Annotated in this window: 53 protein-coding genes (1 of these 53 only partly in view); 50 read left to right on the top strand and 3 right to left on the bottom strand. The window is 59.7% G+C overall.

What is annotated here, in order from left to right; translation table 11 throughout:
* The 6 genes from VNV36_RS15800 to ispD form a co-directional block, all read left to right on the top strand.
* On the top strand, nt 1-181 hold a 181-nt coding region (locus VNV36_RS15800; RefSeq protein WP_325718569.1), incomplete at its 5' end, for a hypothetical protein.
* Between the two features lie 85 nt (nt 182-266).
* Nucleotides 267-1,898 (top strand): CTP synthase, encoded by a 1,632-nt coding sequence (gene pyrG, locus VNV36_RS15795; RefSeq protein ID WP_325718568.1) that lies wholly within the window; start codon nt 267-269, stop codon nt 1,896-1,898.
* Between the two features lie 4 nt (nt 1,899-1,902).
* Nucleotides 1,903-2,748: a 3-deoxy-8-phosphooctulonate synthase gene (gene kdsA / locus VNV36_RS15790; RefSeq protein ID WP_325718567.1), complete on the top strand. Its 846-nt coding sequence runs from the start codon at nt 1,903-1,905 to the stop codon at nt 2,746-2,748.
* A 155-nt stretch (nt 2,749-2,903) separates the two neighbouring features.
* Nucleotides 2,904-4,193, top strand: a complete 1,290-nt coding sequence (eno, locus tag VNV36_RS15785) for a phosphopyruvate hydratase (protein ID WP_325718566.1) — start codon at nt 2,904-2,906, stop codon at nt 4,191-4,193.
* A 169-nt stretch (nt 4,194-4,362) separates the two neighbouring features.
* Nucleotides 4,363-4,641, top strand: coding sequence for a cell division protein FtsB (gene ftsB, locus VNV36_RS15780; RefSeq protein ID WP_007964293.1), 279 nt, complete (start codon nt 4,363-4,365; stop codon nt 4,639-4,641).
* A complete protein-coding gene (gene ispD, locus VNV36_RS15775; RefSeq protein WP_325718565.1) occupies nt 4,638-5,345 on the top strand; it encodes a 2-C-methyl-D-erythritol 4-phosphate cytidylyltransferase in 708 nt (235 codons plus the stop codon). Before ftsB ends, ispD begins: the two co-directional genes overlap by 4 nt.
* 87 nt (nt 5,346-5,432) lie before the next feature.
* Here the strand turns inward: ispD and VNV36_RS15770 are convergent, their stop codons facing one another.
* Nucleotides 5,433-6,329 carry a LysR family transcriptional regulator gene (locus tag VNV36_RS15770; protein WP_325718564.1) on the bottom strand — a complete coding sequence of 299 codons (897 nt, stop codon included), beginning with the start codon at nt 6,327-6,329 and terminating at the stop codon, nt 5,433-5,435.
* A 116-nt stretch (nt 6,330-6,445) separates the two neighbouring features.
* On the opposite strand from VNV36_RS15770, the gene VNV36_RS15765 reads away from it, so the two are divergent.
* The 8 genes from VNV36_RS15765 to rpoS all read left to right on the top strand — a co-directional run bounded on the left by VNV36_RS15765 (nt 6,446) and on the right by rpoS (nt 13,674).
* Entirely contained in the window at nt 6,446-7,558 is a 1,113-nt protein-coding gene (locus tag VNV36_RS15765; protein WP_325718563.1) for an S-(hydroxymethyl)glutathione dehydrogenase/class III alcohol dehydrogenase, read from the top strand.
* 89 nt (nt 7,559-7,647) lie between these two features.
* Nucleotides 7,648-8,493, top strand: coding sequence for an S-formylglutathione hydrolase (gene fghA, locus VNV36_RS15760; RefSeq protein ID WP_414705522.1), 846 nt, complete (start codon nt 7,648-7,650; stop codon nt 8,491-8,493).
* A 43-nt stretch (nt 8,494-8,536) separates the two neighbouring features.
* Nucleotides 8,537-9,010 (top strand): 2-C-methyl-D-erythritol 2,4-cyclodiphosphate synthase, encoded by a 474-nt coding sequence (gene ispF, locus VNV36_RS15755; RefSeq protein WP_076566141.1) that lies wholly within the window; start codon nt 8,537-8,539, stop codon nt 9,008-9,010.
* Nucleotides 9,007-10,065, top strand: coding sequence for a tRNA pseudouridine(13) synthase TruD (gene truD, locus VNV36_RS15750; protein ID WP_325718562.1), 1,059 nt, complete (start codon nt 9,007-9,009; stop codon nt 10,063-10,065). The genes ispF and truD overlap by 4 nt, the downstream gene beginning before the upstream one ends.
* Nucleotides 10,053-10,802, top strand: coding sequence for a 5'/3'-nucleotidase SurE (gene surE / locus VNV36_RS15745; RefSeq protein ID WP_325718561.1), 750 nt, complete (start codon nt 10,053-10,055; stop codon nt 10,800-10,802). Before truD ends, surE begins: the two co-directional genes overlap by 13 nt.
* 38 nt (nt 10,803-10,840) lie before the next feature.
* The gene (locus tag VNV36_RS15740) at nt 10,841-11,476 is read left to right on the top strand and encodes a protein-L-isoaspartate(D-aspartate) O-methyltransferase (protein WP_325718572.1); all 636 of its coding nucleotides are present in this window, start codon (nt 10,841-10,843) and stop codon (nt 11,474-11,476) included.
* A gap of 211 nt (nt 11,477-11,687) precedes the next feature.
* A complete protein-coding gene (locus VNV36_RS15735) occupies nt 11,688-12,557 on the top strand; it encodes a peptidoglycan DD-metalloendopeptidase family protein (protein WP_325718560.1) in 870 nt (289 codons plus the stop codon).
* Nucleotides 12,558-12,663: 106 nt separating this feature from the next.
* Complete coding sequence (gene rpoS / locus VNV36_RS15730) at nt 12,664-13,674, top strand: RNA polymerase sigma factor RpoS (RefSeq protein ID WP_325718559.1); 1,011 nt, start codon at nt 12,664-12,666, stop codon at nt 13,672-13,674.
* Nucleotides 13,675-14,192: 518 nt separating this feature from the next.
* Here the strand turns inward: rpoS and fdxA are convergent.
* On the bottom strand, nt 14,193-14,516 hold the full coding sequence (fdxA, locus tag VNV36_RS15725) for a ferredoxin FdxA (protein ID WP_325718558.1): 324 nt from the start codon (nt 14,514-14,516) through the stop codon (nt 14,193-14,195).
* Nucleotides 14,517-14,679: 163 nt separating this feature from the next.
* Complete coding sequence (gene mutS, locus VNV36_RS15720) at nt 14,680-17,262, bottom strand: DNA mismatch repair protein MutS (protein ID WP_325718557.1); 2,583 nt, start codon at nt 17,260-17,262, stop codon at nt 14,680-14,682.
* Nucleotides 17,263-17,473: 211 nt separating this feature from the next.
* Here mutS and VNV36_RS15715 point away from each other — a divergent pair, with 211 nt between their 5' ends.
* From VNV36_RS15715 to VNV36_RS15540, 36 genes are all read left to right on the top strand, one after another.
* The gene (locus tag VNV36_RS15715; RefSeq protein WP_325718571.1) at nt 17,474-18,208 is read left to right on the top strand and encodes a LexA family transcriptional regulator; all 735 of its coding nucleotides are present in this window, start codon (nt 17,474-17,476) and stop codon (nt 18,206-18,208) included.
* Nucleotides 18,209-18,734: 526 nt separating this feature from the next.
* The gene (locus tag VNV36_RS15710; protein ID WP_056783240.1) at nt 18,735-19,073 is read left to right on the top strand and encodes a phage holin family protein; all 339 of its coding nucleotides are present in this window, start codon (nt 18,735-18,737) and stop codon (nt 19,071-19,073) included.
* 71 nt (nt 19,074-19,144) lie between these two features.
* Entirely contained in the window at nt 19,145-19,666 is a 522-nt protein-coding gene (locus tag VNV36_RS15705) for a hypothetical protein (protein ID WP_325718556.1), read from the top strand.
* 3 nt (nt 19,667-19,669) lie between these two features.
* Nucleotides 19,670-20,278, top strand: a complete 609-nt coding sequence (locus VNV36_RS15700; protein ID WP_325718555.1) for a phage baseplate assembly protein V — start codon at nt 19,670-19,672, stop codon at nt 20,276-20,278.
* 14 nt (nt 20,279-20,292) lie between these two features.
* Nucleotides 20,293-20,625 carry a phage baseplate protein gene (locus VNV36_RS15695; protein ID WP_325718554.1) on the top strand — a complete coding sequence of 111 codons (333 nt, stop codon included), beginning with the start codon at nt 20,293-20,295 and terminating at the stop codon, nt 20,623-20,625.
* Nucleotides 20,622-21,617, top strand: a complete 996-nt coding sequence (locus VNV36_RS15690; protein ID WP_325718553.1) for a baseplate J/gp47 family protein — start codon at nt 20,622-20,624, stop codon at nt 21,615-21,617. The genes VNV36_RS15695 and VNV36_RS15690 overlap by 4 nt, the downstream gene beginning before the upstream one ends.
* The gene (locus tag VNV36_RS15685; RefSeq protein ID WP_325718552.1) at nt 21,614-22,249 is read left to right on the top strand and encodes a phage tail protein I; all 636 of its coding nucleotides are present in this window, start codon (nt 21,614-21,616) and stop codon (nt 22,247-22,249) included. Before VNV36_RS15690 ends, VNV36_RS15685 begins: the two co-directional genes overlap by 4 nt.
* The gene (locus VNV36_RS15680) at nt 22,250-24,997 is read left to right on the top strand and encodes a phage tail-collar fiber domain-containing protein (RefSeq protein WP_325718551.1); all 2,748 of its coding nucleotides are present in this window, start codon (nt 22,250-22,252) and stop codon (nt 24,995-24,997) included.
* Between the two features lie 10 nt (nt 24,998-25,007).
* Entirely contained in the window at nt 25,008-25,199 is a 192-nt protein-coding gene (locus tag VNV36_RS15675) for a hypothetical protein (RefSeq protein WP_325718550.1), read from the top strand.
* Nucleotides 25,200-25,316: 117 nt separating this feature from the next.
* Nucleotides 25,317-25,502, top strand: coding sequence for a hypothetical protein (locus VNV36_RS15670; RefSeq protein ID WP_039762525.1), 186 nt, complete (start codon nt 25,317-25,319; stop codon nt 25,500-25,502).
* 2 nt (nt 25,503-25,504) lie between these two features.
* Complete coding sequence (locus VNV36_RS15665) at nt 25,505-26,671, top strand: phage tail sheath protein (protein WP_325718549.1); 1,167 nt, start codon at nt 25,505-25,507, stop codon at nt 26,669-26,671.
* On the top strand, nt 26,671-27,177 hold the full coding sequence (locus tag VNV36_RS15660; RefSeq protein WP_039762530.1) for a phage major tail tube protein: 507 nt from the start codon (nt 26,671-26,673) through the stop codon (nt 27,175-27,177). Before VNV36_RS15665 ends, VNV36_RS15660 begins: the two co-directional genes overlap by 1 nt.
* Nucleotides 27,178-27,329: 152 nt before the next feature.
* Nucleotides 27,330-27,911, top strand: coding sequence for a phage tail assembly protein (locus VNV36_RS15655; RefSeq protein ID WP_325718548.1), 582 nt, complete (start codon nt 27,330-27,332; stop codon nt 27,909-27,911).
* Between the two features lie 129 nt (nt 27,912-28,040).
* Entirely contained in the window at nt 28,041-30,242 is a 2,202-nt protein-coding gene (locus VNV36_RS15650) for a phage tail tape measure protein (protein ID WP_325718547.1), read from the top strand.
* Nucleotides 30,239-30,622, top strand: a complete 384-nt coding sequence (locus VNV36_RS15645) for a phage tail protein (protein WP_325718546.1) — start codon at nt 30,239-30,241, stop codon at nt 30,620-30,622. The genes VNV36_RS15650 and VNV36_RS15645 overlap by 4 nt, the downstream gene beginning before the upstream one ends.
* Entirely contained in the window at nt 30,615-30,827 is a 213-nt protein-coding gene (locus VNV36_RS15640) for a tail protein X (protein ID WP_325718545.1), read from the top strand. Before VNV36_RS15645 ends, VNV36_RS15640 begins: the two co-directional genes overlap by 8 nt.
* An 8-nt stretch (nt 30,828-30,835) precedes the next feature.
* On the top strand, nt 30,836-31,864 hold the full coding sequence (locus tag VNV36_RS15635; protein WP_325718544.1) for a phage late control D family tail protein: 1,029 nt from the start codon (nt 30,836-30,838) through the stop codon (nt 31,862-31,864).
* Nucleotides 31,865-32,012: 148 nt separating this feature from the next.
* Complete coding sequence (locus tag VNV36_RS15630; RefSeq protein ID WP_325718543.1) at nt 32,013-32,597, top strand: phage tail terminator protein; 585 nt, start codon at nt 32,013-32,015, stop codon at nt 32,595-32,597.
* A complete protein-coding gene (locus tag VNV36_RS15625; protein WP_325718542.1) occupies nt 32,594-32,776 on the top strand; it encodes a DUF2635 domain-containing protein in 183 nt (60 codons plus the stop codon). The genes VNV36_RS15630 and VNV36_RS15625 overlap by 4 nt, the downstream gene beginning before the upstream one ends.
* Nucleotides 32,776-34,272, top strand: coding sequence for a phage tail sheath subtilisin-like domain-containing protein (locus tag VNV36_RS15620; RefSeq protein ID WP_325718541.1), 1,497 nt, complete (start codon nt 32,776-32,778; stop codon nt 34,270-34,272). Before VNV36_RS15625 ends, VNV36_RS15620 begins: the two co-directional genes overlap by 1 nt.
* A gap of 67 nt (nt 34,273-34,339) precedes the next feature.
* The gene (locus tag VNV36_RS15615; RefSeq protein WP_007908779.1) at nt 34,340-34,687 is read left to right on the top strand and encodes a phage tail tube protein; all 348 of its coding nucleotides are present in this window, start codon (nt 34,340-34,342) and stop codon (nt 34,685-34,687) included.
* On the top strand, nt 34,684-34,980 hold the full coding sequence (locus VNV36_RS15610) for a phage tail assembly protein (protein WP_003222226.1): 297 nt from the start codon (nt 34,684-34,686) through the stop codon (nt 34,978-34,980). Before VNV36_RS15615 ends, VNV36_RS15610 begins: the two co-directional genes overlap by 4 nt.
* Before the next feature lie 130 nt (nt 34,981-35,110).
* A complete protein-coding gene (locus tag VNV36_RS15605; protein WP_325718540.1) occupies nt 35,111-36,673 on the top strand; it encodes a phage tail tape measure protein in 1,563 nt (520 codons plus the stop codon).
* Nucleotides 36,660-37,895: a DNA circularization protein gene (locus tag VNV36_RS15600; protein WP_325718539.1), complete on the top strand. Its 1,236-nt coding sequence runs from the start codon at nt 36,660-36,662 to the stop codon at nt 37,893-37,895. Before VNV36_RS15605 ends, VNV36_RS15600 begins: the two co-directional genes overlap by 14 nt.
* Before the next feature lie 4 nt (nt 37,896-37,899).
* A complete protein-coding gene (locus VNV36_RS15595; RefSeq protein WP_325718538.1) occupies nt 37,900-38,946 on the top strand; it encodes a phage baseplate assembly protein in 1,047 nt (348 codons plus the stop codon).
* 85 nt (nt 38,947-39,031) lie between these two features.
* A complete protein-coding gene (locus VNV36_RS15590) occupies nt 39,032-39,541 on the top strand; it encodes a phage baseplate assembly protein V (protein ID WP_325718537.1) in 510 nt (169 codons plus the stop codon).
* Entirely contained in the window at nt 39,541-39,939 is a 399-nt protein-coding gene (locus VNV36_RS15585) for a phage GP46 family protein (protein ID WP_047601236.1), read from the top strand. Before VNV36_RS15590 ends, VNV36_RS15585 begins: the two co-directional genes overlap by 1 nt.
* Nucleotides 39,929-40,975, top strand: coding sequence for a baseplate J/gp47 family protein (locus VNV36_RS15580; RefSeq protein WP_325718536.1), 1,047 nt, complete (start codon nt 39,929-39,931; stop codon nt 40,973-40,975). The genes VNV36_RS15585 and VNV36_RS15580 overlap by 11 nt, the downstream gene beginning before the upstream one ends.
* Nucleotides 40,963-41,562: a YmfQ family protein gene (locus VNV36_RS15575; protein ID WP_325718535.1), complete on the top strand. Its 600-nt coding sequence runs from the start codon at nt 40,963-40,965 to the stop codon at nt 41,560-41,562. Before VNV36_RS15580 ends, VNV36_RS15575 begins: the two co-directional genes overlap by 13 nt.
* Before the next feature lie 13 nt (nt 41,563-41,575).
* Nucleotides 41,576-42,727 (top strand): phage tail protein, encoded by a 1,152-nt coding sequence (locus VNV36_RS15570; protein ID WP_325718534.1) that lies wholly within the window; start codon nt 41,576-41,578, stop codon nt 42,725-42,727.
* Nucleotides 42,724-43,239 carry a phage tail protein gene (locus VNV36_RS15565; protein ID WP_325718533.1) on the top strand — a complete coding sequence of 172 codons (516 nt, stop codon included), beginning with the start codon at nt 42,724-42,726 and terminating at the stop codon, nt 43,237-43,239. The genes VNV36_RS15570 and VNV36_RS15565 overlap by 4 nt, the downstream gene beginning before the upstream one ends.
* A 123-nt stretch (nt 43,240-43,362) precedes the next feature.
* Nucleotides 43,363-44,457: a phage tail protein gene (locus VNV36_RS15560; protein WP_325718532.1), complete on the top strand. Its 1,095-nt coding sequence runs from the start codon at nt 43,363-43,365 to the stop codon at nt 44,455-44,457.
* Between the two features lie 7 nt (nt 44,458-44,464).
* Nucleotides 44,465-45,037, top strand: a complete 573-nt coding sequence (locus tag VNV36_RS15555) for a tail fiber assembly protein (protein ID WP_325718531.1) — start codon at nt 44,465-44,467, stop codon at nt 45,035-45,037.
* Between the two features lie 15 nt (nt 45,038-45,052).
* Entirely contained in the window at nt 45,053-45,979 is a 927-nt protein-coding gene (locus VNV36_RS15550) for a gp53-like domain-containing protein (protein ID WP_325718530.1), read from the top strand.
* A 2-nt stretch (nt 45,980-45,981) separates the two neighbouring features.
* Nucleotides 45,982-46,449, top strand: a complete 468-nt coding sequence (locus VNV36_RS15545) for a phage tail assembly chaperone (protein ID WP_325718529.1) — start codon at nt 45,982-45,984, stop codon at nt 46,447-46,449.
* 6 nt (nt 46,450-46,455) lie between these two features.
* On the top strand, nt 46,456-47,289 hold the 5' portion of the coding sequence (locus VNV36_RS15540; RefSeq protein WP_325718528.1) for a carbohydrate-binding protein CenC. The gene runs 369 nt beyond the window's last position; only the first 834 of its 1,203 coding nucleotides appear in the window; its start codon is at nt 46,456-46,458; the stop codon falls past the right edge of the window.

The following is a 47,289-nucleotide window of genomic DNA, read 5'->3' as shown; positions in this document are numbered from 1 at the left end:
TTCCGGTAGACTACGCTCCCTTCTTGATACAACTTCTGTGGATTCGCCTGAATTGCAGGAGTTGCCGATTACCAAGCAGTCTTTGCTGGGCGATTCCAAAAAATGTGTAGCGAGCAACGTACCGGTGTTTCATCTGCCGGTCTGTCACCACGCGGCGGTTTTTTCGAAAGGTGCACTGTGATTAATGCAGGTGATCGGGGGCTTCGGCCTTCCTTCGCTTTCCCCGGCGGCTCGTTCCGCTTTAACGCAGACTTCTAGGGTTTTTCATGACGCGCTACATATTCGTCACGGGCGGTGTTGTTTCTTCATTGGGGAAGGGCATTGCCTCGGCTTCATTGGCGGCTATCCTGGAGGCGCGGGGGCTTAAGGTCACCATGCTGAAGCTGGATCCGTACATCAACGTCGATCCAGGCACCATGAGTCCGTTCCAGCACGGTGAAGTGTTCGTCACCCACGACGGCGCCGAGACCGACCTCGACCTGGGTCACTACGAGCGGTTCATCCGCACGACCATGACCCAGAACAACAACTTCACCACCGGCCGTGTCTACGAGCACGTGCTGCGCAAAGAGCGCCGTGGTGACTACCTGGGTGCAACCATCCAGGTGATTCCGCACATCACCGACGAAATCAAGCGTCGCATCATCAAGGGTGCCGGCGATGCCGACGTGGCCCTGGTGGAAATCGGTGGCACTGTTGGCGATATCGAATCGCAACCGTTCCTCGAGGCGATCCGTCAGCTGCGTGTGGAAGTCGGTTCCAAACGCGCGATGCTGATGCACCTGACGCTGGTGCCGTATATCGCCACCGCTGGCGAAACCAAGACCAAGCCAACCCAGCACTCGGTAAAAGAGCTGCGTTCGATCGGCCTGCAGCCAGACGTGCTGATCTGCCGTTCCGACCATCCGGTGGATGTGTCGTCGCGTCGCAAGATCGCGCTGTTCACCAACGTTGAAGAACGTGCGGTGATCTCCCTGGAAGACGTGGACACCATCTACAAGATCCCGGCCGTGCTGCATGCGCAGGGCCTGGATGATTTCGTCGTCGAGCGTTTCGGCCTGCAATGCAACGGCGCCGACCTGTCCGAGTGGGAAAAGGTCGTCGATGCCAAGCTCAACCCAGAGCACGAAGTCACCATCGCGATGGTCGGCAAGTACATGGAGCTGCTGGACGCCTACAAGTCGCTGATCGAAGCGATGAGTCACGCTGGCATCACCAACCGTACCAAGGTCAATCTGCGCTACATCGATTCCGAAGACATCGAGAACCAGGGCACTGCGCTGCTCGAAGGTGTCGACGCGATTCTGGTGCCGGGCGGCTTCGGTCTGCGTGGCGTGGAAGGCAAGATCACCGCCGTTCAGTACGCTCGCGAGAACAAGGTGCCTTACCTGGGTATCTGCCTGGGCATGCAAGTGGCGGTCATCGAGTTCGCCCGTAACGTGCTGGGCTGGAAAGATGCCAACTCCACCGAGTTCGATCGCGCCAGCGGCCATCCGGTTGTCGGTCTGATCACCGAGTGGGAAGATGCCACCGGCGCTGTCGAAGTGCGTACCGAATCGTCCGATCTGGGCGGCACCATGCGCCTCGGCGCACAGGACTGCCTGCTCGAGCCGGGCTCCAAAGTGCACGACTGCTACGGCAAGGACGTGATCGTCGAACGTCACCGCCACCGCTATGAAGTGAACAACAACCTGCTGCCGCAGATCATCGAAGCCGGCCTGAAGATTTCCGGTCGCTCCGCCGATGCGGCGCTGGTCGAAGTGGTTGAAGCGCCGGATCATCCATGGTTCGTCGCCTGCCAGTTCCACCCTGAGTTCACCTCGACACCACGCGACGGCCATCCGCTGTTCAGCGGTTTTGTCAAAGCCGCGTTGGCTCAACACCAGAAGAAGGCGTAACCCGATGGCACAGAAGATTATCCGCGTCGGCGACATCGAGATTGCCAACGACAAACCCATGGTGCTGTTCGGTGGCATGAACGTGCTGGAAAGCCGTGACATGGCCATGCAGGTTTGCGAAGAGTACGTAAAGGTCACCGAAAAGCTCGGTATTCCTTATGTGTTCAAGGCCAGCTTCGACAAGGCCAACCGTTCTTCTGTGACCTCGTATCGCGGTCCTGGCCTGGAAGAGGGCATGCGTATCTTCCAGGACATCAAACAAGCTTTCGGCGTGCCGATCATCACTGACGTTCATGAGCCTGATCAGGCTGCGGTCGTCGCTGAGGTCTGCGACATCATCCAGTTGCCGGCCTTTCTGTCGCGTCAGACCGATCTGGTCGTCGCGATGGCAAAGACCAACGCTGTCATCAACATCAAGAAAGCCCAGTTTCTCGCGCCTCAGGAAATGAAGCACATCCTGAACAAGTGTGTTGAAGCCGGTAACGATCAGTTGATTCTCTGCGAGCGTGGTTCGAGCTTCGGCTACAACAACCTCGTGGTCGACATGCTCGGCTTCGGCATCATGAAGCAGTTCGAGTACCCGGTGTTCTTCGACGTGACCCACTCGCTGCAAATGCCCGGCGGTCGTTCCGACTCCGCTGGCGGTCGCCGAGCGCAGGTCACCGATCTGGCCAAGGCTGGCATGAGCCAGTCGCTGGCGGGTCTGTTCCTCGAAGCGCACCCGGATCCGGACAATGCCAAATGTGACGGCCCTTGCGCCTTGCGTCTGGACAGACTGGAGCCATTCCTGACCCAGCTCAAAGCTCTGGACGAGCTGGTGAAGAGTTTTCCGACGGTAGAAACCGCGTAACGCTCGATTCTCCGGTAAAGTACCGCACGATTTGTCGCTCATGCCCTCAAGCATGAGCGCTGTCGTCTGCAAGTCTGCCCGCTGTACTTCGCTTGCCGACGATAAAGATTTCCTCTAGCTGCGTCGTTTTCGTCAACTTTGGAGTGTTTACAACAATGGCAAAAATCGTCGACATCAAAGGTCGTGAAGTTCTCGACTCCCGTGGCAATCCCACCGTGGAAGCGGACGTGCTTCTCGACAACGGCATCATCGGCAGCGCCTGCGCGCCGTCCGGTGCATCCACTGGCTCGCGCGAAGCGCTAGAGCTGCGTGATGGCGACAAGAGCCGTTACCTGGGCAAGGGCGTGCTCAAGGCGGTAGCCAACATCAATGGTCCGATCCGCGAACTGCTGCTGGGCACCGACCCAAGCGACCAGAAAGCCCTCGACCACGCGATGATCAAGCTCGACGGTACCGAAAACAAAGCGACCCTGGGCGCCAATGCCATCCTCGCCGTATCCCTGGCTGCGGCCAAGGCGGCTGCGCAGGATCAGGATCTGCCGCTGTACGCACACATCGCCAACCTCAACGGCACTCCGGGTGTGTACTCGATGCCGGTACCGATGATGAACATCATCAACGGCGGCGAGCACGCCGATAACAACGTCGACATCCAGGAATTCATGGTGCAGCCGGTCGGCGCCAAGTCGTTCTCGGAAGGTCTGCGCATGGGCACGGAGATTTTCCATCACTTGAAAGCTGTGCTGAAGGCCCGTGGCCTGAGCACTGCGGTTGGTGACGAAGGCGGTTTCGCACCGAACCTTGCATCCAACGAAGACGCGCTGAAAGTGATCTCCGAGGCGGTGGCCAACGCCGGTTACAAGCTGGGCACCGACGTGACCCTGGCGCTGGACTGCGCTGCGAGCGAGTTCTACGAAGACGGCAAGTACAACCTGTCCGGCGAAGGCCAGGTGTTCACTGCTGAAGGTTTCGCCGACTACCTCAAAGGTCTGACCGAGCGTTATCCGATCATCTCCATCGAAGACGGTCTGGACGAATCCGACTGGGCAGGCTGGAAAATCCTCACCGACAAGATCGGCGAGAAAACCCAGCTGGTGGGCGACGACCTGTTCGTGACCAACACCAAGATCCTGAAAGAAGGCATCGATAAAAAGATCGCCAACTCGATCCTGATCAAGTTCAACCAGATCGGCACCCTGACCGAAACCCTGGAAGCCATCCAGATGGCCAAGGCTGCCGGTTACACCGCAGTGATCTCGCACCGTTCCGGCGAAACCGAAGATTCGACCATTGCCGACCTGGCCGTGGGCACCTCGGCTGGCCAGATCAAGACCGGTTCGCTGTGCCGTTCCGACCGCGTTTCCAAGTACAACCAACTGCTGCGTATCGAAGAGCAGTTGAACGGCAAGGCCAAGTACAACGGCCGCGCCGAGTTCCGCGGTTGAGTGCACTCTGATTGAAAGACACCGGATTGTGTCGGAAAAGTCGTGACAGCGATGGATTTGCCACTAATCTGATGCCTTAAGCACAAGCCTGGATCTTTCCAGGCTTCGTGCTATCAGATGCTGCAACATGATGCGTGGCTGTCTTTTTTCACTGGATACCTGATATTCGATGCGCAGTCCTTACTGGTTGTTTCTTGTTTTGCTCTTGCTGCTGGCCGGTCTGCAGTACCGCCTTTGGGTGGGCAATGGCAGTCTGGCGCAGGTCGCCGAGCTGAAACAGCAGATCGCCGACCAGCATGCCGAGAACGAAGGCCTGTTGGAGCGCAACCGGGTGATGGACGCTGAAGTCAGCGAACTGAAAAAAGGCATGGAGACCGTTGAAGAGCGGGCTCGCCACGAGCTGGGCATGGTCAAGGACGGCGAAACCCTTTACCAGTTGGCCCAATGATCGATTCCCTGCCGGCCTTCTGGGCCGTGATTCCTGCCGCGGGCGTCGGTGCCCGAATGGCCGCGGACCGTCCCAAGCAATATCTGCAACTGGGCGGGCGCACAATTCTCGAACACAGCCTCGGCTGTTTCCTCGATCACCCGAGCCTCAAGGGGCTGGTGGTCAGTCTTGCAGTTGATGATCCCTACTGGCCGAACCTGACTTGCGTCAGCGATCCCCGAATTCAGCGGGTTGAGGGCGCAGCGGAGCGTTCCGGCTCGGTGCTCAACGCCTTGCTGCATCTGCATGCGCAAGGTGCCGACGATGACGATTGGGTGTTGGTGCACGATGCGGCACGGCCGAACCTGAGTCGCGCTGATCTCGACAAGCTCCTCGCTGAACTGGCGGATGACCCGGTCGGCGGTTTACTCGCAGTGCCGGCACGGGACACGTTGAAGCGCGTCGACAGAAACGGGCGTGTGGTTGAAACCGTGGACCGCAGTGTGATCTGGCAAGCGTACACACCGCAGATGTTTCGCCTGGGGGCATTGCATCGGGCTTTGGCGGACAGTCTGGTGGCGGATGCGGTGATTACCGATGAGGCTTCGGCGATGGAGTGGGCCGGTCTGGCGCCGCGTCTGATCGAAGGGCGGGCGGATAATCTCAAAGTCACCCGGCCAGAAGACCTGGAGTGGTTACGCCAGCGTTGGGCTCATCGCCGCTGAAAGATCAAAAGATCGCAGCCTTCGGCAGCTCCTACATTGGAATGCGTACTCCCTGTAGGAGCTGCCGAAGGCTGCGATCTTTTGATCTCAAACCCTGTATTCCGCCCGCTCAGCCAACCCGTCTTTAAGAAAATCCACCAACTTGCGCACCTTCGGCGACAAATGCCGCTGCTGTGGATACAGCGCCCACACTGCCGTATTCGGTGGCTGATGTGCCTCCAATAAGGAAATCAGCGCACCACTGTGCAAATGCTCGAGCACGTAATAGTCAGGCAACTGACACAACCCGACACCTTGCAGCGCCGCATCCAGCACTGCTTGCCCACTGTTGCAACGCCAGTTGCCCTGCACTCGCTGAGAAAATTCCCGCCCGTTCTGCTCCAGTTGCCAGATGTCCGAACTGCCGATCAGGCAATTGTGCCGACTCAATTCCGACAAACTGTGTGGGCGTCCGTACCGTTCCAGGTAGGACGGCGACGCGCAGAGAAACATACGCCGTGGTGCCAGGCGCGTTGCGACCAACCGGGAATCCTGCAGCCGACCGAGGCGAATCGCCAGATCCAGCCCTTCATGCACCAGATCCAGTTGCCTATTGCTCAACTCGATATCGATACGTAGCTGCGGGTACAGCGCCATGAATCGCGTTACCAGCGGCACGATAAACCGTTCGCCATAGGCCACGGCGCAGGTCATGCGCAGCATGCCTTTTGGTTCGCTGGTCAGATCGCCTACCGCGCGCAAGGCTTCTTCGCGACCGTCCTGCAGGCGCTGACAATGCTGCAAAAAGGTCTGCCCGGCCTCGGTCAGCGTCACCCGCCGGGTACTGCGATAAAGCAGCCTTGTCTGCAAACGCTCTTCCAGCCGTACGATTTGTCGACTGATATGCGAGGAAGAAACCCCGAGGCGTTCGGCAGCGGCGGTGAATTGGTTGCATTCGGCGACGGCAACAAACTCGTCGATGCCTTCCCAGCGGTTTTCCGACACTTCGATTATCCCTGTATGGCAATAATGTTTTGCTTTCGTCCGGATTATTCCTCAAGGCGCGCTGAACTACACTGTCTGTCTGCTTTTATATTCACTGGATTTACTGGAGAGTCAGCATGATCAAGTCGCGCGCCGCCGTTGCCTTCGAGGCCAAGAAGCCGCTGGAAATCGTAGAAGTCGATGTCGCCATGCCCAAGGCCGGTGAAGTGTTGCTGCGCGTCGTCGCGTCCGGGGTCTGCCATACGGACGCTTACACACTGTCCGGCGCTGATCCGGAAGGCATCTTCCCGTCGATCCTCGGCCACGAAGGCGGCGCCATCGTTGAAGCGATCGGTGAGGGCGTGACCTCGGTCGCCGTCGGCGATCACGTCATTCCGCTGTACACCCCGGAATGCGGCCAGTGCAAATTCTGCAAATCCGGCAAGACCAACCTTTGTCAGGCCATTCGCGCGACGCAGGGCAAAGGCCTGATGCCGGATGGTACTTCGCGCTTTTCCTACAAGGGCGAGACGATTTTCCACTACATGGGCACCTCGACCTTCTCGGAGTACACCGTGCTCCCGGAAATCTCCGTGGCCAGGATTTCCAAAGACGCGCCGCTGGAAAAGGTCTGCCTGCTCGGTTGTGGCGTGACCACCGGCATCGGCGCCGTGCTCAACACGGCCAAAGTCAAACCGGGTGACACCGTGGCAATCTTCGGTCTCGGCGGCATCGGTCTGTCCGCTGTGATTGGCGCAGTGAAAGCCAAGGCCGCGCGCATCATCGCAATCGACATCAATCCGGCGAAATTCGAAATCGCCAGACAACTGGGTGCCACCGATTGCGTGAACCCGAAGGAATTCGATCGTCCGATCCAGGAAGTGATCGTCGACATGACCGATGGCGGCGTCGACTTCTCCTTCGAGTGCATCGGCAATGTACAACTGATGCGTGCCGCGCTCGAGTGCTGCCACAAGGGTTGGGGTGAGTCCGTCATCATCGGTGTTGCCGGCGCCGGTCAGGAAATCGCCACCCGTCCGTTCCAGTTGGTCACTGGCCGGGTCTGGCGCGGTTCAGCGTTCGGCGGCGTACGTGGCCGCAGCGAATTGCCAAGCTACGTCGACATGGCGCAGAGCGGTGAAATCCCGCTGGATACCTTCATCACCCACACCATGGGCCTGGAAGATATCAACAAGGCGTTCGACCTGATGCACGAAGGCAAGAGCATCCGTACCGTCATACATTTCTAAGGAGCAGCGGCAAGCTACAAGCCATAAGCTGCAAGCAGGCTCAACGACCTCTTGCAGCTTGAAGCTTGCAGCTTGCGGCTGAGATAGCTATGAATCTGGAAAATATCTCGTGTCAGAAGAGTTTCGGTGGCTGGCACAAGCGCTATCGCCATCGCTCCGAAGTGCTCGATTGCGACATGGTCTTCGCCGTCTATTTGCCGCCGCAGGCGGAGCAGGGCGGCAAGCTGCCGGTGTTGTACTGGTTGTCAGGCCTGACCTGTACCGATGAAAACTTCATGCAGAAGGCCGGCGCGATGCGGATGGCGGCCGAGCTGGGTTTGATCATCGTCGCCCCGGACACCAGTCCGCGTGGCCCGGATATTCCCGACGATGCGGACAAGGCGTGGGATTTCGGCCTCGGTGCCGGGTTTTATCTGAATGCCACGCAGCAACCGTGGGCGCGTCACTATCGGATGCATGACTATGTCGTGGAGGAATTGCCTTCACTGGTTGAAGCGCATTTCCCGGCTTCTGACAAGCGCAGCATCAGCGGTCACTCCATGGGCGGCCACGGCGCTCTGGTCTGCGCCTTGCGCAATCCGGGGCGTTACCAGTCGGTGTCGGCATTTTCGCCGATCACTCATCCAATCGACTGCCCTTGGGGACAGAAAGCCTTCTCTCATTACCTGGGAGAAGACCGTTCGAAGTGGAAAGAGTGGGACGCCTGTGCGTTGATCGCCGAAGCCACCGAGAAGCTGCCATTGCTGGTGGATCAAGGTGATCGCGACGATTTCCTCGCCACCCAGCTCAAGCCCGAAGCTCTGCAACACGCGGCAAAACAAGCGGGCCATCCGCTGGAACTGCGCCTGCAACCGGGCTATGACCACAGCTATTTCTTCATCGCCAGCTTCATTGACGACCACTTGCAGCATCACGCACGCGCTCTGCGTGAGTAATGCAGGTAGAATCACGCCCTGACAAAAATCGGGGCGTTTTTTTATGCGTATTGGCCACGGCTACGATGTGCACCGTTTCGCTGAAGGCGATTTCATTACTCTGGGCGGCGTGCAGATTGCACACAGCTTCGGACTGCTCGCTCATTCCGACGGTGACGTCCTGCTGCACGCCTTGAGCGATGCCTTGCTCGGCGCGGCGGCGCTGGGTGATATCGGCAAACATTTCCCGGACACCGATCCGCAATTCAAGGGCGCTGACAGCCGCGTGCTGCTGCGTCATGTGGTCAGTCTGATCCACGCCAAGGGCTGGAAAATCGGCAACGTCGACAACACCATCGTTGCCCAGGCGCCGAAAATGGCGCCGCATATCGAATCGATGCGCGCGCTGATCGCGGCGGATCTTCAAGTTGAGTTGGATCAAGTGAACGTCAAAGCTACCACCACCGAGAAGCTTGGCTTTGTCGGTCGCGAAGAAGGTATCGCTGTGCACTCCGTTGCCTTGTTGCTGCGCGCATGAATGAACTGCAATTGCTCGGCCCGCGCGCCTATGGCGAGCCCCTCGGCACCGCGGTATTGAAAGCCACGGCGGAAGATTTCCAAGTCGATGAAGTGCTCGACATTCCCCTCAGCGGTGACGGCGAACATCTGTGGATCTGGGTCGAAAAGCGCGGGCTGAATACCGAAGAAGCGGCGCGGCGCATTGCCAAGGCAGCCGGAGTTCCGTTGCGCACCGTCAGCTACGCCGGTCTCAAGGATCGGCAGGCCCTGACCCGACAGTGGTTCAGCGTGCAACTGCCGGGCAAGGCCGATCCGGAGCTGTCGGCGGCCGAAAACGAAACGCTTAAGATCCTCAAGACCACGCGCCACAAACGCAAGCTGCAACGCGGTGCGCACTCGGCCAACGGCTTTACCTTGCGCCTGACTGGGTTCGCCGGCGACAAGGCTGCGCTTGAACAGCGTCTGCAGTTGATTGCCAAACAAGGCGTTCCCAATTATTTCGGCGCCCAGCGTTTGGGCCATGACGGCGGCAACGTCGTTGATGCGCGTGTGTGGGCAGCGCGCAAGGCGTTGCCGGAGCAGCGTAATGTGCGTTCGCGGTTGCTGTCGACAGCGCGCAGCTTCCTGTTCAATCAGGTGCTGGCGGCGCGCGTCGCTGACGGCACCTGGCAAACCGCGTTGGTCGGCGATCTGCTGGCGTTCACCGACAGTCGCAGTTTTTTCCCCGCCGGTGAAGCCGAGTGCAGCGACCCGCGTCTGGCGATTCTCGATCTGCATCCGACCGGTCCGCAGTGGGGCGCCGGTGACTCGCCGGCCGCGGGCGTTGTCCATGCACTGGAGCAGGGGATCGCCGCGAGTGAAGCGGAACTGCGCGACTGGTTGGTTCACGCCGGCATGAGCCACGAACGCCGCATCCTGCGACTGCCCATTGGCCGGTTGTCGTGGCATTATCCCCAGCCTGACATTCTGCAACTGGAATTCGTCCTCCCGGCCGGATGCTTCGCCACCGTATTGGTGCGCGAGCTCGTTGATCTGGTGCCGGTGGGGCAGACGGACAGCCCATGCGTATTCTGATTTCTAACGACGATGGGGTAACCGCACCCGGTCTCGCCGCGCTTTATGCTGCGCTGGCGGATTACACCGAATGCGTGGTTATCGCCCCGGAACAGGACAAGAGCGGCGCCAGCAGTTCGCTGACGCTCGACCGTCCACTGCACCCGCAATACCTGGCCAACGGTTTTATCAGCCTCAACGGCACACCGACCGACTGCATTCATCTGGGCCTCAACGGGTTGCTTGAACGCGAGGCGGACATGGTGGTGTCCGGGATCAACCTGGGCGCCAACCTCGGTGATGACGTGCTGTATTCCGGGACCGTGGCGGCCGCCCTCGAGGGGCGGTTCCTTGAGCGCCCGTCGTTCGCCTTCTCACTGGTCTCACGCCAGGTGGACAATCTGCCGACGGCGGCATATTTTGCGCGCAAACTGGTCGAGGCTCATGCCGGGCTCGATCTGCCGCCGCGTACGGTGCTTAACGTGAACATTCCCAATTTGCCCATCGATCATATTCGCGGTATTCAGCTGACCCGACTTGGCCACCGCGCCCGGGCGGCGGCGCCGATGAAAGTGGTCGATCCGCGTGGCAGGGCCGGTTACTGGATTGCCGCTGCCGGGGATGCCGAAGACGGTGGCCCGGGCACCGATTTTCATGCGGTGATGCAAGGTTACGTTTCCATCACGCCGTTGCAGCTCGATCGCACCTTTAACGACGCCTTCAGAAGTCTCGATGGCTGGCTGGGAGGGTTGAGCTGATGCGTGAACATGACGACCGCCTGCGTAGCGGCATTGGCATGACCTCCCAGCGCACCCGCGAGCGACTGATCCAGCGTCTGTATGAAGAAGGCGTGTCGAACGCCAAGGTACTGGAAGTGATCCGCCGCACGCCACGCCACCTGTTTGTCGACGAGGCGCTGGCGCATCGCGCGTATGAAGACACGGCGCTGCCGATAGGCAACAACCAGACCATTTCCCAGCCTTATATGGTGGCGCGCATGAGCGAGCTGCTGCTGGAAGCGGGTCCGCTGGACAAGGTGCTGGAGATCGGCACGGGCTCCGGCTATCAGACGGCGGTGTTGTCGCAACTGGTCGAACGAGTGTTTTCGGTCGAGCGCATCAAGGTTCTGCAGGATCGCGCCAAGGAGCGTCTGGTCGAGCTGAACCTGCGCAACGTCGTGTTTCGCTGGGGTGATGGCTGGGAAGGCTGGCAGGCGCTGGCGCCTTACAACGGCATCATTGTCACTGCGGTGGCCACCGATGTTCCGCAAGCCTTGCTCGATCAATTGGCACCCGGTGGGCGCATGGTGATTCCGGTCGGCTCCGGTGAAGTACAACAACTGATGCTGATCGTGCGCGAAGAGCACGGCTTTTCCCGACATGTTCTGGGGGCGGTGCGTTTCGTGCCTTTGCTCAACGGGCCACTGGCCTGAGCATTTGTAAACAGGCGCTGAATTCCTTTCCATGGCGCCGGTCTTACACCGGCAGCCGAAGTTTAAACGCGGCGTACTTGCCGCTTGCAAACGTGTGCGTCCGGTGATTTCGCTTCATTAAAGGTAAGGCCGTAGCGGCCCGTTATACTTGCGACATTTCATGCTGCGATGCGGCATTCAGAATTTTCAGCCACCACAAAGGGAGCGGCGGGTGAGTCTCACAGTCATTGCGCAGCGTATGGGTAACACGAGCTTTCAGCGCCTGGTGACTGGCCTTGTCTTGAGCACCTTGCTGGTTGGTTGCTCCAGCACCAAATCGAGCAACGTGCGGGTCGTTGATCGCAACAACGCGGTCGCGCAACGTCCGGCCGTTACGACCGGACAATATGTAGTCCGTCCCGGCGATACCTTGTTTTCGATCGCGTTTCGTTACGGCTGGGACTACAAAACCCTCGCTGCCCGGAACAACATTCCTACGCCGTATACGATCCACCCGGGTCAGACAATTCGCTTTGATGGCCGTACTGGTTCAACGCCGACGGCGGTGGTCAGCAACTCGAGTTCTTCGCCTTCTTCGTCGAGCAAAACCACGGTAATCCGGCGCCAGGCGAACGGCACGACGACCACTACAACCACCGGTTCCAAAGGGGTTGTACCGTCCGTCGCGAACAAACCTGCGGCCGCGCCACTGCCTCCGGCAGGCCCGGCCCCGACCGGCTGGGGATGGCCATCTAATGGCGTTCTGATTGGAAAATTCTCTTCAAACGGTAGTTTGAATAAAGGAATTGATATCGCCGGAGATTTGGGACAGCCTGTTTTAGCTGCGTCTGATGGGACAGTCGTATACGCCGGGAGTGGCTTAAGGGGCTACGGCGAATTGGTCATCATCAAACACAGCGAAACCTACGTCAGTGCCTACGGTCACAACCGCAGGCTGTTGGTTCGGGAGGGACAGCAGGTCAAGGTCGGACAGACAATTGCCGAAATGGGGTCAACGGGTACAGACCGGGTGAAACTGCATTTTGAGATTCGCCGCCAAGGTAAACCAGTGGATCCGCTGCAGTTCCTGCCAAGACGTTGATTTGCAAGCCAGCCTGTTCCGTCGCGTAGAGGGGACAGGCTCCAGCGCTGCCAAGGATAAAGGCGTCGCTTGAGCTTGGGGTCGAACTCACCAAAGGACTATAACAATGGCTCTCAGTAAAGAAGTGCCGGAGTTTGACATCGACGATGAGGTTCTCCTTATGGAGACCGGCATCGATTCGGAATCTTCGATGTCGAATGATGAAGGGGCTGCTCCACCTTCCGTTCGTTCCAAATCCAGACACTCTGCAACACTCAAACAACACAAGTACATCGACTACACGCGTGCACTTGATGCCACGCAGTTGTATCTCAACGAAATCGGCTTTTCCCCTCTGCTCTCACCGGAAGAAGAAGTTCATTTTGCACGCTTGTCGCAAAGTGGCGATCCTGCCGGGCGCAAACGGATGATCGAAAGTAACCTGCGGCTGGTGGTCAAAATCGCCCGGCGTTACGTCAATCGGGGCCTGTCGCTGCTGGATCTGATCGAAGAGGGCAACCTCGGCCTGATCCGCGCAGTGGAAAAGTTCGATCCCGAGCGAGGCTTCCGCTTCTCGACCTACGCGACCTGGTGGATCCGTCAGACCATCGAACGCGCGATCATGAATCAGACCCGGACCATCCGGTTGCCGATTCATGTGGTCAAGGAACTCAACGTGTACCTTCGGGCCGCACGGGAGCTGACACAGAAACTGGACCACGAACCTTCACCCGAAGAAATCGCCAACCTGCTGGAAAAACCGGTGGGCGAGGTCAAGCGCATGCTGGGCCTGAATGAACGGGTTTCTTCGGTCGACGTCTCGCTGGGTCCGGATTCGGATAAAACCCTGCTGGACACCCTTACCGATGATCGTCCGACCGATCCATGCGAATTACTGCAAGACGACGACCTGTCGCAGAGCATCGATCAATGGCTGTCGGAGCTGACCGACAAGCAGCGCGAGGTGGTGATACGCCGTTTCGGCCTGCGCGGGCATGAAAGCAGTACTCTGGAAGATGTAGGCCTGGAGATCGGACTGACCCGCGAACGGGTGAGACAGATCCAGGTGGAAGGCCTCAAGCGCCTTCGTGAAATCCTTGAGAAGAATGGCCTGTCGAGCGAGTCGTTGTTTCAGTAAGCGCTCAACCGACCGCCTGCAGATAGCCCCGACTGATTCGATCAGCCGGGGCTTTTTGTTTCTCGCGTAAAGGCAAGCCGCACCACCAGACAAGCGGTCGGCATTTTCTGAATTTGTAGTCTCGTGCTGTAAGCCAATGCTTACTGTGTTGTAAGTGTTCGTTATTTTTACACTTCGGCAGATGTCGATTGCGCTATCCGCCTACGTGCATCTCGTTGAAAAATATGGGAATTTCCCAATTGTTATGTGCTTATGACAGTGCGTCTCAGTGGCGAATGTCGATTGCTCATCCTTGGGAACTCTCTAATATCTCAATTGTGTCGACGGACAGACGCGCCCTTCACGGATGAGGGGAACGGACATCGCAGGACGCGATTCATCAGGACGATGAAAAGGATCGCAGGGAATAAGGAAAAAATGTGGGCGGGTCATACCGCCCCTTTTTTCGCCTGCAGAAAAGCAAAACCCGAAAAAGCAAAAAGGCCCGCAAGGGGCCTTCTGGTCGAGCGCAGAGCGGATCAGCGTTCGAGTTGTTCGATCTTGTTCGGCTTGCCATCCCACGCGGCGGAATCCGGCAGCGGATCCTTGCGCTCGGTGATGTTCGGCCAGATATCCGCCAGCTCGGCATTGAGCTCAATGAAGTTTTCCATGCCAGCCGGAATTTCATCTTCCGAGAAGATTGCCACAGCCGGGCACTCTGGCTCGCACAGTGCGCAATCGATGCATTCGTCCGGGTGAATCACCAGGAAGTTCGGGCCTTCGTAAAAGCAGTCCACCGGACAGACTTCTACGCAGTCGGTGTACTTGCACTTGATGCAGTTGTCGGTGACGACGAAGGTCATTTCTAATTTTCTCCTCAGGCGGCGGCAGCGTTGCCCCTTCACGGTTGGGGTCGCCAGGTTCGGGAGCGATACCTGCTGACCAGGCTATGAGCCAGCAGCATCCCGAACCGCGCGAGATTCTAACAGCTTGAAGCGATTTGCGTTATATCCGCTTCTTCAGTGCTTATATCCGGTTCTTCAGTGCGTAGAGCATTTCCAGCGCTTTGCGCGGAGTCATGTCGTCCAGATCGACTTTGGCCAGTTCGTCGAGCACCGGGTGTGGAAGCGAGGCGAACATATCGCTTTGCTGCGGTGTCGACGGCTTGCCCTTGGCCGCCGGCTTCGGCGCCTCATGGGGCAGGGCGGTGTCTTCCAGACGGCTCAGATGCTCACGGGCACGCAGGATCACTTCGCTCGGCACGCCGGCCAGTTGCGCCACCGCCAGGCCGTAGCTCTGGCTGGCAGGGCCGGGCAAAACGTGGTGCAGGAACACGATGCGTTCGTTGTGCTCGGTGGCATTGAGGTGCACGTTCGCTACCAAAGGTTCGGCTTCAGGCAGCACGGTCAGTTCAAAATAGTGCGTGGCGAACAGGGTGTAGGCGCGCAGATGGGCCAAACGTTCGGCCGCCGCCCAGGCCAGCGACAGACCATCGAAGGTGCTGGTGCCTCGCCCGACTTCATCCATCAGCACCAGACTGCGTTCGGTGGCGTTGTGCAGGATGTTGGCGGTTTCGCTCATTTCGACCATGAAAGTGGAACGGCCACCGGCCAGATCATCGCTGGAACCTATGCGGGTGAAAATCCGATCCACCAGCGACAGCTCGCAACTGGCCGCCGGTACAAAGCTGCCGATATGCGCCAGCAACACGATCAGCGCGGTTTGCCGCATGTAGGTGGATTTACCACCCATGTTCGGGCCAGTGATCACCAGCATCCGCGTATTGTCGTCCAGGCTCAGGTCATTGGCTACGAACGGCGTGGTCAGCACTTGCTCGACCACCGGGTGGCGGCCCTGAGTGATGCGCATGCATGGCTCGCCGACGAAACGCGGGCAGTTCAGGTCAAGATTCAGCGCACGTTCGGCAAGGTTGCTCAACACGTCAAGTTCGGCCAGCGCGCCGGCAGTGTCCTGCAACGGTGGCAACTGGCTGATCAGATCTTCCAGCAGTGCTTCGTAGAGCATCTTCTCGCGGGCCAAGGCGCGGCTCTTGGCAGAAAGTGCCTTGTCTTCAAACTCTTTGAGTTCCGGCGTGATGAAGCGCTCGGCACCTTTGAGCGTCTGGCGTCGGATGTAGTCCGCCGGCGCGGACTCAGCCTGCTTGCTCGGCAGTTCAATGAAGTAACCATGAATACGGTTGTAACCGACTTTCAGGTTGGCCAACCCGGTGCGAGCCTTCTCGCGAGCCTCGAGATCAATCAGGAACTGGCCGGCGTTTTCGCTCAGTGATTGCAACTCGTCGAGTTCGCTGTCGTAACCGGTTTTCAGCACGCCGCCGTCACGGATCACCGCTGGCGGGTTGTCGATAATGGCTTTTGCCAGCAGCGCCGCCAGTTCCGGATAGGTGCTGGTGGTGGCGGCCAAGTGTTGCAGATGCGGCGCTTCCAGATCGGTCATCGCCGCTTGCAGTTGCGGCAGCGCACCCAGTGCATCGCGCAGACGCGCAAGGTCGCGAGGCCGCGCATTGCGCAGACCGATCCGCGCGAGAATCCGCTCGATGTCGCCGATCTCCTTGAGCTGCGGCTGCAGCTTTTCGAAGCGGTAGCCATCGAGCAGACAGCGGATCGAGGACTGACGGGCCAGCAGGACGGTGAGGTCGCGCAGTGGGCGGTTCAACCAACGAGTGAGCAAACGGCTGCCCATCGCGGTCTGGCAGCGATCAACGACCGATTGCAGGGTGTTGTCGCGGCCACCGGCGAGGTTGGTGTCGAGCTCCAGATTGCGCCGGCTGGCACCGTCGAGCACAACCGTGTCATCGAGGCGTTCATGACGCAGGCTGCGCAAGTGGGGCAGGGCGGTGCGCTGGGTTTCCTTGGCGTAAGCCAACAGGCAGCCGGCAGCACCGATGGCCAGAGTCAGGTTTTCGCAGCCGAAGCCTTTCAGGTCCTGAGTCGAAAACTGCTGGCAGAGGCTTTTCAGCGCCGAATCACGCTCGAAATCCCAAGGTGCACGACGACGTACGCCACGGCGTTTTTCCGCCGGCAGGTCTTTTGGCCAGTCGTCCGGGATCAGCAGTTCCACCGGATTGACCCGCTCCAGCTCCGCCAGCAGGTTTTCCCAGCCCTTGATCTCGAGCACGGTGAAATTGCCGCTGGTGATGTCCAGCACCGCCAGACCGAACAGGCGTTCGTCGCCCAATACAGCCGCAATCAGATTGTCACGGCGCTCATCCAGCAGCGCCTCGTCACTGACCGTACCCGGTGTGATGATCCGCACCACCTGGCGTTCGACTGGACCTTTGCTGGTGGCCGGGTCCCCGACCTGCTCGCAGATCACTACCGACTCGCCAAGCTTTACCAATTTCGCCAGATAACCTTCTGCCGCATGGTAAGGAATCCCACACATCGGAATTGCCTGACCCGCCGACTGCCCGCGCGCGGTCAACGTGATGTCGAGCAACTTGGCCGCTTTCTTCGCGTCTTCGTAGAAGATCTCGTAGAAGTCGCCCATGCGGTAGAACATCAGCTGATCCGGGTGCTGATTCTTCAGGCGCCAGTATTGCTGCATCATCGGGGTATGGGAGGACAGGTCGGAGACGGCTTTATTCATCGGATTGTCGGGCAACTCGTTAAAAGGTGTAGGGCGAAGCGCGGGCGATGGCCGGGCCTTTGCGCGATGGGCGCAAGGTTACCATGGGCAGTCTGCCCGACGCAGGCGCTGCGATCGGTTGACGTTTTTCCATAGAGGAAAAGTTGATCCATGCACGATTTATGCAAATCAGCATTTGTCTTCGCAAATGACTTCAAGCATTATGCGCATTATGCAAAAACGCAACGTATCCTCCGTCTTAAGAGCACTGCTCGACCAGCACGGGATCTCCCCTACGGAGCTCCACCGTCGCACCGGCGTGCCTCAATCCACGCTCTCGCGGATTCTCAGCGGGAAAATTGTCGATCCTTCGGATAAACACATTTCGAAGATTGCCGATTACTTCAATGTGAGCACCGATCAGTTGCGCGGTCGCGCGGACGTCACAGCGACGGCCGGTGGCACGCGCGCGGATATGCATGCGGAACTCAAGGACATCATGCTGTGGGACGATGACACACCCGTCGAGGATGACGAAGTGTCCGTGCCCTTTCTTCGCGAGGTTGAATTGGCAGCTGGATCAGGAAGATTCGTCATCGAAGAGAGCGAACGCTCAAGCCTGCGCTTCGGCAAGCGTAGCCTGCGCCATAATGGCGTGCAGTTCGACCAGGCCAAGTGCGTGACAGTGCGTGGCAACAGCATGTTGCCGGTGCTGCGTGACGGCGCCACTGTCGGCGTCAACGCCGGCAAATGCGGCATCGGCGACATCATCGATGGCGACCTGTATGCGATCAATCACAACGGCCAATTGCGCGTCAAACAGCTTTACCGCTTGCCCACCGGCATTCGTCTGCGCAGCTTCAATCGCGATGAACATCCGGACGAGGACTACAGCTTCCAGGAAATCCAGGAAGAGCAGATCGTCATCCTCGGTCACGTCTTCTGGTGGGGCATGTACGCCCGTTAACCTCTTCCAGCTGAACTGAAACCTGCCGACCGGCAGGTTTTTTTTCGCCTGCGAAAAATCTCCAAGCCCTTGTGCCAAGCGGCTTTCATGCATTCGCGCAAATTTTGTGCATAAATAAATGCATTTACGCATTGACTGTATATGCATCCATGCATATTCTTGCCACCAAGCCGCTCGACAAAGCGGCTGGCAAGACAAGCTCTTTAGTTCCACAAGAACAGGCAGCGATGAACCGGCCTCAACGGTTCAGAGGGTTGGCAACTGGCCCGGGTGTGCAGCGTAAAGCACCAGAAGCAGTTATCCGGCGGGCAGGGACCGCGGTCGGAAAAACAATCTGAATGGACTCGTACCGCGCCAGTAGCGCCGAAAAGTCAGCTTCCTTCATCAGTACAGGATCTGAAGGAAGGCGAAGGAGCGCATTACTGAAAAGCCCGGTGTGCAAGCACCGGGCTTTTTGGAATGCCTGCCTCAAGAGAAACCGTTTGAACCCAACCCATCATTCATCAATCACCAACGGAGGCGTGACATGACAAACGAGCAACAAGCGTTGGCGGACATGCCGATCTGGCTGGTCATCCTCCTGGCCGTTGTCGGCGGGGTGTCCGGCGAAATGTGGCGCGCCGACAAGGAAGGCGCACGCGGCTGGTCACTGGTGCGGCGTCTGGCCTTGCGCTCCGGCGCCTGCATGATCTGCGGCGTATCGGCGATCATGCTGTTGTATGCCGCCGGCATGTCGATCTGGGCCGCTGGCGCGTTTGGCTGCCTGACGGCGATGGCCGGCGCTGATGTCGCCATAGGCCTTTACGAACGCTGGGCGGCCAAGCGTATCGGCGTCTGCGAAGTGCCGCCGCGCGACCACCCTTAACCCTGAATATTTTTCCCTGCCGCCATGTTGGCGGCAGGGCTGCGCGTGGACGATTGAAAAGGAGGTCATGTATGCCCACACCGATCCAACAGCCGTCGCAACTGTTTACAGCCATCGCGACGACACTGCGCAACACTGCCAGTCTCAACCTCACTGTCGGCAGTCACGATGATTTCACTGCGGCGGGCGATCAGGCCTGGGTACTGATCGACATTGACCGGAATGCGTCCGGCGTGCGCGCCGCTGATGGCCGTATCGCTCATGTAATGACGTTGTCACTGCAAGTCGTCCCGGCTCTTTCTGCGACCGCTTTCGCAGCGTGCGATCTGATCGCCGTACTGAAAAATCTGGTCACCGACAATCGCTGGGGAATGCCCGGCGATCAGTGTGATTTGCCAATCAACCTCGATGGGTTGCCCTCGTTGCTTATCCGTGCCGATCAACAATACAAGGCCTGGACCCTGACCTTTGAGCAGACGCTTTACCTCGGTCCGACCCTGCTCGACGATCCACTCGGCACGCCGAAATTCGCCCGCACCTGGGAAGTCAGCAATATCGACGATCCCGAGCAATACACCGCGCTGGAGGGCTGACCGATGTTCGACGTATTACTGCGCATGCAGCTCGGCCCGATCATTGAGCGTCTGGCAGAAATGGAAGCGGAAATCGAAGACCTGCACCGCCGTGCCGAGAGTTTCTGTCGGATTGGTATCTGTCAGTCGATCGATGCGGCGAGCAACACTTGCCAGGTCAGCCATGGCGGATTGCTCACGCCGGCGATCAAGTTCTTCAACCCTAGCGCCGGTGCGCAAAGCGAATCGCGCATCCCGACTGTGGGCGAGCAGTGCCTGCTGTTCAACTATGGCAGCGGTGAAAGTGGTGCGCAGAGTGTCGCCTTGTTCGGCTTGAACAGTGATCGTTTTCCTCCGGCCTCGACTGTGCCGACGCTGACCCGTCGGGTGCATCAGGACGGCAGCGAAAGCGGTTACGACGACGCCAGCCACGCCTTGCACTGGTTGAACGGACCAACGCAATTCAACGGGTCTCGCGAGTCGCTCGAACTGAGCATCGGCCCGGCACGTCTGGCCATGACGCCACAACTGATCACCCTGCAACTGGGCGCCGTCGGCCTCGGCATCGACGCCTCGGGCGTGCACTTCAGCGGCCCCTTGGTCGACCACCAGGGCCGCATCATCAGCCCCTGATTCAAGAGCCTTCCATGATTGGAATTGATAGAGACAGCGGGGCCACGGTCGACGACTGGCTGCAGTTTGTGCAGCGCGCGACCCGGGCCCTGACCACGCCGCTGGGCACTCGGCAAAAACGGCCCTTATACGGCTCGCTGATCCCCACGCTGCTGGGCCAGAACCTGGGCGACGACATCCTGCTTCTGGCGCAGAGCCACGCCGCGCAAGCGTTCTACAACCCGCAAAACGGTATCGCCGATTTTCAGCCGCAGGTGATTGTCGCCAGTCGCCATGGTGACGGCCTGCTGCTGCGGTTTGCCGGCACCTGGAAAAACCGTCAACAAACCTTCGAGGTGGTGACATGAGCATGTTGATCCCCGGCCAGAACCAGTTGGCCGAACCCGCGCTGATTACCGTTGAAGCCTTCGAAGATCTGCTCGCCGAATTCAAGGCTTTTGTCGTCGAGTACGTCGGTGCACGTTCGCCGACCAGCGCCGCGAAACTCAAGACCAGCCTGGAAAACGAAAGCGAATTGCTCACCCTCGCGCTGGAAGCGTTCTGCGTGCGTCTGCAAACCCATGAGCGCAAATACAACGCACGCATCAAACAGATGCTGGCGTGGTGGGCGACCGGCAGCAATCTCGATGCGCGGCTGGCCGACATGGGGCTTGAGCGGCAACTGCTCGATCCCGGCGACCCGGCGGCATTCCCGCCGGTGCCGGCGATTTACGAGAGCGATGAAGATGCGCGCCTGCGGTATTACCTCGCGCCGCATGCACCGGCGGCGGGATCGCGGATGCAGTATCGCCGCGAAGTGTTCACCCTCGGCGAGCGGCCAACAATACAAGTCGAATCCACTGATTCCGGCGTAGTAAACGTCACCTACACCTTCAACCCTGACGGCCTCGCCGCGCAGGTCAAGGATGGCAACGCACGCCGCACCGCGCCGGGCGAAGTGCAGGTTACTGTGCTTTCCCGCGAAGGCGATGGCACACCTTCCGAAGCATTGCTTGAAGGCGTCCGTCAGCATTTCGCCCGCCCCGACGTGCGCCCGGAAACCGACCTCGTCACCGTCAAGGCTGCCGACATCCAGCGCTACAAAATCCGCGTCATTGCCAAGATCAATTCAGGGCCCGATTCGGGCCTGACCAAGGTCGCCGCGCAAGCACAATTGCAGGCTTACGCAGACAGCTGTCATCGCCTCGAAGGCCGAGTCGACCCGAGCTGGATCGACTACACGCTGCACAGCGCTGGCGCCATTCAACTGCAGATTCTTGAACCGCTGGCGCCGATCGTGACGACCGCGTTTCAGGCGCCGTATTGCACAGCGGTCGAAGTCGAGGTGCTGACGCTATGAGTGAGCCCAAGCAACGCCTGACATTGTTGCCGGCCAACAGCTCGGCACTCGAGCGGGGTCTGGATCTGGGCTTCGGCGCCTTGCTCGACCGCATCGCACCGCCGTTTCCCGAACTGATGAACCCCAGTGAAACGCCGGTCGCGTTCCTGCCGTATCTTGCAGCCGATCGCGGCGTCGCTGAATGGAGCACCGATGCGCCGGAAGCGGAAAAGCGCCTGACCGTCGAACTGGCCTGGCCCACCGCGCGCCAGGCCGGCACTCGCAAGGCGCTGGAAAACGCCGCCAAGGGTTTGCAATTAAGACCCGAGATCCGCGCCTGGTACGAACAGACACCGCCCGGTGCGCCGTACAGCTTTTCCGTGCGTGCCTTCAGCGAACAGCCCTACAGCGAAGAAATCGACGCCCGTCTCGACCGCCGTCTGGCTGACGCCAAAAGCGAGCGGGATGTGCTGTCGGTCTCGGTCGGCTTAAGTGCTTTCGGCAGTCACTCGATCGCCGCTGCAACATTTTGCGGCGAACTGACCACGGTTTATCCAGTGTTCATCGAAGGCCTTGAAACCTCTGGCGAGGCGTTCATGGCCGCCGCGTTGTACACCGTCGAAACATCCACTATTTATCCTCAGGGGGCCTGAATGGCTGACTATTACACCCTGCTCACCAACGCAGGGATTGCCTACGAAACGGCGTGCAAGGCTGCGGGCCTGCCGATCAAGCTGACGCAGATTTCCGTCGGCGACGGCGGCGGCGCGGTCTACAACCCGGCGGCCACCGCCACCGCGCTGAAACGCGAAGTCTGGCGCGGGCCGCTCAATGCGCTGTTCCAGGACGAGAAGAACCCGAGCTGGCTGCTCGCCGAAGTGACCATTCCGCCGGATGTTGGTGGCTGGTATGTACGCGAGGCCGGGTTGTGGACTGACACCGGGATTCTCTACGCCATCGTCAAATATCCGGAGTCGTTCAAGCCGGTGCTGGCGACGTCGGGTTCCGGTAAAGAGTTCTACATTCGCTCGATTTTCGAGACGAGCAATGCGTCCTTGGTGACGTTGTTGATTGATGACACGGTTGTTAAGGCTACTCGTACGTGGGTCATGAGTTATCTCGCCGAAGAACTCGGCAAGCTTGATGGCAAGCAGTCGGTGCGCGTTGTGGCGACTGGCAATGTCGTGATGAACAGCGCACAGCAGATTGATGGTGTTGCCGTGGTTGCCGGCGATCGCGTGCTGTTGCCGAGCCAGACCCTGGCCAAGGACAACGGCCTGTGGGTCGTCGCCAATGGCGACTGGCAACGGGCGACCGATGCCAACACCAGCTCCAAGGTCACTCCGGGCCTGACGGTGATGGTGGAGGAGGGTGTAGCGAATGGAGATTCGTTGTGGCACCTGACCACCAACGCACCGATCACTCTCGGCACGACCGCGCTGCAATTCAAGATGCTCGCCGGGCGAACCGGGATTGCAGTGGGGACTTACAAGAGTCTGACGGTTGACGAATATGGCCGCGCAACGGCTGGGGCCAATCCGGAAACGTTGGCCGGGTTTGGCATCAAGGATTCGTATACCAAGGCTGAAGTTGAAGCGCTGATCGCCAAGGCTTCCGCGTTGCCAGTGGGATCGATCGTGGCGTTTCCGGTTGATGCGCCACCACCGGGTTTTCTGGAACTGGATAACAGCGTCAAGAGCAGCGCGACTTACCCGGACTTGAGCGCCTATTTGAGTGGCAAGTTCAATAAGGGTGATGAGGGAGCTGGGAACTTCCGCTTGCCTGAGGCGCGTGGGGAGTTCTTGCGGGGTTGGGATCATGGGCGGGGTGTGGATGCTAGCCGGGGAGTCGGCAGTGAGCAGCTCGACTCGCTCCAGAACATCACGGGACAGTATGCCGCGAATAATGGAGTTCAACTGGCAGCTGTGGGCCAGGTCGGCGGCGCTTTTGGCTCGGCGGCGACCGGTGGGACGCAAATCCCCGAAGGCGGAGCCGCTACCGGCGTCATCAATATGCTCTTCGATGCTTCGAGAGTTGCGCGCACCTCAACAGAAACCCGTCCTCGCAACATTGCCGTCATGTGGTGCATCAAAGCGTGGAATGCCCCGGTCAATCAGGGAGCCATCGATGTAGCCGCGCTGGCCAAGGAAGTTGAACGGCTGAAGTCAGCCGTCCCAGTGGGTGCTGTTCTGGCATTCCCGACGGGTATCGTCGCTCCCGGTTATCTGGAACTGGATGGCAGTGTGCAGAGCATTGCGACCTATCCTGATCTAGCCGCTTTTCTCGGCACAACTTACAACAAGGGTGACGAGGGCGCGGGCAATTTCCGCTTGCCGGAATCTCGCGGCGAGTTTCTGCGTGGCTGGGATCATGGGCGGGGCGTGGATGCTGATCGAACCGTTGGCAGTTGGCAGAACCACCAGTTCCAGTCCCACTTGCATGCTCTCCGGCATACAGTCACTACGGCGGCAGGAGCCGGTTCCGGCCTGGCCGTTGTAATCAGCGGTGCAGGAACTGGCGCCAACTCGGATATCCCGATAACGGGAAACGTAGGCGCTGAAACGCGCCCGCGCAACCTGGCTGTGATGTGGTGCATCAAGGCCTGGAACGCGCCGATCAATCAGGGAAACATTGATATAGGTGCATTGTTGCTGGAGACGCAAAGGCTTCGGCTAAACGGTCCACTAGCTGGAGCCAGCAGAAATGCGGCCCTCATCGTTAATACTGCCTCCCTTACCGCAACGTTTACGGCGGATGAGGTCATCGTCGAAGATTTTGCTGGGTCATATCGACTCAACAACTTCAACAAACTAGTCAACCTGTCAGTTGTGGGCGTTGGAGGAATGGATGCTGGGGTGGCTCCGTCAAACGGTTATGTCGGTCTCTACGCTATTTACAATCCGGCTTCAGGGGTAAGTGCGTTAATGGCAGTCAATGCCGTTAATTCCGTTTTGCCGAATGTTTATAGCGGGATAAATAGCCCAGCCGGTTTTACTGCGTCGGCGCTAGTGTCTATTTTGCCGACGCAATCCGCAGGGCTCTTCGCTGCCTGCCAGCAAGACGGTCGGCATGTCGATGTGAGTGGCATTTCGGTACTGAACACGACTGTTTTATCAGGCCCTACAACCCAGGTAGTGCCGGCCCTTCCAAAAAATGCGCGAATGATTGGCGGCTCATCGACCGTAACATCCACAACTGCTGGATCTATTTCATTGAGTCTCTTTGCTTCGGATGCTTCGGTAGGTCAGAAAACCAACAACGGTACTGTGCCAGCCGGAGGGCAACAAACAGTGCCTTTCGAACGCTTGCACATGAAAACTCCTCAAACGATCCGCTGGGCAACCTCAACTCTTCAAGGTTCGCCCACGTTTATCGTTTCCGCCACATCATATGATTTTTAAGAGGTGATCAATGTTTGTCCAATTTGAAGATGACAGCATGAGAAAGATCGTCGCGGTATTTGGATGTGTGCAAGATCCTGGTTTATATCCAAATCAAGCAGAAATCGAGTGGGAGGATCCTCGTTTCATGGCTTACCACGACGCGCAGATCTCACTGGGACAGGAGGTGCTGAGAGGGATGCGTGCTCCTGCCCAAACCTGAGTTAGAGGAAAGCGCTGAAATAACAATCGCGCTGAATTGCATTTTCTCACTAACACCAAAACACCCGCCAAAGCCCCTCCCTCCCGAGGGGCTTTCCCGTTTATGGAGAAACGAAAAATGGCAACCCGCCAAACCTACACCGTGCTCGTCCCATTTCCCACCGGCGGTGGGCACTGGTCGAGCGTTGGTCAAGAACTCGATCTGCTCGACGTCGAGGCCAGTGCCTTGCACTTCGCCGGTCGACTTGAACCGAAAACCCCTATCACCCAGGCCAAAAAGGCCGCTGCCAAGAAGGCTGACTGAACATGGCTGAGGTTCTGAACTTCGAGCACAACGGCATTACCGTCAATGCCAGCGAATCCCCCGAGGCCATGGGTGGCCTGGGTGACAACGTCATCGGTCTGGTCGGCACTGCGCCGAAAGCCGATCCGCTGATTCCGCGTAACGCACCGTTTCGCATCAACAGTTTTACCACCCATGCGCTGCTCGACCCGACCGGGTCGGAAGAGGGCACGCTGTATCACGCGGTCTACCAGATTCTCAAAGTGGTCAAGGTGCCGGTGTACGTAGTCATTGTCGAAGCGGGCGCGACGCCGGCCGACACGGTCAACAATGTGATCGGTGGCGTCGAGCCGGCGACCGGTCGCAAGCTCGGTCTGGCGGCACTGGGCAGTGTCCCGGAAGACCTGACCATCATCGGTGCACCGGGCTTTACCGGCAGCAAAGCGGTGGCCGGTGAATTCGCCGCGTTCGGCAAGCGCATCAAGGCCCGTGTGGTGCTGGACGGCAAGGATGTCTCGGTGGCCGATCAGGTGCTGTACAGCCAGGAACTCGGCGGTGCCGAACTCGGTTTCGACCGTTGCCTGGTGGTGCACAACATGCCCGCCGTGTATTCGAAAGCAGCGAAGAAAAACGTCTTCCTGTCGCCGTCCAGTCTGGCAATTGCCGCGCTGGCCAAGGTCAAACAGTGGGAGAGCCCGGGCAACCAGGTGACCTTCGCCGAAGACGTTTCGCGCGTCGTCGAATACAACATTCTCGACACGTCGACCGAAGGCGATCTGCTCAACCGCTACGGCGTCAGCTACTACGCCCGCACCGTGCTCGGCGGCTTCTCGCTGCTGGGCAACCGCTCGATCACCGGCAAGTTCATCAGCTACGTCGGCCTCGAAGATGCGATCAGCCGCAAGCTGGTCAAGGCCGGCCAGAAAGCCATGGCCAAGAACCTCACCAAATCCTTCATGGATCAGGAGGTCAAGCGCATCAACGACTGGCTGCAGACTCTGGTTGCCGACGAAACCATTCCCGGCGGCAGTGTGTACCTGCACCCGGAACTCAACAGCGTCGAGAAGTACAAGAACGGTACCTGGTACGTGGTCATCGACTACGGCCGCTACGCGCCGAACGAACACATGGTTTATCAACTCAACGCCCGCGATGAAATCATCGAGCAGTTCCTGGAGGACGTTCTCTAATGTTTACCAACCGCGTAAGACAGGCCATCGCGGCCACCCTGCAAGGCTTGCCGTTGTCGGCGACCGTTGAGGAATTCACCCCGCCGAAAATCGAATTCGACATGGAAGAAATGCGCGGCGGGCGCTTCATCGTCGAAGAAATGGCCAAGGGCGGCAAAGCGCTCGGCGCCAAACTGACCCTGCAAGGCCTCGGCGCCGAAGTGCTGCTGGCGCTGGGCGTGAAGCTCGGCGACGACATCCTGCTGAACGTGCGTGAGGCCGGTCAGGATCAGGACGGCAACACCTGGTTCACCTATCACACGGTCGGCGGCCAGCTGAAATCCCTTGAGGAAACCGCAGTGAAAATGGGCGAGAAACCCAAGACCAATCTGGAGCTGTCCTGCCGCACCTACAACCGCTTGGAAAACGGTGTGCCGGTGATCGACATCGACGTGCGCACGCAGAAATTCGTACTCAACGGCGTCGACATCCTCGGTGATGCACGACGTGCGGTGTTGATGCCGTAAACCCCGGTTTTCCGGCGGATCACAACGCCCTGTGGGAGCGAGCCTGCTCGCGAACGCGGTGGCTCAGACACATCAATGTCGGATGTGCCAAAGCCTTCGCGAGCAGGCTCGCTCCCACAGTGGAACCAAACGAGTTACCAAGGAATTCATACATGTCGTGGATGCCGCCCCAACACGAACTGCTGTCGCCGATTACCGGCGACGACGGTTTGCAGATCGAAACGATCCAGCTCAAACCGCTGTTCTACGCCGCACAGAAAGAAGCGCTGGAACGCGCCGGCGACGATGAAGACGATCAGTTCTTCGAACTTGCGCTGCTCGCCACCGGTCTGTCGGTCAAGGAGCTCGACCAGCTCAAACGCCCGGACTACGTGAGCATCGCTCAGTACGTGCACGAGATGTCGACCCGGCCGAGTGTGTACTTTCTCGAGCAGGTCGAAGACGCGGAGAAATCCGACGATCCCGACCAAGTGCAATTGCTACAACCGCTCGCCGTGACCGGCCGCACCGTGACTTCGCTGAGTCTGGAAATGCCCGTGCTGCGCGCCACCAAAGTGATGAAGAAACTGAAAACGGCCAAGGAACGCGCCGAATTCATCACCGCCCATTGCACCGGCCTGATGATCCCCGATCTGGCCCATCTGACCGTCCCGGACTGGACGCAATTGCAGGTGCGCATCGACGATTTTTTAAACCAGCCGGCGGCCTACTTTCGGAACGCGACATCGAAGTAATCCTCGATATCGTCCCGCTCATTTACCCGGTAAGTGAGGCGGAGATTCTGGAATGGGACGCCGAAAAGGCGTTGCGCCGCTACGACATAGCGATCACTCGCCTTGGCGTGAAACAGGAGTAGAGCGGCAATGGCAGCGAATCAATTTGTGCTGGCGAATGCTGGCGACAACAAGGGTATCGCGATGGGCGATATCAGCCTGAGCGCAGCAACGCTGAGGGCAGCGAACGGACCCCCTCTGGCCACAGACCAGACGGGTGGGCTCCGTCAGATACTACTGATCGCCAGCGGCAAGATCAGTGTGCTGACAACAGCGATCAATGCGCTGACTGTGACGCTCGCCGCCCTGCGTTCTTTGCCACTGACAGCGAATACTGCGGTGAAGAGCGAAACATCCGCCATAAGCAAAACGGCAGAAAAAAACTCAGCGAACGCCGAGCTTCCAGCAACCCGCAAGTCGGCACTGGCAATGGATACGGCGGCAGCCGCGCTCAGCAGTGTCGCCGAGATCTCCCGTGATGATGGTAAAGACATTGCTCAGTCCAGTCTGGTGATGGCTAGCGCCCCGTTAGTAGCCGCCGGAGGCACCACCGGGGAGGATCTGGTCAATGTCGCGAGCGTGGGCGCCAAGGCGGGAATAGGCAGCCAATATGCCAATGCATCCGACAAAAGGCTTGAGTTGCTGACCTTTGCCAATGACGTTGCTATCACGGCGTCGGCGTTCAAACTCCCAGCGCTCGAAGTCGCGGAAATGGCGAAGATCTGGCGTACCTCCATGAAGCTCACGCGCGATCAAGCCGTTGATCTGGCAGACGCGGTCAATCACCTCGGCAAGCTGACCGGGGATGTCCAGGCAGCCGATATCGGTGCTGTCCTGCAACAGTCGGGTGAATCAGCAGTGCTCGCAGGCCTGCAACCTGAAAAGGCAGCTGCGTTGTCGGCAGCATTGCTCAATACAGGCACGAAAAAGGATGATGCCGGCGTTGCACTGAAAAACATTTCCGCTGCGTTAGGCAGAGGCGATCAAGCTTCTGCGGCCGAAGCGGCTGCCTGGCAACAATTGAAACTTGATCCAAAAGCAGTTGCACAAGCCCTGCGTGACCCCGAGCAACAGGGCACGCAACAAGGTGCTGTGCTGACCGTACTGGCTGCACTGAACGCCAAACCCGTTGAGCAACGGACGGCATTGGCCCGCACGTTATTCGCGGACAGCAGCAACGCCGCCCTCGCACTTTCGCAGAACCTGGGTCTGGTCAACGAAGCGTTTTTGCAAGTCGCGGACAAACGTCAATATGCGACCTCGGAACTGGGCAACAACGCTTCGGTGAAAGCGTCCGCGCTGGCGCTCGCCAATACTCAGCAAGGACAGTTGAACATCAAGAATGCGCGAGAGGAACGCTTGTCGGTTGCCAAGGGCAATGCTCTGGCGCCCGATATCGAAAAGCCGGGTGATGCACATTCGACCGATATGTTGAGTGAACTGGCCGAAACCTATCCGAAAACCACGGGTGCCGTTCTGACGGCGGCTGCGTGGGCTAAACCGGTGCTCGACTTCGTACTCGAATCCGTTGGCGAGGAACTGAAAGGCCGTGTAGGCAAAGGCATCGTCGATAAAGCCGCCAGCCGCATTCCTGATCGCTGGAAACCCGCGGGATCAGCAGGTGCTGCGGTGAATTCGCTCACTCCAGGGGCAGTTCCCCCGATGGCCAATCGGGCTTCCGGCGCCAGCAATGGATTGAAAATACTTGAACAGGCAGGGTGGCCCAATGCTCCGCGCCTGGACGTTGCGGCCGCTGAAATGCGGCCAGTGTCACGGCTGATGCCTTGGCCTGCGAAGGTGGCACTCGGAACCGCAGATGTCATCGAAGGCGTAGCCAGCGGTGACCAGCGGAAAATTGCTTCAGGCCTTGGTGCTGCGGGCGGTGGATGGGCCGGTGCGGTGGCCGGCTCCGCCATCGGTGCGTCGATCGGCAGCATCGGGTTGGCACCGGGCATGGCGTTGGGAGGCCTGATTGGTGGACTCATCGGCGGATGGCTTGGCTCGGAGGGCGGTAGTTCGCTGGGAGAGAAGCTTGTAGCGCCACCACCGGACAAGCTCTCTGCGCCCGAACAAGTCAGCAAACAACTGACAACTGCCCAGCCACCCGGTCAGCCCCTGACATATGCACCCACTGTCCAGGTCTACTGCAGCGATCCCGGCAGCTCGGACAAGATAGGCATGTTGGTCGCGCAGCATCTGCAAAACCAGTTCATGCAAATGACCCCGCTGCTGACCAACAACCCCCTCGCCACTCGCCGTGACGCAGCCCTCACCGACGGAGCCGCCACATGAAACAACAAATGGCACTGGGCAGTTTCATCTTTGGGCTGTCGCGCAACTTCGCGTATCACCAGCTGCTGCGCAAGGCGGACGGAGGCTGGACCGAGATACAGATCCTCACCAGCAAACCCAAGTCCAGCCAGACCGGACAGAAACCGGAAACGCTGACCATCACCGGCAAGTCGATGTACGCCGTGGCCATGGATCGGCTCGATGAATTGCGCGCCTTGCAGGCACTGCGCACACCGCTGCCGCTGATTGACGGCATCGGTCGCAATTGGGGCCTGTGGCGGATCAATAGCGTTCAGGAAACCCAGACCCAGATCATCGATGACGGCACCGCAATGGTGGTCGATTGGGTCATCGAATTGGCGGAGTTCAACAATGCGTAAAGCACGAAGCGTGGCCGGTGATTCGGTGAATCTGTTGCTCTATCGAGAAACCGGACGCAGTGATGACGCTGCCGAAGCAGCGCTGTGGATGCTCAACCCGACCTTGGCCGAACACGGGCCGGTTCTGCCTGCTGGCGTCTGGATCGTGCTGCCGGAACTGGATGTGAAACCCGCGGTGGTCAAAGCGCCGACGGCTTGGGATTAGGAGGTCGCATGGCACTGGGATTTACGCCGGCAGTGAATATTTACGGGGCCAACGCGGCCCTGCTCAATCAGCGCCTGATCAGTTGGGAACACATCGACGCCGCCGGTTTCGAGTCCGATCAACTGACGTTAACCATCGATCTTGAGGGGCTTGAAGGGTTGCCGAATCTGGGTGGCAAGATTGGCCTGCAAGTCGGCTATCGGGAAACCGCCATGGTCGATAAAGGCCTGTTCAAAGTAACCCGCCTGACGCCGACACTGTTTCCGTTTCGCCTCACCCTGGTGGCCACTGCGGCGCCATTCAGCAAGGATGATGAAACCGGCTTCCAGCAGCGCCGCACCGTCAGTCATGGGCCAACGAAGCTGGGTGGATTATTTCGTGAGCTGGTCGAGCCGCACGGCTTTTCGCCACGGGTCGCGCCTGAAATCTCATTGATCCGCATCGAGCACATCGACCAGTCCAACGAAACCGACATGGGATTCATCACGCGCCTGGCGAAAAAGTACAACGTCGTCGCCAAGCCGTACGGCGATGTATACGTGCTGGCGCGGCCCGGGCAGACCAAGTCGTTGTCGGGGCAAATTCTGCCGGACGTGACCCTGTCGGTCACCCACAACAATCGCCCTGGCGATCACGCCTTCATCAGCGCCACCCTGGAAGAATCTGCCCGCGAGCAGGCAAAGGGCTGCAAGACGTGTTTCTGGGATGCGGCAGCGGGGGTGTTGCGCTGGATCGAGACGGGCGTAGCGCCGTTCAAGACCTTGCGCCAGAAGCAGCCCAGCGAAGCCGATGCCGTCGCAGTAGGCGAGGGCGAAGTGCGCAAGATGCTGCGGCACAAGTACAAGGTGAAAATCACCTGCCCGGGTGATCCACGCCTGGCCGCCGAAGGCCTGGTGTTGCTCGATGAGAGCTGGCCGGACTTCATGCGCGGGCGCTGGTCGATCGACAAGGTCACTGCCAGCGGCAGCCGAGACAACAGCTATCGCTGCCTGATTGATGCCTCGGGCCTGGACCCGAAAGCTGATTCCAAAGACTGATTCCGCAGCGACCCGGTTCCTTTGTAGGAGTGAGCCTGCTCGCGATCGCGGTGCCACAGCCAAAATCAATGTGTCTGACCCACCGCTATCGCGAGCAGGCTCACTCCTACAGGGGCCTGTGGTCATTTTCATAATCTGGAACACCCTCATGAAGATCACCCCGATCCTCACGCAATTGCGTGGGCAATGCCCTGAGCTTGCCAATCATATTTCGGTGGGTGTCGATCTGACGTTGCTGCAGGGCAACCCGGATCTGCCGACACCCTCGGCCCATGTGCTGCCACTGGCCGACCAGGCCAGCGCCAGTACCGCTCAAAACCTCATCACCCAACCGGTCCGCGACCGCTTCGAAATCGTCCTCGTGCTTGACGCCAGCGACGCCACAAAAGCGCTGGACGGGTTGCACGACCTGCGCGCCGAGCTATGGCGCGCACTGGTGGGGTTCAAACCCGATGCCGATTACAGCGCCATCGTCTATGACGGCGGCGAACTGGTGTCGATCAACAGCAGCCGCGTCTTTTACCGGCTGCGCTTTTTTGCCGAGTTCCAGCTCGGCCGCAATCTGCCGAGCCAGCCTGCGCAGAGTTGGCACGAGCGCGAACTGGACGCCCTGGCGTCCTTTACCGGGGCCACGGTGCGGGTCGATGCAATCGATCCGGCCGACCCCAATTTACAACGCCCGGGCCCCGATGGGCGCGTGGAACTGACTTTCTCTGGAGACGTAACCCCATGAGCAATCGCATCACCGTACTGCCGGCCGCCGGCCGTGTCGTACCTGACCCGGAGGCGGGCGATCTGCTGCCCGCCGCAGGCCGTGAAGTGCTGGACAGCGCCTGGTGGCGCCGACGTCTGGCCGACGGCGATATCACACTCAAAACCGCAAAAGCGGCTAAACCACAGGGAGCCAAATGATGGCGATCGGATTCAGCAACATCCCGGCGGACATTCGTGTGCCGCTGTTCTATGCCGAAATGGACAACTCGGCGGCCAATAGTGCGACTTCGGCCATGCGCCGTTTGATCGTCGCGCAGGTCAACGACAACATTGCCCCGACTGAAGTCGGCAAACTGGTGCTGGTCTCCAGCGTGGCACTGGCGAAAAGCATCGGCGGCCAAGGCTCGATGCTCGCTTCGATGTACGAAACCTTCCGCAAGGCCGACCCGATCGGCGAGATCTGGTGCCTGCCGCTGCACAACACTGAGGGCGCCATCGCCAAAGGCGTGCTGACCCTGACCGGCACCGCCACTCAGGCAGGCGTACTCAATCTGTATGTTGGCGGCGTGCGGGTGCAAGCCACTGTGGTCAACGGTGCTACTGCTGCACAAGCAGCCACCGCACTGGCGCAGAAAATCAATGCCTCCGCCGACTTGCCGGTCAGCGCTGCCGCTGCCGAAGGTGTCATCACCCTGAACGCCAAATGGACCGGCGACAGTGGCAACGACATCAGCCTGCAATTCAATCGTCTGGGCAAGAGCAACGGCGAAGAAACCCCGGCCGGCCTGACCACCGCAATCACCGCCATGACCGGCGGCGCCGGCGTGCCGGATCAGATCGCTGCGGTTGCAGCATTGGGCGATGAACCGTTCGAATTCATCGCACTGCCGTGGTCGGATCTGTCGACCCTCAATACCTGGCAAGCGGTCATGGATGACAGCACCGGTCGCTGGTCGTGGGCCAAGCAACTGTTCGGTCACGTCTACAGCGCCAAGCGCGGCACCGTCGGCACGCTGGTCGCCGCAGGCCAGGCCCGTAACGACCAGCACATGACCATTCAGGCGCTGGAACCGGGCGTACCACAACCGGTCTGGGTGCAAGCCGCCGCACTGACTGCACGCACTGCGGTGTTCATCTCCGCCGACGCCAGCCGTCCAACGCAAAGCGGCAGCCTGCCAGGTGTCGATCCGGCGCCGGCCAGCGAGCGCTTCACCCTGACCGAGCGTCAGTCGCTGCTCAACTACGGTATCGCCACTGCTTACTACGAAGGCGGTTATGTGCGCATTCAGCGTTCGATCACCACCTACCAGAAGAACGCCTACGGCCAGGCCGACAACTCCTATCTGGACAGCGAAACCATGCACCAGTCGGCGTTCATCGTGCGTCGCCTGCAAAGCGTGATCACCAGCAAATACGGCCGTCATAAGCTGGCCTCCGACGGCACCCGTTTCGGCGCCGGCCAGCCGATCGTCACCCCGGCGACCGTTCGCGGTGAGCTGATCGCGCAGTACGCCAAGCTCGAACTGGAAGGGCACGTCGAGAACGCGGAGCTGTTCGCCGAGCACCTGATCGTCGAGCGTGACGTGCAGGACCCGAGCCGGGTGAACGTGCTGTTCCCGCCGGATTACATCAACGGTCTGCGCGTGTTCGCACTGCTCAACCAGTTCCGTCTGCAGTACGACGACGCGGCTTGATCAGCACGTTCGACATCAAGCATTCAGCCCACCTCGCGTGGGCTTTTTCATTCAAGGGAGTAACACCATGGGTCAACTGATTGCAGGCACCTGCTACGTCAAGGTCGACGGCGCACAACTGACCATCAATGGCGGCTGCGAAGCCCCGCTGATGGCCGTCAAACGTGAGACCGTCGTACCCGGTTTCTACAAGGAAACCGACATCGCGCCGTCGTTCAAAGTGACCGCGCTGCACACCGCCGACTTCCCGCTGAAGAAGCTGATCGAAGGCACCGATATCACCGTCACCTGCGAATTCAGCAACGGCAAAGTCTACGTGCTGGCCGGCGCCTATCTGGTCGAAGAGCCTGTGTCCAAAGGCGATGACGCCACCATCGAACTGAAATTCGAAGGCATCAAGGGGACTTGGCAATGAGCGGCGCCGTGAAGCTTCAGGTTGCGATCGAAGCCCACGGCGAGCCTTTGACCGAACTCGTCCTGCGCCGTCCGACGGTGCAGGAAGTACGAGCGATCAAGGCGCTGCCGTACAAGATCGACAAGAGCGAAGAAGTCAGCCTCGACATGGACGTGGCGGCCAAATACATCGCCGTGTGCGCCGGCATTCCGCCGTCGTCGGTCAACCAGTTGGATCTGGCTGACCTCAACGCGCTGAGCTGGGCCGTTGCGAGTTTTTTCATGAGTGCGGCGTCGGAGCCATCACCGACCTGATCGCCGTCGCCTATGACCTGGCCTGGTTCTGGAAGGTTGACCCCGAACAGATGATGGCCAGGCCACTGGATGTGCTCCGGGAGTCGCTGGAGCACGCACAACGGATCAATGCGATGCAGCAGGTGCAGTGATGGCAGACGAAGAAAAGAAAGTTAAAACGCCGGTGCTGATCACGGGTTTCGATGAACTGTCACCCAAACTCGGCGCCTTGCGCGCCAGGATTGAAGGCTTCAGGAAGAACCTGGAGCAGACCGGCCTGGGCAAGCTGGATGTCAGCGGTCTGTTCAACGGCGGCAGCGTGATCACGCCGTTCGTTGAGGGCATCAAGTCAGCGGCGGCATTCCAGGGCCAATTGAGCGAGGTCAGCGACACGGCAAAAACCGTCGATCTGCCCGCCGCACCGAAAGCCGCGGCACAGACCATGAACGTGTTCAGTGCATCGATGCAAACCGTCTCCACGGCGGTGAATGCAGCGCTGGTGCCGGCCGTGGGTGCCGTTGTCGTTGGCCTTGAGCCAATGCTCACCGGTGTCGGCACTTTGCTCGCCGACAACCCTGAGCTGGTCCAGGGCCTGGCGGCGGGCGCCATCGCCTTTTCGGCGATGCAAACCGCCGTGACCGGTGCCACCCAGGTGTTTGACGTGATGAGCCTGGTGATGAAGGCCAACCCGATCATGCTGATCGCCACCGGCATTGCCCTGGCCGCCGGTTTGATTGTCGCCAACTGGAAACCGGTCTCGACGTTTTTTAGCGGGCTGTGGCAAAGGATTGCGCCAGTGGTGATACCGATGGCCGAATTCTTCAGGACGATGTTCGGCTATACGCCTCTGGGCATGCTGATCAGTAACTGGGGGCCGGTCACGGCGTTTTTCGCAACCTTGTGGGACGGTGTCAAAGCCGTTTCCGTACCGGTGATCGAATTCTTCAAAACCTGGTTCGATTACTCGCCGCAAGGCCTGATCCTGAATAACTGGGGGCCGTTGGTGGGGTTGTTTTCATCGATCTGGGATTTGCTAAGGGCGGTGTCAGTGCCGGTGCAAGCCTTCCTTCGGCAGTTTTTCGACTGGTCGCCGCTTGAGGTGATCCAGGCGATCTGGGGCGGCGTGGTCAGCGTGTTCACGACGATTTGGGATTACATCAAGCTGCCCTTCCTGGCGACGTACGCGATTATCCGCGAACAGTTGGGCTGGTCGCCGCTGGAGAAAATCATCGAAAACTGGGCGCCGGTCACGGCGTGGATCGAGAAGTGGGCGCAGAAGTTTCAGGACGCGATCGCGCCGATCAAGGCCTTTTTCAATGGCGGTTTCGGTGAGCTGATTGCCGATGCCAAGGCCCGGGTCGATGTGTTTACCCAGGCGCAGCTGAAAACCAACGCCGAAGGCAAAGGCGAGCTGGCACCGGTGTTTTTCCAGAGCAGCAGCGAATCCTCTTCCAGCACCGTTATGACGTCCGAGACGCTGCCGGGCAAATCGCCCATGCACAGCGGCTCATTGTCGCAAACCTCCAACACCCTGATTCAGCAAAGCGCCGCCAACAACCGCACGCAACTCGAAGGCGGCCTGACGGTGCGCTTCGAAAATGCGCCGGCAGGGCTGCGCACCGATCCACCGCAAACCAATCAACCGGGCCTGGCGCTGTCGTCGCGCATCGGCTATCGCTCGCTGTCGGCAGGAGGTTCCAATGAACTGGCGTGATCGTTTGTTGCCGGCATCCTTTCGTGGTGTCGGCTTCTGGATCGACCAGGCGAAAACCCCGGTCGGTCGCAAGGGGCAGTTGCATGAATACCCGCAACGCGACCTGCCGTTTTTCGAGGACCTCGGCCAGCAGGCCAAGACCCACGATCTGACCGCGTTCATCATCGGTCCCGATTGCCTGGAACAGCGCGACAAGCTGCTCAAGGCACTGGAGCAGGGCCGTGGCGAACTGGTGCATCCGTGGCTCGGCCGTCTGCAGGTCAAGGTTGGCGAGTGCGACATGACTCACACCCGCCAGGATGGCGGTGTGGTCACGTTCGCGCTGAAGTTCTATCCCGATCAGCCGCTGCCGTTTCCGACGGCGACGGTCAGCACGCAGAAAATCCTGTTGATCAAGGCTGACACGCTGCTGGGTTCAGCGGTGGCGCGCTTCGAACAGGCGATGACCCTGATCAAGGCGGCGCGGATCGGCATCACCAATCTGCGCAATAGCCTCACCGGGGTGTATGAGGTGATCAAGGAGCAGCTCAAGCCGCTGATCGAGCAGTACCGGCAGATCACCGAACTGGTCAAGGCTGTGAAGGAGTTGCCCAAGGAAGTGGCGGCGGAATTCAAGGGCTTGCTCGGCGATATCAAGGAGCTCAAAGCATTCGCCAGGGAAGGCTACCGTGGCGTGATTGCCGACGTGTCGCAACAACTCGAAGCGATTCGCAAGGCCGATGCGCCGAAGATCACCACCGGCAAGGACACCAACGCGGCAGCGCAGGCGATGGCTGATCTGGTGCAGGACACCATGCTGGTCAAAGTGGCGCAATGGGTGGCGTCGATGCCGGTCGCAACCACGCCGGTGAAGCTGGCGTCGACGCCGTCGGTGGCGCAACAGTCGACGGCGCCGGTCAGCCGCCAGGAGGTGCCCGTCAGCGATGACATGCAAACCCTGCGCGCAGCGGTGATTGCAGCGATCGATCCGATGCTTGCGAAAGCCGGGCCCGCGCATTTTCAAGCCATCAACGATGTGAAGGAAGCGCTGGTGGCTCACCTCAAAGCGGTGGCGTCCTCGGGTGTGCGCCAGGTCAGCAAATCGTTTCAGGAAAGTTTTCCTGCGGTGGTGGTGGCTTACAAGCAGTTCGGTGACGCAACACGGGTCACCGAAGTGGTGCAGCGCAACGCGATCACCCATCCCGGCTTCTTGCCCAACGATGTAAAAGTCTCCCGGGAGTGACGCCATGAACGACATGGATAATCACGTCACGCTGACCGTAAACGAGATGGAGTACGGTGGCTGGAAAAGCGTTGAAATCACTGCTGATCTGGAGCGGCAGTTCCGCACCTTCAAACTCGACATCACTTGGCAGTGGCCGGGGCAGACGGTGGATCTACCGATCAAGCCGGGCGATCCGTGCGAGGTGAAAATCGGCAAGGATCTGCTGCTCACCGGCTATGTGTTCAAAGCACCGATCCGCTATGACGGACGGCAGATCAGCCTGACCATCGAAGGCAGTTCCAGGACTCAGGACCTGGTTGATTGCGCCGCCCGTAATCTGCCCAATCAATGGCAACAGCAACCTTTGCTGAGCATCGTCCAGGATCTGGCCAGAGAATATTCACTAACGGTGGTCAACGAAATTCCTGAGACCTCGCGGCTCACCAAACACACCATCGTGCCGGGTGAAACGGTGTTCCAGTCGATCGATCGTTTGCTCTCGCTGTTGCGGGTGTTTTCCACCGACGACGCGCAAGGTCGGCTGGTACTGGCGAAACCCGGCAGTGGCGGGCGCGCCAGCGATGCGCTGGAGTTGGGGAAAAACATTCTCTCGGCCAATGCACCGATGGATTTCAGCCAGGTGTTCTCCGAGTACCGGGTGATCGGCCAGCAAAAAGGCTCGGATGCGAAAAGTGGCGCGGCGGCCAGTGAAGTCGAGTCGACGGCGGCGGATCTGAGCTTCAAACGTCGTCGCACTACGGTGATCAATGAAGGCACGCAACTGACCTTCGAATTGGCGCAGCAGCGTGCCCAATGGGAAAGCGCCACCCGCATGGGCCGGGCGCAGACCGCCACGTATCAGGTGCAGGGCTGGCGCCAGAGCAATGGTGATTTGTGGCGGCACAACACACTGGTGCGGGTGAAAGACCCGGTGCTGGGGTTCGATGGCGACATGCTGATTTCCAGGGTCACTTATTCGTTGTCGGCGCAGGGGTCGGTGACCACGTTGCAAGTCGCACCTGCGCATACGTTTGATGCCAATCCCAGTCCTCAAAAAACAACCTCATAGGCCCGGAAAAGATCGCAGCCTTCGGCAGCTCCTACAGGTGTACGCCGATCTTTTGATGTCGGCCCGTTTCTTACAGGAACCAAGCATGAGCCTACTGACACGCCTGCTGGCGCGCGGCACTGTCGTGCTCGCCAACTCGGCTTCGAAACTGCAATCACTGCAAATGCGCCTCACCGCCGGCGAAGTGAATGACGACCTCGAACACTTCGAACCCTACGGTTTCACCAGCCATCCGCTGGCCGGTGCTGAAGGGGTCGTCACTTTCATCGGCGGCGACCGTTCCCACGCCATCGCTCTGGTCATCGCCGACCGCCGCTATCGCCTGCAAGCGCTGGCTGCGGGCGAAGTGGCGATCTACACCGACGAGGGCGACAGGATCCATTTCAAGCGCGGGCGGATCATCGATATCGACACCGCCACGCTGAACATCCGCGCCAGCAGCGCGGTGAATTTCGACACGCCGGTCATCAATCAGACCGGCAAGATTGTTTCCACAGGCGATCAACTGGCTGGCGGCATCAGTCAGATCAAGCACGTCCATGTCGGTGTGCAGGCCGGCAACGGGCAGACCGGCGCGCCGGCAGGAGGTCAGTGATGTTTATCAGCCAGAACCTCCACGCCGCGCTGACCCGCGCGGTACTCATCAGTCTGTTCACCTGGCGCCGCGCCGCCGATGACGATGCCCTCGATGACGAAGAACGCTTCGGCTGGTGGGGCGACAGTTTTCCCACGGTTGCCGACGACCGTATCGGTTCGCGGCTGTGGCTGTTGCGCCGGGTCAAGCTGACCCGACAAACACAGATGGACGCCGAGTTCTATGCCCGCGAAGCCTTGCAGTGGCTGATCGACGACGGCCACTGCAGCGCCATCGACATCATCAGCGAACGCCTCGACGCCCAGCGCCTGAACCTGCGCACGGTCCTGACCCTGGCCGACGGCGAACGCCTGGACATCAACCCCGATAACAGTTGGCAGGTGATCTATGCCGTTTGAAACCCCTTCGCTGCCGGTGCTGATAAAACGCACCCAAAGCGACCTGGCCGGCGATTCGCTGCGCCAGTCCGATGCGCAGGTACTGGCCCGAACCCTCGGCGGTGCCGCTTATGGGCTGTACGGTTATCTCGACTGGATTGCCGAGCAGATTCTGCCCGACAAGGCCGACGAGTCGACCCTGGAGCGCATCGCTGCACTGCGGCTGAACCAGCCGCGCAAACCCGCGCAAGTGGCTACGGGCACGGTGAGCTTTACCGCAACCGCCGGCGCGGTGCTCGACATCGATACCCTGCTGCAAAGCAACGACGGTCGCACCTACAAAGTCACCGCCGCACGCACGACGGTCAATGGCAGCAACAGCACCACGATTGCGGCACTGGAGGCCGGCAGTCTGGGCAACGCCGATGCCGGTCTGGCGCTGACTCCGGTGCAACCGATTGCCGGCATCGTCGGCAGCAGTTTCCTGGTGCTGGCGCCGGGCCTCAGTGGTGGCGTGGCGCGGGAAAGCCTTGAATCGCTGCGCTCGCGGGTCATCCGTTCCTACCGCGTGATTCCCCACGGTGGCGCGGCCAGCGACTACGAAACCTGGGCACTGGAAGTGCCGGGTGTGACGCGGGCGTGGTGTCGTGGCGGCTTGCTCGGCCCGGGCACGGTGACGGTGTTCATCATGCGCGACGACGATCCGCAACCGGTGCCGAACGATGAACAACTGGCCGAGGTTCAGGACTACATCGAACCGCTGCGTCCGGTTACCGCCGAAGTGCATGTGCAACGTCCGGTGCAAGTACCGGTGGTGTATCGCTTCAAGCGCGTCGAACCGGACACCACCGCGGTACGCGCTGCCGTCGAAGCGCAACTGCGCGATTTGCACAACCGCGAGGCCGACCTGGGTGTGCCGCTGTTGATCAGCCATATCCGCGAAGCGATCAGCAGTGCTGGCGGTGAATACGACCACAGCCTCAGCGCACCGGCCGCCGATGTACCGGCCGGGCAGAGCGAACTGCTCACCTTCGGAGGCTGCGTATGGGGGGCATGAGAACCGCCGCGCAATACCAGGCGCAACTGCGCGCCTTGCTGCCCAGCGGCCCGGCGTGGGACCCGGAACGGGTACCGGAGCTCGAAGAAGTGCTCGAAGGTGTCGCCGTCGAACTGGCGCGCCTCGACGCGCGCGCCGCCGACCTGCTCAACGAAATGGACCCGGCCGGCGTGAGTGAACTGGTGCCGGACTGGGAACGTGTCATGCAACTGCCCGACCCGTGCCTCGGCGCCACACCCTTGTTCGACGACCGCCGCCTCGCCGTACGTCGCCGCCTGCTCGCAGTGGGCAGCCAGGCTGTCGGCTACTACCTCGACATCGCCAAAAGCCAGGGCTACCCCAACGCCAGCATCACCGAACACGAAGCCCCGCGAATGGGCCGCGCCCGTTTCGGCTCGGCCCATTGGGGCACCTGGGAGGCGCAGTTCATGTGGACGCTCAACACCGGCGGGCGTTTGCTCCTCGGTCGGCGTTACGGCGCGAGTTACTGGGGCGAGCGCTTCGGCGTCAATCCGGGCTCGGCACTGGAATGCCTGATCCACCGCAGTGCGCCGGCGCATACCAAAGTGCACATCAATTATGACTAGGGAGGAATGAGGGATGGATTATCCGAAGAGTGTGCCCAGTGCCGGGCTGGTGAATGGCAAGTTTGTCGACGAGAACCCCATGATGGGGACGCCGGGATCGTTGATTCCGGCCGACTGGGGCAATGGGGTTACTCAGGAAATTCTCAACGTGATCAAGGCGGCAGACCTTACACCGGACGAGAAGAAATACGATCAGTTGTTGCAGGCGATTCGCAGCGTTTCGGCCAAGGGCTGGAATCTGGATTCGGCGTTGCCGATCGGTTCCTTGCCATTGCCGACCGTCGCGAATGCAGAGGGCCGACTGGCCGTCACTGCCAATGCTTCGGCGACCAGCGGAGGCAAGGTTTCGGTGCCGCCTGGCATACCGGTGAGCATCGCTCAAGAGGTCGTGCCTGGCCAGTTGGGCAGGTCGCGCACGTTTACCACGTCAAACTGGACCAGCGCCGAATTGTTGCCTAATACGGGCTATTTTCTGCGTGCTCAAGTAGTCGGCGACGCACTGATTTTTTATGTGCAGCGCGGCGCGCCGACTGACCCAGCCCCGGCGTCCCTGAAAGGCATGGCTGATGGCGTGGGCGGTGGCGGATTTTCCTCGACCAGCCTGGACATGTGCGTTGCCTGGATTCTCACCGGAGCGGTGGGAACTGTCCCTTCGGTACTCGCAATCTATAACCGGGCACGGCTCACCTGGAGCCAGACCGTTAGTGGGACCGGTGTGGTTTATCTGCCACTGGACCCGCATGCGCGTTCGGCCCGGTTGATTTTCAGCAATGCGACGCCTTCAGCCAGCCTGCTGACCAACGTAGGGTTCTCGGAGGCCAATTGGTTGGGCTCCAGTTACACGTTTACGAGCCCTGGCGAGCAGAACATCGGTGGCAACCCATCAGGATGGACAGCCAAACATCCAATCGTGATCTGTTCCAATAATGCGGTCGGAGACGCGTCCGTATCGACCTTGACCGCCGGTTTCGATCACACGCAGCTTCGCTCGTTGTGGCAGACATTTCAGTCTCAACATAATCTCGGCTCGATGGATGCTTCGAAGGATGAAGCGCTGCATGGCATCGGCATCAAAACTCACCCTGTTGCCGATTACACCTCCGGTATCGCGGTGAATTTCAGTAACGCCGTCAATGTTCATTTTTTGTGGGAGTTAATCCGATGAAGGTGATTCAGGAGCTTCATCAATTTGGCGACGAACTGCGCCCGCCGCAGCCTTCGCTTGCACACGAGTGGGATGGACAGCAGTGGCTGGCAGACGCATCAAAACTGGCGACGCTGGAACATTTGGAAGCCGAGAACCTGTGCGCGAAAGTCGACGCCGCCGCTGACAACGCTCGCAGCGCACTGGCAGGCGACCCGCTCAAAGCCATGGAGTACGCACAGGCAGCCGCCGACGCTCAGGCTTTTCAGGACGCCGGTTACCCGAAAAAAGAAGTCCCTCTCTCAGTTGCCGCGTGGGTCGTCAAAGGCCGCACGGCCAAACAGGCGGCGGAGCAGATTCTCGCCAAGGCCGAACAGCTGACTGACCACTTGCTCACTCTGCGCACTTTGCGCCTGAAGGCCAAAGCGCAGATCCGCGCGCAGGCGGGCAAGGGCAAGATCGATCTGGCGCGCAGCGCGGCCGATGAAGCCTTGATTGCCATCGGCGAACTTGCCAGCGGTCTTTCCAGCTAAACGATATTTCGTCCCGCTTCACCCAAGCCCACTTCGATGTGGGCTTTTTATTTTCCGAACCAGACCTGTGTTTGCCAGTGCGCAGGCACGGCTCATTTGTCATTTCACAGGAACGAACAACATATGGACTATCCAAAAAGCGTCCCCAGCGTCGGCCTGGTCGACGGCCGTTTCGTCGATGAAAACCCGGTGGCGGGTACGCCGGGCTCGTTGATTCCGGCGGTGTGGGGCAACAGTGTGACTCAGGAGATTCTGAGCGTGATTGCCGGCGGCGGGCTGGTGGCTTCCGAAGCGGATACGGGCCAGTTGTTCAAGGCGATTCAGTCGATTGTCGGCAGCGCCAGTCCGATGCGTTCGGTGATTACCCGACTGGCTGCTTCGAAAGCGCTGACCGAACAGGAACTCGGGCTCGTGTTGATCGACGGCAGCACCGGTGCCGTCACGTTGACGTTGCCACCCGCCAACGCCGCGCTCGGCGTGCGCGATGTGATCCTTCGTCGGGTGGACAACAGCGGCAGTCGTATGGTGATCCAAGCGGCCGGCAGCGACCGAATCCGTTTTCATACTCATCTCTCGCCAAACGGCTATGGGTTTTTCGTATTGATGGGGGGCGGCGACTGGTGGCATTTGCGCAGTGATGGTGCCGGCAGTTGGTGGCCGGTCGGTCGCTTCGACAATACGCCTTTGGGAAGACCATTTTTTGACACGACTATCACGCTCAGTCCGGGCGGATATGGTGCGTTGAATGGCGCTGTCATGAAGCGCGCTGAATGGCCCTGGCTGTGGGATCACGCTCAGCAATCAGGAATGCTGGGATCGGAAGCTTTACGTCCGGGCACGGAGGGGAAATGGACCACCGGCGACGGCGCGACGACGTTTCGTGGCCCTGAGGGCCGGGGTGAATTTCTGCGGGTGCTGGACGAAGGGCGTGGTGTTGACTCGGGGCGTGTGATGGGCACTTTTCAGCCCGGCTCGACTCACTCTTTTGCCTTGGGCGCGAACGGCGGCGGGGCGGTGGGCTCGCGTTGGTCGGACAGCCTGATCGGCTTCGGCGCCGACACCCGTGAAGAAGCTCAACACGTTTCCGGGCTCGTCAATGGCGGTCCCACCTTCCCTGCCGGAACCACCTATCAAATGGATCCCGGCGCCACGCTGCTCTACACGTTCAAATCCCGTCCACGCAACATCGCCTATCCCGGCCGCATCAAACTCATCTGAGGCGCATATGTTCAATTATCTATTTGATGGTTCGGGTGCCCTGTCCGGGCCGGTCGAGTTTCCCGTCACGCCCGGAATAGGCGTTCAGCTTCCCGCCAACGCGGTTGAGCTGACGTACGAATTGCCTGAACCGGAAACCGGTCGCAGCTGGGCGTTGATCAACGGCATACCGCGCGAAGTCGTTGACTGCCGCGGTGTGGTCTATCGCAAGGACGGTGGTGCCCAGCAGGCCTGGACCGATCTGGGCGAGCTGCCTGACACCCTCACGGCAGAGCCGTGGCCCGGTGAGTTTCATGTATGGCGCGACAACGGCTGGCAGCCTGATGAGCAGGCCCGCCTGGCGGATGCCAGGGACCGGGTCCTGGCAACACGCGACGGCTTGCTGCGCGACGCTGTTCTGCGCATTGCGCCTTTGCAATATGCCGAAGACATCGGCGACGCCAGCCATGACGAACAATTGCTGCTGATCGAGTGGAAACTCTACAGCGTCGAGCTGAACCGCATCGAAAAGCAAAGCGGTTTTCCCCACGCAGTCACTTGGCCGGTGCCGCCTGGTGCCACGGCAGCCGTGGTTGCATAACCAGGAGTAGTGCAAATGGATTATCCGAAAAGTATCCCCGGGGTGGGGTTGGTCAACGGCGGCTTCGTTGATGAAAACACCGTCGCCGGAACGCCGGGTTCGTTGATTCCTGCAGCGTGGGGCAACAGCGTCACGCAAGAAATTCTCAACGTCGTTCAGGCGGCCGGGATGGCGCCGAACGAGGCATCGAACAATCAATTGCTGGCTGCGCTACGCAGTCCGGCGTTGTTCATGACCGCTCCGCAGTTCGATGGCGGACGCTCGGCGGCAACAGCCGAGTTTGTGCAGCGGGCGCTGGGCAGTTACGCCAGTGCTCGGGGGATAACCGCTGCCACACAGTTGACCCAGGCCGATGTCGGCTGCTCGATCGGTCTGGGTGGTAATGCGACTTATACAGTGACGCTTCCGGATGCGGCTGCGCCCACGGTGCCGAGCGGCGCCACGATCAGTCTGCATTGCCGTAATAACGCACCCGTCACCGTGGCCAGTAAAACCGGCGCACAGATCAGCCCCCAGGGGGGGTATCTGGCGTCGATCGTAATGAACAATGGTGAGAGTGCAAACTTCGTCAAAGAGTCTGGAATATGGGTGGTTTATGGCACTGCTGCGCTGAAGTACTCGGCTAATGCTGCGGCGCAATTCGGCACGACGGGCTATCAACGGTTTCCCAGCGGTCTGATCGTGCAATGGGTAATGGGCGGAAGTGATGCGAACGGCTACATGTCGGTGTCGTTGCCCATCATGTTTCCCAATGCTGTCCTTGGCGGCATCGCCAATGAAGGCAATCCGGGAGGCTGGGGTGGCTCGAATGTAACTGTCTGGGCCTTCGATGGGGGAGGTTCGACGAGAACGACAGCCGCCGCTCGGGTGCGCAATGTCATCGCTTCCGGTGTGAAGGCAGATGCCGGTATTTCCGGTCGCATACTGGTTTGGGGGTACTGACCATGGTTATTCACTTTTACGCACAGACACTCGGATTCGATCGGGTCGAAAACCCCGGTCCGGCGTTACCCGAAGGTGCGGTGGAAATCACCCACGCGCAATACGCCGAGCTGTTTGCCGGACAGGCGAGCGGCAAAGTCATCAGCGCCAGTGCCAGTGGTCAACCCGTTTTGACCGACCCCGTCGTTTCTCCTGCAACACTGGCCAGCCACGAGCGCGCATGGCGCAACCACGTTCTGCAAGCCACCCAGTGGCTGGTGTTTCGCGATGCCGAAGAGCTGGAGGTGGGTGAAGGTACAACCCTGCGTACCGAGGAGTTCAAAGAGCTCCTGGCCTATCGGCAGGCGTTGCGCGACTGGCCCGATCATTCGGACTTCCCTGATGCGCGTTCACGCCCGGTCGAACCTGACTGGCTTGGAAGGTTTGTTAGGGGCCAATGGCTGAGCGGTTCGCCCTTCAACCGAGGATAGATAGAAATGGATTACCCAAAAAGCGTCCCGGGCTCTGGCCTGGTCGGCGGCAAGTTTGTCGATGAAGATGCCATCGCTGGAACACCGGGGTCGCTGATCCCTGCGAGCTGGGGCAACAGTGTTACTCAGGAAATACTCAGCGCAATTACGGCAGCGGGGTTGAGCCCGGACGAACAGCAGACTGATCAGTTGGCTCAAGCGATCCGGCAACTGTCCAGGCCTGATCCGATGCAACAGTTCCCGGTGCAGGTTTATCGGCGGAATCTGCTCATTAATGGCGACTTCCGAATCTGGCAGCGTGGAGCGAGCAATCAGGCACCCAATATCGGTGGTTACGTGGCGGACCGTTTTCGTTGCGACTGGAACGGTAACGCCGGGGTAAGCATCACTCGCCAGACGTTCCCACTCGGGCAAGGGGAGGTTCCTGGCGAACCTGCCTGCTTCTTGCGCTGGCAACAAACCGCGGCAGGCGCAGGAGCAACGACTCACAGGATTTCACAAAGTATCGAATCGGTCAGAACACTCGCCGCAAGGACTGCCACGTTGACGTTCTGGGCACGATCCGATGCTGCGCGGCCTTTGCAAGTCGCTATCACCCAACAATTCGGTGCAGGGGGATCGGCAGCTGTTGTGAAGGTTGTTGATGTCTTTCAACTGAGTACAACGTGGGGCCGACACACTGCAACGTTTCAGGTGCCTGCCATTGCCGGAAAAATGCAAGGGGCGAACGATTGCCTGACATTGTCGTTCGACCTGCCTTTGAACGTGTTGCAGACCGTAGATCTGACCCTTGTGCAACTGGAAGAGGGACCCGTTTCCACTCCTTTCGAAGTTCGACCA

The sequence above is a fragment of the Pseudomonas sp. genome (assembly GCF_035554175.1).
GTDB lineage: Bacteria > Pseudomonadota > Gammaproteobacteria > Pseudomonadales > Pseudomonadaceae > Aquipseudomonas.
This window is presented reverse-complemented; position numbering and strand designations above follow the sequence as displayed.

Bases quoted from the DNA above. Each gene is read 5' to 3' on its own strand.
- pyrG (WP_325718568.1), top strand. From the start codon at position 267: ATGACGCGCTACATATTCGTCACGGGCGGTGTTGTTTCTTCATTGGGG.
- kdsA (WP_325718567.1), top strand. From the start codon at position 1,903: ATGGCACAGAAGATTATCCGCGTCGGCGACATCGAGATTGCCAACGAC.
- eno (WP_325718566.1), top strand. From the start codon at position 2,904: ATGGCAAAAATCGTCGACATCAAAGGTCGTGAAGTTCTCGACTCCCGT.
- ftsB (WP_007964293.1), top strand. From the start codon at position 4,363: ATGCGCAGTCCTTACTGGTTGTTTCTTGTTTTGCTCTTGCTGCTGGCC.
- ispD (WP_325718565.1), top strand. From the start codon at position 4,638: ATGATCGATTCCCTGCCGGCCTTCTGGGCCGTGATTCCTGCCGCGGGC.
- VNV36_RS15765 (WP_325718563.1), top strand. From the start codon at position 6,446: ATGATCAAGTCGCGCGCCGCCGTTGCCTTCGAGGCCAAGAAGCCGCTG.
- fghA (WP_414705522.1), top strand. From the start codon at position 7,648: ATGAATCTGGAAAATATCTCGTGTCAGAAGAGTTTCGGTGGCTGGCAC.
- ispF (WP_076566141.1), top strand. From the start codon at position 8,537: ATGCGTATTGGCCACGGCTACGATGTGCACCGTTTCGCTGAAGGCGAT.
- truD (WP_325718562.1), top strand. From the start codon at position 9,007: ATGAATGAACTGCAATTGCTCGGCCCGCGCGCCTATGGCGAGCCCCTC.
- surE (WP_325718561.1), top strand. From the start codon at position 10,053: ATGCGTATTCTGATTTCTAACGACGATGGGGTAACCGCACCCGGTCTC.
- VNV36_RS15740 (WP_325718572.1), top strand. From the start codon at position 10,841: ATGACCTCCCAGCGCACCCGCGAGCGACTGATCCAGCGTCTGTATGAA.
- rpoS (WP_325718559.1), top strand. From the start codon at position 12,664: ATGGCTCTCAGTAAAGAAGTGCCGGAGTTTGACATCGACGATGAGGTT.
- fdxA (WP_325718558.1), bottom strand. From the start codon at position 14,516: ATGACCTTCGTCGTCACCGACAACTGCATCAAGTGCAAGTACACCGAC.
- mutS (WP_325718557.1), bottom strand. From the start codon at position 17,262: ATGAATAAAGCCGTCTCCGACCTGTCCTCCCATACCCCGATGATGCAG.
- VNV36_RS15715 (WP_325718571.1), top strand. From the start codon at position 17,474: ATGCAAAAACGCAACGTATCCTCCGTCTTAAGAGCACTGCTCGACCAG.
- VNV36_RS15710 (WP_056783240.1), top strand. From the start codon at position 18,735: ATGACAAACGAGCAACAAGCGTTGGCGGACATGCCGATCTGGCTGGTC.
- VNV36_RS15705 (WP_325718556.1), top strand. From the start codon at position 19,145: ATGCCCACACCGATCCAACAGCCGTCGCAACTGTTTACAGCCATCGCG.
- VNV36_RS15700 (WP_325718555.1), top strand. From the start codon at position 19,670: ATGTTCGACGTATTACTGCGCATGCAGCTCGGCCCGATCATTGAGCGT.
- VNV36_RS15695 (WP_325718554.1), top strand. From the start codon at position 20,293: ATGATTGGAATTGATAGAGACAGCGGGGCCACGGTCGACGACTGGCTG.
- VNV36_RS15690 (WP_325718553.1), top strand. From the start codon at position 20,622: ATGAGCATGTTGATCCCCGGCCAGAACCAGTTGGCCGAACCCGCGCTG.
- VNV36_RS15685 (WP_325718552.1), top strand. From the start codon at position 21,614: ATGAGTGAGCCCAAGCAACGCCTGACATTGTTGCCGGCCAACAGCTCG.
- VNV36_RS15680 (WP_325718551.1), top strand. From the start codon at position 22,250: ATGGCTGACTATTACACCCTGCTCACCAACGCAGGGATTGCCTACGAA.
- VNV36_RS15675 (WP_325718550.1), top strand. From the start codon at position 25,008: ATGTTTGTCCAATTTGAAGATGACAGCATGAGAAAGATCGTCGCGGTA.
- VNV36_RS15670 (WP_039762525.1), top strand. From the start codon at position 25,317: ATGGCAACCCGCCAAACCTACACCGTGCTCGTCCCATTTCCCACCGGC.
- VNV36_RS15665 (WP_325718549.1), top strand. From the start codon at position 25,505: ATGGCTGAGGTTCTGAACTTCGAGCACAACGGCATTACCGTCAATGCC.
- VNV36_RS15660 (WP_039762530.1), top strand. From the start codon at position 26,671: ATGTTTACCAACCGCGTAAGACAGGCCATCGCGGCCACCCTGCAAGGC.
- VNV36_RS15655 (WP_325718548.1), top strand. From the start codon at position 27,330: ATGTCGTGGATGCCGCCCCAACACGAACTGCTGTCGCCGATTACCGGC.
- VNV36_RS15650 (WP_325718547.1), top strand. From the start codon at position 28,041: ATGGCAGCGAATCAATTTGTGCTGGCGAATGCTGGCGACAACAAGGGT.
- VNV36_RS15645 (WP_325718546.1), top strand. From the start codon at position 30,239: ATGAAACAACAAATGGCACTGGGCAGTTTCATCTTTGGGCTGTCGCGC.
- VNV36_RS15640 (WP_325718545.1), top strand. From the start codon at position 30,615: ATGCGTAAAGCACGAAGCGTGGCCGGTGATTCGGTGAATCTGTTGCTC.
- VNV36_RS15635 (WP_325718544.1), top strand. From the start codon at position 30,836: ATGGCACTGGGATTTACGCCGGCAGTGAATATTTACGGGGCCAACGCG.
- VNV36_RS15630 (WP_325718543.1), top strand. From the start codon at position 32,013: ATGAAGATCACCCCGATCCTCACGCAATTGCGTGGGCAATGCCCTGAG.
- VNV36_RS15625 (WP_325718542.1), top strand. From the start codon at position 32,594: ATGAGCAATCGCATCACCGTACTGCCGGCCGCCGGCCGTGTCGTACCT.
- VNV36_RS15620 (WP_325718541.1), top strand. From the start codon at position 32,776: ATGGCGATCGGATTCAGCAACATCCCGGCGGACATTCGTGTGCCGCTG.
- VNV36_RS15615 (WP_007908779.1), top strand. From the start codon at position 34,340: ATGGGTCAACTGATTGCAGGCACCTGCTACGTCAAGGTCGACGGCGCA.
- VNV36_RS15610 (WP_003222226.1), top strand. From the start codon at position 34,684: ATGAGCGGCGCCGTGAAGCTTCAGGTTGCGATCGAAGCCCACGGCGAG.
- VNV36_RS15605 (WP_325718540.1), top strand. From the start codon at position 35,111: ATGGCAGACGAAGAAAAGAAAGTTAAAACGCCGGTGCTGATCACGGGT.
- VNV36_RS15600 (WP_325718539.1), top strand. From the start codon at position 36,660: ATGAACTGGCGTGATCGTTTGTTGCCGGCATCCTTTCGTGGTGTCGGC.
- VNV36_RS15595 (WP_325718538.1), top strand. From the start codon at position 37,900: ATGAACGACATGGATAATCACGTCACGCTGACCGTAAACGAGATGGAG.
- VNV36_RS15590 (WP_325718537.1), top strand. From the start codon at position 39,032: ATGAGCCTACTGACACGCCTGCTGGCGCGCGGCACTGTCGTGCTCGCC.
- VNV36_RS15585 (WP_047601236.1), top strand. From the start codon at position 39,541: ATGTTTATCAGCCAGAACCTCCACGCCGCGCTGACCCGCGCGGTACTC.
- VNV36_RS15580 (WP_325718536.1), top strand. From the start codon at position 39,929: ATGCCGTTTGAAACCCCTTCGCTGCCGGTGCTGATAAAACGCACCCAA.
- VNV36_RS15575 (WP_325718535.1), top strand. From the start codon at position 40,963: ATGGGGGGCATGAGAACCGCCGCGCAATACCAGGCGCAACTGCGCGCC.
- VNV36_RS15570 (WP_325718534.1), top strand. From the start codon at position 41,576: ATGGATTATCCGAAGAGTGTGCCCAGTGCCGGGCTGGTGAATGGCAAG.
- VNV36_RS15565 (WP_325718533.1), top strand. From the start codon at position 42,724: ATGAAGGTGATTCAGGAGCTTCATCAATTTGGCGACGAACTGCGCCCG.
- VNV36_RS15560 (WP_325718532.1), top strand. From the start codon at position 43,363: ATGGACTATCCAAAAAGCGTCCCCAGCGTCGGCCTGGTCGACGGCCGT.
- VNV36_RS15555 (WP_325718531.1), top strand. From the start codon at position 44,465: ATGTTCAATTATCTATTTGATGGTTCGGGTGCCCTGTCCGGGCCGGTC.
- VNV36_RS15550 (WP_325718530.1), top strand. From the start codon at position 45,053: ATGGATTATCCGAAAAGTATCCCCGGGGTGGGGTTGGTCAACGGCGGC.
- VNV36_RS15545 (WP_325718529.1), top strand. From the start codon at position 45,982: ATGGTTATTCACTTTTACGCACAGACACTCGGATTCGATCGGGTCGAA.